This window comes from Brenneria roseae subsp. americana (assembly GCF_003115815.1).
Taxonomy (GTDB): domain Bacteria; phylum Pseudomonadota; class Gammaproteobacteria; order Enterobacterales; family Enterobacteriaceae; genus Brenneria; species Brenneria roseae.
Genome location: NZ_QDKJ01000007.1, coordinates 115344 through 173014 on the forward strand (window position 1 = coordinate 115344; position 57671 = coordinate 173014).

The 57671-nt window shown below is 54.8% G+C and carries 49 protein-coding genes and 1 riboswitch (2 of these 50 cut by a window edge); of the genes, 18 read left to right on the plus strand and 31 right to left on the minus strand.

What is annotated here, in order from left to right; all coding sequences use genetic code 11:
- The 4 genes from B4923_RS10730 to B4923_RS10745 form a co-directional block, all read right to left on the minus strand.
- A protein-coding gene (locus B4923_RS10730; protein WP_109054357.1) for an iron-containing alcohol dehydrogenase crosses the window boundary here: on the minus strand, window positions 1–1064 show its 5' portion. Its footprint begins 82 nt before the window's first position; 1064 of the gene's 1146 nt are visible here — the first part of the coding sequence; its start codon is at window positions 1062–1064; its stop codon lies beyond the left edge, outside the window.
- Between the two features lie 1302 nt (window positions 1065–2366).
- Complete coding sequence (glyS, locus tag B4923_RS10735) at window positions 2367–4436, minus strand: glycine--tRNA ligase subunit beta (RefSeq protein WP_109054358.1); 2070 nt, start codon at window positions 4434–4436, stop codon at window positions 2367–2369.
- 9 nt (window positions 4437–4445) lie between these two features.
- On the minus strand, window positions 4446–5375 hold the full coding sequence (glyQ, locus tag B4923_RS10740; RefSeq protein ID WP_109054359.1) for a glycine--tRNA ligase subunit alpha: 930 nt from the start codon (window positions 5373–5375) through the stop codon (window positions 4446–4448).
- A gap of 232 nt (window positions 5376–5607) precedes the next feature.
- Window positions 5608–6501, minus strand: coding sequence for a LysR family transcriptional regulator (locus tag B4923_RS10745; RefSeq protein ID WP_245929552.1), 894 nt, complete (start codon window positions 6499–6501; stop codon window positions 5608–5610).
- Between the two features lie 294 nt (window positions 6502–6795).
- On the opposite strand from B4923_RS10745, the gene B4923_RS10750 reads away from it, so the two are divergent.
- Entirely contained in the window at window positions 6796–7767 is a 972-nt protein-coding gene (locus B4923_RS10750) for an AEC family transporter (RefSeq protein WP_109054360.1), read from the plus strand.
- A 37-nt stretch (window positions 7768–7804) separates the two neighbouring features.
- Here the strand turns inward: B4923_RS10750 and B4923_RS10755 are convergent, their stop codons facing one another.
- Window positions 7805–8611, minus strand: coding sequence for a sulfite exporter TauE/SafE family protein (locus tag B4923_RS10755; RefSeq protein WP_109054361.1), 807 nt, complete (start codon window positions 8609–8611; stop codon window positions 7805–7807).
- A 570-nt stretch (window positions 8612–9181) separates the two neighbouring features.
- On the opposite strand from B4923_RS10755, the gene B4923_RS10760 reads away from it, so the two are divergent.
- The 3 genes from B4923_RS10760 (at window position 9182) to B4923_RS10770 (ending at window position 11516) form a co-directional block, all read left to right on the plus strand.
- Entirely contained in the window at window positions 9182–9745 is a 564-nt protein-coding gene (locus tag B4923_RS10760) for a DNA-3-methyladenine glycosylase I (RefSeq protein ID WP_109054362.1), read from the plus strand.
- Window positions 9742–10176: an N-acetyltransferase gene (locus B4923_RS10765; RefSeq protein ID WP_109054363.1), complete on the plus strand. Its 435-nt coding sequence runs from the start codon at window positions 9742–9744 to the stop codon at window positions 10174–10176. Before B4923_RS10760 ends, B4923_RS10765 begins: the two co-directional genes overlap by 4 nt.
- A gap of 323 nt (window positions 10177–10499) precedes the next feature.
- Window positions 10500–11516 (plus strand): ADP-ribosylglycohydrolase family protein, encoded by a 1017-nt coding sequence (locus tag B4923_RS10770; RefSeq protein ID WP_109054364.1) that lies wholly within the window; start codon window positions 10500–10502, stop codon window positions 11514–11516.
- 35 nt (window positions 11517–11551) lie between these two features.
- Here the strand turns inward: B4923_RS10770 and B4923_RS10775 are convergent, their stop codons facing one another.
- Window positions 11552–11806: a GntR family transcriptional regulator gene (locus tag B4923_RS10775; RefSeq protein ID WP_109054365.1), complete on the minus strand. Its 255-nt coding sequence runs from the start codon at window positions 11804–11806 to the stop codon at window positions 11552–11554.
- 135 nt (window positions 11807–11941) lie between these two features.
- On the opposite strand from B4923_RS10775, the gene ghrB reads away from it, so the two are divergent.
- A complete protein-coding gene (gene ghrB, locus B4923_RS10780; RefSeq protein WP_109054366.1) occupies window positions 11942–12904 on the plus strand; it encodes a glyoxylate/hydroxypyruvate reductase GhrB in 963 nt (320 codons plus the stop codon).
- Between the two features lie 51 nt (window positions 12905–12955).
- Here ghrB and B4923_RS10785 read toward each other — a convergent pair whose 3' ends face one another.
- Window positions 12956–14164 (minus strand): aldose 1-epimerase family protein, encoded by a 1209-nt coding sequence (locus B4923_RS10785; protein WP_109054367.1) that lies wholly within the window; start codon window positions 14162–14164, stop codon window positions 12956–12958.
- Between the two features lie 535 nt (window positions 14165–14699).
- Here B4923_RS10785 and B4923_RS10790 point away from each other — a divergent pair.
- Entirely contained in the window at window positions 14700–15950 is a 1251-nt protein-coding gene (locus tag B4923_RS10790; RefSeq protein WP_109054368.1) for a valine--pyruvate transaminase, read from the plus strand.
- 176 nt (window positions 15951–16126) lie between these two features.
- Here B4923_RS10790 and B4923_RS10795 read toward each other — a convergent pair whose 3' ends face one another.
- The 5 genes from B4923_RS10795 to B4923_RS10815 all read right to left on the minus strand — a co-directional run bounded on the left by B4923_RS10795 (window position 16127) and on the right by B4923_RS10815 (window position 22776).
- The gene (locus tag B4923_RS10795) at window positions 16127–17416 is read right to left on the minus strand and encodes a Zn-dependent hydrolase (RefSeq protein WP_109054369.1); all 1290 of its coding nucleotides are present in this window, start codon (window positions 17414–17416) and stop codon (window positions 16127–16129) included.
- A 58-nt stretch (window positions 17417–17474) separates the two neighbouring features.
- Window positions 17475–18926, minus strand: coding sequence for a dihydropyrimidinase (gene hydA / locus B4923_RS10800; protein ID WP_109054370.1), 1452 nt, complete (start codon window positions 18924–18926; stop codon window positions 17475–17477).
- Between the two features lie 78 nt (window positions 18927–19004).
- Window positions 19005–20309: an NAD-dependent dihydropyrimidine dehydrogenase subunit PreA gene (gene preA / locus B4923_RS10805; RefSeq protein WP_109054371.1), complete on the minus strand. Its 1305-nt coding sequence runs from the start codon at window positions 20307–20309 to the stop codon at window positions 19005–19007.
- Window positions 20302–21720, minus strand: coding sequence for an NAD(P)-dependent oxidoreductase (locus B4923_RS10810; protein WP_109054372.1), 1419 nt, complete (start codon window positions 21718–21720; stop codon window positions 20302–20304). The genes preA and B4923_RS10810 overlap by 8 nt, the downstream gene beginning before the upstream one ends.
- Before the next feature lie 402 nt (window positions 21721–22122).
- Window positions 22123–22776: a TetR/AcrR family transcriptional regulator gene (locus tag B4923_RS10815; RefSeq protein WP_109054373.1), complete on the minus strand. Its 654-nt coding sequence runs from the start codon at window positions 22774–22776 to the stop codon at window positions 22123–22125.
- A 359-nt stretch (window positions 22777–23135) separates the two neighbouring features.
- Window positions 23136–23236: riboswitch (guanidine-I (ykkC/yxkD leader) on the plus strand.
- A gap of 65 nt (window positions 23237–23301) precedes the next feature.
- On the opposite strand from B4923_RS10815, the gene B4923_RS10820 reads away from it, so the two are divergent.
- The 8 genes from B4923_RS10820 (at window position 23302) to atzF (ending at window position 33029) form a co-directional block, all read left to right on the plus strand.
- Window positions 23302–24348 carry a putative urea ABC transporter substrate-binding protein gene (locus B4923_RS10820; protein ID WP_109054374.1) on the plus strand — a complete coding sequence of 349 codons (1047 nt, stop codon included), beginning with the start codon at window positions 23302–23304 and terminating at the stop codon, window positions 24346–24348.
- Window positions 24349–24366: 18 nt separating this feature from the next.
- Entirely contained in the window at window positions 24367–25182 is an 816-nt protein-coding gene (locus B4923_RS10825; protein ID WP_109054375.1) for an ABC transporter permease, read from the plus strand.
- Complete coding sequence (locus B4923_RS10830) at window positions 25179–25970, plus strand: ABC transporter ATP-binding protein (RefSeq protein WP_109054376.1); 792 nt, start codon at window positions 25179–25181, stop codon at window positions 25968–25970. The genes B4923_RS10825 and B4923_RS10830 overlap by 4 nt, the downstream gene beginning before the upstream one ends.
- A 14-nt stretch (window positions 25971–25984) precedes the next feature.
- A complete protein-coding gene (locus tag B4923_RS10835; protein WP_109054377.1) occupies window positions 25985–26713 on the plus strand; it encodes an urea amidolyase associated protein UAAP1 in 729 nt (242 codons plus the stop codon).
- An 11-nt stretch (window positions 26714–26724) separates the two neighbouring features.
- Complete coding sequence (locus B4923_RS10840; RefSeq protein ID WP_109054378.1) at window positions 26725–27360, plus strand: urea amidolyase associated protein UAAP2; 636 nt, start codon at window positions 26725–26727, stop codon at window positions 27358–27360.
- Window positions 27351–27512: a hypothetical protein gene (locus B4923_RS20905; RefSeq protein ID WP_170116043.1), complete on the plus strand. Its 162-nt coding sequence runs from the start codon at window positions 27351–27353 to the stop codon at window positions 27510–27512. The genes B4923_RS10840 and B4923_RS20905 overlap by 10 nt, the downstream gene beginning before the upstream one ends.
- 98 nt (window positions 27513–27610) lie before the next feature.
- Complete coding sequence (gene uca, locus B4923_RS10845) at window positions 27611–31210, plus strand: urea carboxylase (RefSeq protein WP_109054379.1); 3600 nt, start codon at window positions 27611–27613, stop codon at window positions 31208–31210.
- 10 nt (window positions 31211–31220) lie between these two features.
- Complete coding sequence (gene atzF, locus B4923_RS10850; protein ID WP_109054380.1) at window positions 31221–33029, plus strand: allophanate hydrolase; 1809 nt, start codon at window positions 31221–31223, stop codon at window positions 33027–33029.
- 95 nt (window positions 33030–33124) lie between these two features.
- On the opposite strand, the gene B4923_RS10855 is transcribed toward atzF, so the two are convergent.
- The 5 genes from B4923_RS10855 to B4923_RS10875 all read right to left on the minus strand — a co-directional run bounded on the left by B4923_RS10855 (window position 33125) and on the right by B4923_RS10875 (window position 38845).
- Window positions 33125–34138, minus strand: a complete 1014-nt coding sequence (locus B4923_RS10855; protein WP_109054381.1) for an ABC transporter substrate-binding protein — start codon at window positions 34136–34138, stop codon at window positions 33125–33127.
- 44 nt (window positions 34139–34182) lie between these two features.
- Window positions 34183–35286 (minus strand): ABC transporter permease, encoded by a 1104-nt coding sequence (locus B4923_RS10860; protein WP_245929554.1) that lies wholly within the window; start codon window positions 35284–35286, stop codon window positions 34183–34185.
- The gene (locus tag B4923_RS10865; protein ID WP_109054383.1) at window positions 35283–36164 is read right to left on the minus strand and encodes an ABC transporter permease; all 882 of its coding nucleotides are present in this window, start codon (window positions 36162–36164) and stop codon (window positions 35283–35285) included. Before B4923_RS10865 ends, B4923_RS10860 begins: the two co-directional genes overlap by 4 nt.
- Window positions 36154–36993: an ABC transporter ATP-binding protein gene (locus B4923_RS10870; RefSeq protein ID WP_109054384.1), complete on the minus strand. Its 840-nt coding sequence runs from the start codon at window positions 36991–36993 to the stop codon at window positions 36154–36156. Before B4923_RS10870 ends, B4923_RS10865 begins: the two co-directional genes overlap by 11 nt.
- A 520-nt stretch (window positions 36994–37513) precedes the next feature.
- Window positions 37514–38845: an aspartate aminotransferase family protein gene (locus tag B4923_RS10875; RefSeq protein WP_109054385.1), complete on the minus strand. Its 1332-nt coding sequence runs from the start codon at window positions 38843–38845 to the stop codon at window positions 37514–37516.
- 299 nt (window positions 38846–39144) lie between these two features.
- Between B4923_RS10875 and B4923_RS10880 the strand changes: the two genes are divergently transcribed.
- Window positions 39145–39903, plus strand: coding sequence for an SDR family NAD(P)-dependent oxidoreductase (locus tag B4923_RS10880; protein WP_109054386.1), 759 nt, complete (start codon window positions 39145–39147; stop codon window positions 39901–39903).
- A 210-nt stretch (window positions 39904–40113) separates the two neighbouring features.
- On the plus strand, window positions 40114–41610 hold the full coding sequence (pdxR, locus tag B4923_RS10885; protein ID WP_109054387.1) for a MocR-like pyridoxine biosynthesis transcription factor PdxR: 1497 nt from the start codon (window positions 40114–40116) through the stop codon (window positions 41608–41610).
- Here pdxR and dppF read toward each other — a convergent pair.
- The 5 genes from dppF to dppA all read right to left on the minus strand — a co-directional run bounded on the left by dppF (window position 41607) and on the right by dppA (window position 47393).
- On the minus strand, window positions 41607–42623 hold the full coding sequence (dppF, locus tag B4923_RS10890; protein ID WP_109054388.1) for a dipeptide ABC transporter ATP-binding subunit DppF: 1017 nt from the start codon (window positions 42621–42623) through the stop codon (window positions 41607–41609). The genes pdxR and dppF overlap by 4 nt on opposite strands.
- Window positions 42620–43600: a dipeptide ABC transporter ATP-binding protein gene (gene dppD, locus B4923_RS10895; RefSeq protein ID WP_109054389.1), complete on the minus strand. Its 981-nt coding sequence runs from the start codon at window positions 43598–43600 to the stop codon at window positions 42620–42622. The genes dppF and dppD overlap by 4 nt, the downstream gene beginning before the upstream one ends.
- 13 nt (window positions 43601–43613) lie before the next feature.
- Entirely contained in the window at window positions 43614–44516 is a 903-nt protein-coding gene (dppC, locus tag B4923_RS10900) for a dipeptide ABC transporter permease DppC (protein WP_109054390.1), read from the minus strand.
- Between the two features lie 13 nt (window positions 44517–44529).
- Window positions 44530–45549, minus strand: a complete 1020-nt coding sequence (gene dppB, locus B4923_RS10905; RefSeq protein WP_109054391.1) for a dipeptide ABC transporter permease DppB — start codon at window positions 45547–45549, stop codon at window positions 44530–44532.
- 236 nt (window positions 45550–45785) lie between these two features.
- Window positions 45786–47393 carry a dipeptide ABC transporter periplasmic-binding protein DppA gene (dppA, locus tag B4923_RS10910; RefSeq protein ID WP_109054392.1) on the minus strand — a complete coding sequence of 536 codons (1608 nt, stop codon included), beginning with the start codon at window positions 47391–47393 and terminating at the stop codon, window positions 45786–45788.
- Window positions 47394–48546: 1153 nt separating this feature from the next.
- Here dppA and B4923_RS10915 point away from each other — a divergent pair.
- Complete coding sequence (locus B4923_RS10915) at window positions 48547–49896, plus strand: 2-hydroxycarboxylate transporter family protein (protein WP_109054393.1); 1350 nt, start codon at window positions 48547–48549, stop codon at window positions 49894–49896.
- A 125-nt stretch (window positions 49897–50021) separates the two neighbouring features.
- On the opposite strand, the gene gutQ is transcribed toward B4923_RS10915, so the two are convergent.
- The 7 genes from gutQ to srlA all read right to left on the minus strand — a co-directional run bounded on the left by gutQ (window position 50022) and on the right by srlA (window position 55013).
- Window positions 50022–50987 (minus strand): arabinose-5-phosphate isomerase GutQ, encoded by a 966-nt coding sequence (gutQ, locus tag B4923_RS10920; protein WP_109054394.1) that lies wholly within the window; start codon window positions 50985–50987, stop codon window positions 50022–50024.
- Complete coding sequence (gene srlR, locus B4923_RS10925) at window positions 50980–51753, minus strand: glucitol operon DNA-binding transcriptional repressor SrlR (protein WP_109054395.1); 774 nt, start codon at window positions 51751–51753, stop codon at window positions 50980–50982. Before srlR ends, gutQ begins: the two co-directional genes overlap by 8 nt.
- 102 nt (window positions 51754–51855) lie before the next feature.
- Window positions 51856–52221 carry a transcriptional regulator GutM gene (gene gutM, locus B4923_RS10930; protein ID WP_109054396.1) on the minus strand — a complete coding sequence of 122 codons (366 nt, stop codon included), beginning with the start codon at window positions 52219–52221 and terminating at the stop codon, window positions 51856–51858.
- A gap of 55 nt (window positions 52222–52276) precedes the next feature.
- Entirely contained in the window at window positions 52277–53056 is a 780-nt protein-coding gene (gene srlD / locus B4923_RS10935) for a sorbitol-6-phosphate dehydrogenase (protein ID WP_109054397.1), read from the minus strand.
- 21 nt (window positions 53057–53077) lie between these two features.
- The gene (gene srlB / locus B4923_RS10940) at window positions 53078–53440 is read right to left on the minus strand and encodes a PTS glucitol/sorbitol transporter subunit IIA (RefSeq protein WP_109054398.1); all 363 of its coding nucleotides are present in this window, start codon (window positions 53438–53440) and stop codon (window positions 53078–53080) included.
- Window positions 53441–53463: 23 nt separating this feature from the next.
- Window positions 53464–54450: a PTS glucitol/sorbitol transporter subunit IIB gene (gene srlE / locus B4923_RS10945; RefSeq protein ID WP_109054399.1), complete on the minus strand. Its 987-nt coding sequence runs from the start codon at window positions 54448–54450 to the stop codon at window positions 53464–53466.
- Window positions 54451–54464: 14 nt separating this feature from the next.
- On the minus strand, window positions 54465–55013 hold the full coding sequence (gene srlA / locus B4923_RS10950; RefSeq protein ID WP_109054400.1) for a PTS glucitol/sorbitol transporter subunit IIC: 549 nt from the start codon (window positions 55011–55013) through the stop codon (window positions 54465–54467).
- 195 nt (window positions 55014–55208) lie between these two features.
- Between srlA and fsa the strand changes: the two genes are divergently transcribed.
- A complete protein-coding gene (gene fsa / locus B4923_RS10955; protein ID WP_109054401.1) occupies window positions 55209–55871 on the plus strand; it encodes a fructose-6-phosphate aldolase in 663 nt (220 codons plus the stop codon).
- Window positions 55872–55976: 105 nt separating this feature from the next.
- On the opposite strand, the gene dcuR is transcribed toward fsa, so the two are convergent.
- Together dcuR and B4923_RS10965 are read right to left on the minus strand one after the other, a co-directional pair.
- Window positions 55977–56699, minus strand: coding sequence for a two-component system response regulator DcuR (dcuR, locus tag B4923_RS10960; RefSeq protein WP_109054402.1), 723 nt, complete (start codon window positions 56697–56699; stop codon window positions 55977–55979).
- Window positions 56692–57671, minus strand: partial view of a sensor histidine kinase gene (locus B4923_RS10965; protein ID WP_109054403.1) — the 3' portion only. Its footprint extends 634 nt past the window's final position; 980 of the gene's 1614 nt are visible here — the last part of the coding sequence; the start codon falls outside the window, past its right edge; its stop codon occupies window positions 56692–56694. Before B4923_RS10965 ends, dcuR begins: the two co-directional genes overlap by 8 nt.

The window sequence follows — 57671 nt, forward strand, 5'->3', positions numbered from 1 at the left end:
TCGGCCAGCGCATTGCTGCTCATCCGGTCGAGTACCTGTGTAAATTTCGTCTCGCAGAAATCCACCTCATCACACTCACGTAACGTATCGGGAATATTTAGCCGGTGATTCAGATCCCGAATAGCGCTGGCCAGGTTGATGATGCCAAAGCGTTTCTCAATCTGCTGATATTTGTTTGTCCAGTGGCTGTTATATTGGATCACATAGGGCAGTAGAATGGCGTTGGCCAGCCCATGCGTAACGCCAAATTCGCCACCCAGCTTATGCGCCAGCGAATGGATAATCCCCAGCGACGCATTAGTAAAGGCAATACCTGCCAGGGCCGAAGCATTATGCATGTGGTAACGTGCGCGCATGTTATTCGGCGACAGATACGCCGTTTCCAGATTCTCAAACACCAGCCGAATCGCTTCCAGCGCGTAGGGATCGGTAAACGACGTGGCTGACGTGGACACGTAGGCTTCCAGCGCATGAGTCAACACATCCATCCCCGAGTAGGCGGTAACGTGCGGCGGGCAGGTGGCCGGGATCGCCGGATCGAGGATCGCAATATCCGGCACCATATCGGACGCCACGATAGGATATTTGATGTGGCTTTGCGTATCGGTAATCACGGAGAAAGCCGTAATCTCCGATGCGGAACCGCTGGTTGAGGGGATGGCAACAAACCTGGCTTTGTTACGCAGTGGGGGCATGGAGCCGACGGGTAAGATATCTTCAAACGTCAGGTGCGGATGCTCATAGAAACACCACATGACTTTGGCGGCATCAATGGCGGAACCGCCGCCGAGCGCGACAATCCAGTCCGGTTCAAACTCCAGCATGGCTTTCGCGCCACGCTGGACCGTACTAACCGAAGGGTTGGGTTCAACATTGTCAATAATCAGGCATGCCATCCCCGCTTGTTCGAGCAGTTGCTCGGTGCGCGCCAGAAAACCGTGCCGTTTCATCGAACTACCGCCGGTCACGATCGCCGCCTTGCGTCCGCGCAGAGTGGCGAGCCGTTCCAGCGCATCTTCACCATAGGTGATATCGCGCGGGATAGAAAAGTTAATCGAACTCATAATAATCTCCTGTAATTAATAATAAACTATATAAATAGCATTACAGCAGACAGAGAGTAACGACGTTATCAGTTCAAAGTACGTTGGTTATTAATTCATTCTTTATTCGTCCAGTTTGACCAATAGCATCCCCTTCTCTGCCTCGAAATCAATAAAAAAATAAATAACAAAAATCATTAAATCATTTATTTTTAGTGATGCTTATCGCACATTGATCGTAACCAGAGGCTATTCCAGTATAGGCTCGACATTGGCTAAGAATTGTGATCTTCACTCTATTTCACAAAAAATGAAATAGTATAAAAAACCACAGCAACGATCAGGGAAAAAATAAGATTAGCGGTATAAGTAATATATATAAGAAATAATTATCGCCATGTTGAAAAGATGAAAAATTAATTGTTGTCGCACGTTAATGGGATGATATTTAATTTACGTTCATGTGTTAATTAATCAATACTGAACGATCAATGGCCGCTCAGTGTTGGAACATGGCAGCATCAGGTCAGAAGCGTATGTTGCAGGCGCTGTTTTCCCTTTAAATATCAGGCCACTCAGATATCCGTTCACCAGCATTCCCGGTATGCCGGCTCATTCATATAAAAAATATGCCCGTCTTGAATTTTCTTTACTAAAACCTTTTACTTCAGATAAATAGGTTGGAACCCGGACCACCGCGCCATACCGAATAAAATAAACAAAAATACCATTGATAAAACGCAACACAACCTGACGGGAATACTCAACATCACTCCCCGAACAAGTCCAAAGACGATGCCAATAAACGCGCTGATTAATAACCCCGTTGTCGCACAATATTTAGGATTTGATCTATCAGAAATACTTCCCATGACAAATTTACTTATTCCATAAGCAATAGACCGTAAAGTGAGAAGGATGCCGTTGGTATATACCCTAAATAATTCGAGTTGCAGGAAGGCGGCAAGGGAAGGATAAATTCGTCGGGAACGAATTTGAACAGCCAACGGCTGGCCTTCGGTGAGAGACAGGATGTCTCTCATTAATCCCGATGAGCTTACTCAGGTAAGTGATTCGGGTGACTGAGCGCAGCCAACGCACATGCAACTTGAAGTATGACGGGTATAACCATAATTTTCTATCATATAAGGAGTGGCGAGACGGTCATTCTTCCTTAAGAGATAAAATGCGTTGATCGACACCATTTATCGCATTGGCATTGAAGAAACGTTTTAAGAACGAAGACGCTGCGGGGTTGAGTCATGGTCAGGAGTGATGAATCTCAGACCCCGGCATGGACAATGCCGGGGTCTGTATAAGGAGTTATTGCAATACGGAAATATCCGCGACTTGCAGGAACAACTCACGCAGTTTGCTGAGCAATGTCAGACGGTTGACACGCAATTGCTCATCATCCGCCATCACCATCACCCGATCGAAGAAGGCATCAACCGGTTCGCGCAGCGAAGCCAGTTCCGCTAGCGCTTCCTGATAATGGCCCTCGGCAAACAGCGGCTCCAGCTTATCAGTCAGCACCACGACGTGCGTCGCCAGCGTAATTTCCGCCGGGTCTTTCAATACCGACGCATCAACATTCGCTTTCAGCGTATCGCTGGATTTCGCCAGAATATTGGAAACCCGCTTGTTGGCGGCGGCCAGCGCTGCTGCCGCGTCGAGCGTACGGAAGTGGCTGACCGCCTTCACCCGGGCGTCAAAATCAGCCGGACGGGTCGGACGACGCGCCAATACCGCCTGAATGGTATCCACGCTATGGCCTTCTTCCTGATACCAGGCGCGGAAACGGCCGAGCATAAACTCAATCACATCATCCACTACCCTGGCGTTGGTCAGCTTGTCGCCGTACAGACGCACGGCTTCTTCCGCCAGAGTCTGCAAATCGAGCGGCAAACGCTTCTCGACGATGATACGCAGCACGCCCAGCGCCGCACGACGCAAGGCAAACGGGTCTTTATCCCCTTTAGGGTGTTGACCAATGCCAAAAATCCCGGCCAGCGTATCCATTTTGTCGGCAATCGCCAGCGCACAGGCAACCGGGGAGGATGGCAGGGCGTCACCGGCAAAACGCGGCTGATACTGTTCGTTCAGCGCGACGGCAACATCCTCCGCCTCGCCGTCGTGACGCGCATAGTGCATCCCCATCACGCCCTGCGTGTCGGTGAATTCAAACACCATGTTGGTCATCAGATCGCACTTGGACAGCAGACCTGCGCGGGTCGCGTGATTCACATCCGCACCAATCTGACCGGCAACCCAGCCCGCCAGCGCCTGAATGCGATCGGTTTTATCACGCAGCGTACCCAGCTGTTGCTGGAACAGGACGGTTTCCAGACGCGGCAGATGATCTTCCAGACGTTTTTTACGGTCGGTGTTGAAGAAGAATTCAGCATCCGCCAGACGCGGACGCACCACTTTTTCATTACCGGAGATAATCTGCTGCGGATCTTTGGATTCGATATTGGCGACAAAAATGAAGTTCGGCAGCAGCTTGCCGCTGTTATCGTAAACCGGGAAGTATTTCTGGTCGCCCTTCATGGTATACACCAGCGCTTCGGACGGCACCGCAAGGAATTTTTCTTCAAACTTCGCCGTCAGCACCACCGGCCATTCAACCAGCGAGGTGACTTCTTCCAGCAGGCTGTCGCTCAGATCGGCGTTACCGCCAATCTTGCGAGCGGCGTCTTCGGCATCAGCCTTGATCTTGGCTTTACGCTGGTCGTAATCCGCCATGACCTTACCGCGCGCCAGCAGGATTTCAGGGTACTGATCGGCATTGTCGATGGTAAATTCCGCTGCACCCATAAAGCGGTGGCCACGGATCGTGCGGGCGGAATCAATGCCCAACACCTGACCGGGGATCAGTTCGTCGCCCAGCAGCAAGGTCACGGTATGAACCGGACGGACAAACTGGGTTTCTTTATCGCCCCAGTGCATCAGTTTCGGAACAGGCAGCTTAGCCAGCGCCGTGCTCACCATTCCCGCCAGCAGAGCCTGAGCCTGCTCGCCTTTAACCTGCGCGCGGTATAACAACCACTCGCCTTTATCGGTTGTCAGGCGCTCAGCCTGAGAGACCGTGATACCACAACCGCGCGCCCAGCCTTCGGCCGCTTTGGTCGGATTGCCATCCGCACCAAATGCCTGGGCAATCGCCGGGCCGCGTTTTTCTATTTCACGATCCGGCTGCGCGGCGCTCAACGCCTCTACTTTCAACGCCAGACGGCGCGGCGCGGCAAACCAGCGCACGTCGCCATGGGTCAAACCGGCGGCATCCAGCTCGGCGGTAAAGTGGGCGGCAAAAGATTCCGCCAGATTACGGAGAGCCTTCGGCGGCAGCTCTTCCGTGCCGATTTCCACCAGAAAAGTCTTGTCAGTCATGGCTGCCTCTTAGCTCTCTTTCTTATTGCACACGTTTTTATTGCACAGGGGGAAGCCCAGCGCCTCGCGGGAAGCATAATAGGCTTCCGCTACCGCCTTGGTCAGGGTACGAATACGCAGGATGTAGCGCTGACGCTCGGTAACGGAAATCGCTTTACGCGCGTCCAGCAGGTTAAAGCTGTGCGCCGCTTTCAAAATACGTTCGTAAGCCGGTAACGGCAGTGGTTTTTCCAGCGCCAGCAGATGCTGCGCTTCTTTTTCATACTGCTCAAAACAGCTGAACAGGAAATCGACATCGGCGTATTCGAAGTTATAGGTCGATTGCTCGACTTCATTCTGATGGAACACATCGCCGTAGGTGGTTTTACCCAGCGGACCGTCACTCCAGACCAGATCGTAAACGCTGTCCACGCCCTGAATGTACATCGCCAGACGTTCCAGACCATACGTGATCTCGCCGGTAACAGGCTTGCACTCCAGACCGCCGACCTGCTGGAAGTAAGTAAACTGGGTCACTTCCATGCCATTCAGCCAGACTTCCCAACCCAATCCCCAGGCGCCCAGCGTCGGGTTTTCCCAGTTGTCTTCCACGAAACGGATATCGTGGATGGTCGGGTCCATACCCAGCTCTTTCAATGAGCCAAGATAGAGTTCCTGAATATTATCGGGCGACGGCTTAATCACGACCTGAAACTGGTAGTAGTGTTGCAGACGGTTGGGGTTTTCGCCGTAGCGGCCATCGGTAGGACGGCGGGACGGTTGGACATAGGCGGTAGCCATCGGCTCGGGTCCGAGCGCTCGCAGACAGGTCATCGGATGTGAGGTGCCTGCACCGACTTCCATGTCCAACGGTTGGACAATGGTACAGCCCTGACGCGCCCAATAATCCTGTAATGTCAGGATCAGGCCCTGGAAGGTCTTGGTATCAAACTTTTGCATGTTGGATTCGCACGCGACACAAGTGGATTTACAATGAAGGCGCCAGTATACCCTCTGAGTGCAAGATATACAGCCAGAATGCGGCAACAAGTTCATATCGGTGGCGATTTTTCATGCGGGCAGGGGACGTGCGCATCAATTTGCAGGAATAGAGGAGAAAAACCAGACGTTCCGATCGCCAGCTCCCGTTTTACCTGTTCATCACGACATTATCCGTAATATAGGTCTCGAATTATTCGGCCAACGAACGCCGCAGATAGTCTGCAAATAGTTGGTAAAGTTCTCCCTGAGTCGTAACATTCAGGATCAGTTGAATGGCGGGAACCCCTGGCGCCCCATATGCCGAAGAAAGAACCTGGAGATCCCCAGTCACTGCTTTTTGCGGTAATAGACCAATACCAAGCCCATTCGCGGCGGCACTTCTTATATTCTCAAACGATGCGCTGACATAAGAGAGGAAATAGGGCTTGCCGGCACGCTCCAGCGCCTGTATTGCGCATGTTCTGATGACGCATCCTTCAGGAAAAGTAATAAGGGGTATTTCAGGAATATTGTTGAAGTGTTCTTTCTTTGAAGAGACCCAATGCAATTGCTCCACGCTAAGAACGCTTTCCGTATCTGCAATGATTGGCTGACCCGCTATTTTCTTAAGAATGACCACATCCAAATTCCGGCGCTCAGACAAAACGGCAAGGGCCGAAGATGAGGCCGCGGTAATTTCAACCCTTAGCTCCGGGTTTTCCTCCAGGCACCATGAAACCGCTTTATGCAAGTTATCGACCCTAAAGTCATCCGGCACGCCGAGGGTAATCTTTCCGCGTAATTGGAACTTCCGAACAGATTGAATCGCCCGGGTCGTACGAGTAAGGATATCCCGCGCGGCGGGAAGTAACTGCTGCCCCTCATCCGTCAAACCCACAATATGCCCCTGGCGCCGGTTGATCAATCGACAGCCGATGTCTGCTTCCAACCGCTTGAGGCTGATGCTGAGGGTTGATTGAGTTCGCCCCAGCTCTTCGCCTGCACGCCCAAAGCCGCCATGATCGGCGACGAACACAAATGCACGTAGTTGCTCAAGCGTCACACTACGTCCATCAAAGCGGTCTGTGCCAATGTCCTGATCCACTGCCGGCTTCTCCAACTGCGTCAAAATTGATGAAATCAATTATAACAAAGAAACTATTTATTTAATAAATAGAAGCATTTGATACAGCATTAAGAAGTAGGCAGAAATCTGATGATGAATCATTAAAACCAGCCCATATGAAAGAATTCGATCATTTCGTACGGTTCCGGTGTCATGCCCGCAGCACCTGTTCGCCAGTATAAAACCGACATTATCATCATTGGTTATCCCCGGAGATATTCAGGGATTTCAACGATATGCACATTGCCACTCTCCCTGCGAGGTCGACCGCCGATGTTTATGATTGTTGCCCCAATATTTATGGTTATCTTTATTGGCTATGGCTTCGGACACCTGCGTCCCGATGACCAGTCGTCCGACAAATTGATCAACAACTATGTGCTGTATGTCGCACTACCGGCTTTGTTATTTCTCGCCATAGCAAAAGCCGATATTAGCGAACTCAACCAGTCAGGCTTCATCGTTGCCACGCTTGCAGGCATCGCGGCGGTGTATATAGCCGGTACGCTGATCGCGAAAATAATGGGGTTTGGCATGCCGCAGTCCGCGATTCTGAGTATGGGGGCCAGCTATGGTACGACCGGATATATGGGCGTCCCGATTTTGATCTCCGTATACGGAGAATCGGCCGCGCTCCCGGCCGCAATCGCCACCATCCTCCATAACATTCCGACGATCATGGCCGTTATCGTTACCTACGACATCTTGTCGAATCGGAACGTTGGCGACAAAGCATCCGTGAGTAAAAGCGTTCTCAACGCAATAAAGACAACCGTTACCAATCCACTGACCGTTGCCGTTATTGCCGGGCTGGTATTTGTTTTTCTAGGAATTCCCGTGCCTGATTTTCTCACGTCCTTCGCCAGCTTTCTGGGTGGCGCCGCAGGTCCCACGGCCTTATTTGCCCTGGGGTTGGGGCTGGCAAGACTCAATATCCGGAAGCATGCGAACAGGGAGGCGCTCAAGCTGGTTGTACCCATGGTTATCCTCAAGCTGGTTATACAACCAGCCATAACGTTTGCCATAGCCTATTACCTGTTCGGCATGCAGAAAACTGACACTATCTGGCCGATCGCCGCCATCGTCATGGCCGCGCAACCCATAGGGGCTGGCGTTTACGTTTTCTCTAATAAATATGGCTTCAAACAGGAAGTCATATCACTTTCGATCATTATTTCCCTGCTGATTGCCCTCATCACGATCCCCGTGATCCTATCGCTATTTCCGGTTTTGGGCGCTGAATAGTATTAAGCGGCGTTTGGACCGGACGGTACGGCAAGGATTACCCCGTAAACACCGTTTGCAGCATCTTCAGGCTGAGCAGCAGCAGCAGCGCCGCAAAGGCTTTCTTCAGGGTCGCAACCGGTAAACGATGAGCCAGACGGGCGCCGACCGGTGCGGTGAAATAGCTCACTGCCGAAATCAATACTACCGCGGGCAGGGAGACATAGCCGACGCTGTAATCAGGCAGCCCGACCATTGACCAACCGTTGATCATGTATCCCAACGCCCCGGACAGCGCGATAGGCAGCCCAACCGCCGCCGATGTCCCGATCGCCTGCTGAATTCGCACGTTGCACCAGGTGAGGAACGGCACCGTCAGCGAGCCGCCGCCAATCGCCACCAGCGCGGAAATGCTGCCAATCACCAGGCCCGCCAGTGAAATCCCCGCCGTTCCGGGTAATTGACGCTGCGGCTTGGGCTTGATGTTCAGCACCATTTGCAGGGAAACATAGGCCATAAAACAGGAAAAAAAGATCGCCAGCGCACGCGTCGGCAACAGCGTTGCCAGCCAGGTAGCGGCAAATGTCCCAATCAGAATCGCGGGCGTAATCCGCAATACGACAGGCCATAACACGGCCTGATGCTGATGATGGGTACGCAGGCTGGAAATGGCCGTAATCACAATCGCCGCCATTGATGTCCCCAATGCCATATGTACCAGATGCTCATTCTGTACCCCCTGGGCAGCAAACAGCGCGGTCAGGATCGGCACCATGATGCCTCCGCCGCCAATCCCCAATAATCCGGCCATGAACCCCACTACCGCGCCTAACGCCAGATAGGCCAAAATCCACTCAACCGCCATTCCATTCCCCAATTTGTCGTTTGTTGTCGTTTTTTATAACATCGCCTGAACCACAAAGTACCTGATAAGCCTCATCCCACGCGGGTCCGCCATCATCATATCTGTGAACAACCACGCAAAAAGCTGGTTGCATATACAGTATTTTAAATGCGATGATCGCCCATGCGCTGGCGGCGGCCTCAAAGAACGGCCGGATAAAACAACTAACGCACTTGCAACGCGAAAGATGACGGATATATCAATAACAACAACACCGCCAAATAACAACCTGCCGACAGGCCATGGCATGATATACCCTAAATCATTCGAGTTGCAGGAAGGCGGCAAGAGAGGTCAAATTCGTCGGGAACGAATTTGACCAGCCCGCGGCTGGCCTCCGGTGAGAGACAGGATGTCTCTCATTAATCCCGATGAGCTTACTCAGGTCAGCGATTCGGGTGACTGACAAATCTGCCGGGAGCAGATTTGAACGCTGCTTACAGCGGCCCCATCGGGCGAGGCCCATGGATGGGCCGAGTAATAAAGCCAACGCATCTGCAACTTGAAGTATGACGGGTATAGGAAAATAAAATGAATCGTTGTGGTTGGGTTACCCAGGATACGCTTTATCAGGACTATCACGATAATGAATGGGGCAAGCCCTGCAAGGACAGCCAAAAACTGTTTGAGCTGCTTTGTCTGGAAGGCCAGCAGGCCGGATTGTCATGGATTACCGTATTAAAAAAACGTGAAAATTACCGTCGCTGTTTTCATCAGTTCAACCCTGAGCGCATTGCCCGGATGACCGAAGACGATGTAACCATGCTGCTGCAAGACAGCGGTATCATCCGTCATCGCGGGAAAATCGAAGCCATTATTACCAATGCCCGCGCCTGGCTGGCGCTGGAAAATCAGGGAGAGAGCTTTTCACATTTCATCTGGTCGTTTGTCGACCATAAGCCGTTGATTAATCAACCGGCATCGCTTGCCAATGTCCCGGCTAAAACGGCTATCTCGGATGCCATGTCAAAAGCGCTGAAAAAACGCGGCTTCAAGTTTATCGGCTCCACCATTTGCTACGCCTTTATGCAGGCAGGCGGGTTGGTGAACGATCATACCGTCGACTGCTTCTGTTATCAGGAAACAGCAAAATGATTCGCGCGTATCGGGAACAAGATCTGGCCTCGTTGATGTCCCTGTGGCTGGAAAGTACCACGCTGGCGCATCCTTTTATCAATGAGGAATACTGGCGGGAAAGCGCCGGGCAGGTGCGTGATGTCTACATTCCCCAGTCTCAAACCTGGGTGTATGAGGAACAGGAGCAGATTATCGGCTTTATCAGCGTGCTGGACGCCTGTTTCATCGGCGCCTTGTTCGTCGAACAGCGATTTCACGGTAAACACATCGGTGCGGCGTTAATCAGACACGTTCGGCAATATTTTCCACTACTGCTATTGGAAGTCTATCAACGGAACGAACGAGCCTGTGCATTTTACCGTAAACAGGGGTTCGTGGTCGCCGCAGAGCATTTTAATCACGAAACCCAAGCCACAACGTTGATTATGCAGTGGGCATCCAAAGAATAATTCCCCGCCAGGCATCCTCGGTTAGCCCGGTCTCTTCGCCGCCGATCCCCTGCCTAAACATACCGTTATATACCCATCATTCCGCACGCGAATAAAGCTCAAAAATCCACCGCAAAGGTATTACATTGGTATTATTTGATGTTACGCTATGCGCAGAGGGCAGGCGAAGATCCTATCATTTCCGGCGCCCGACGCGCGATTGCAATATCACCCGATTCAGGGATTTTTATCATTTAAATCAAAAACTAATATTAAAAATTCTCAAATAATACTTATTTATTCCGCCAGCGGACGAGATTATTCAGTCTCATTAAGGACGTACCATGCCATTAAATAAAAAGAGCCGTATCACGGGCGCGCTATATGGACAGATGTTGGGTGATGCGATGGGTATGCCATCAGAGCTATGGCCGCGTTCGCGTATCAAAGCGCATTTCGGTTGGATTGATCGGTTTTTACCCGGTCCAGAAGAAAATATTGCAGCCTGTTATTTTAAAACCGCAGAATATACCGACGATACTGCCATGGCCCTTGCACTGGCAGATGCGTTGATCGAATGTGAAGGCAAAATCGATCCCGTCGCCATCGGGAAACATATTCTGCACTGGGCATTGTCATTTAACGCCTTCGAGAAAAACATCCTTGGGCCAACCTCCAAAGCGGCGCTGACGGCGATACAGCATGGCACCGCGATCGGTGAACTGGACAACAACGGATTAACGAACGGCGCCGCCATGCGCATTTCACCGTTAGGCTGTCTGGTGCCGGTGGATTCGCTGGACGATTTCATTCGTGATGTCGAACTCGCCTCCAGCGCAACGCATAAATCCGATGTTGCTATCGCGGGCGCCACCGTGATTGCCTGGGCGGTATCAAAAGGGATTGACGGCGTCTCGTGGCTGGAGATCAGCGATGCGCTTCCCGCCGTCGCGAAAGCGGCGCAGGAAAAACGCGTGACCACTTACAGTGCCTCCATGTCGGCGCGGATCACGCTGGCGTTACAGACGGTAAGAGCCGTGCATGAAACGGAACACGCGCTGGAGCATGTTTATGACCTGATTGGCACAGGGGCGGAAATTATTGAATCCGTTCCGGCAGCCATTGCGATGGTCGAACTGGCAGAAACCGACCCGAACCGTTGCGCAATACTGTGCGCCAATCTTGGCGGAGATACTGATACGATCGGCGCCATGGCTACCGCGATCTGCGGTGCGATAAACGGGATTGGCAGTATTGCTCCGCACTTTAAACAGCAGTTGGAAGAGGCCAATCAGGTTGATCTTGAGCATTACAGCAGTGAGCTGTTCAGGTTGCGTGAATTGCGAAAACAGGCTGGATAATGCGCGGTTCGACAAAAAACAGTCCCGGCGCCGGGCTACTCCGAAAAGAAGACATACACGTCTGAGCGACAGTAATTAATACTGTATTCGACAGGTTTGCCGTTATTATCAAACGCCAGTGCTCTAATCACTAACACCGGTAGAGACGCCGGCGTTTTAATATGCGCCACGCTAAGCTGGTATTCCAGCCGATCGTTGATATATGTGCCGTAGCCGCGATTGCGGATAACGATATTTTGGGATTCCAGCAACTCGAGCGCCTTGCGCACCGTAATACGTGATACCCCCATCGCTTCCCCCTTTAATCACGCCTCGCCCACCGCGTGACTTACCGACAGCATCATAGGCTTGCAGTATCCCGCTCACTACGCGATGATTCCCTACGTTATTTTCGCCCTGACCTTCCTAACTCACCGGAGTTTGCGATGAAACCTAGCGTCATTCTGTATAGAAAAATTCCTGACGATCTGCGCGCCCGCCTGGATCAACATTTTACCGTCACTGAACTCGATGACTTTCCTGCTGTAGATCATCCCGCACTGGCGCAGGCAGAAGGCTTGATCGGCTCCGGCGGTAAAGTGAATAAAGCCTTTCTGGAACACACGCCGCGCCTGCGCGCCGCGTCCACCATCTCTGTCGGTTACGACACCTTTGATGTGGATGCCATGAGCGAGAAAGGCGTCGCCCTGATGCATACGCCGACCGTGCTGACAGAAACCGTGGCCGATACGGTACTGGCGCTGATGTTGGCCAGCGCCCGCCGGGTCGTGGAAGTCGCAGAACGAGTCAAAGCAGGCGAATGGAAGAGCAGTATTGACAGCGACTGGTTCGGCACCGATGTTCATCATAAAACGCTGGGGATACTCGGTATGGGGCGCATCGGTCTGGCCGTGGCGCAGCGGGCGCATTTTGGCTTCAGTATGCCAATTCTCTACAACGCGCGTCGTCACCATCCGCAAGCGGAAGAGCGCTTTGACGCGCGTTATTGCGATCTGGATACGCTGCTCGCCGAATCAGACTTCCTGTGCATTACCCTGCCGCTGACCGCCGAAACGCACAATCTGATTGGCCGTGAGCAGCTGGCTAAAATGAAGTCCAGCGCGATCCTGATTAATATCGGCCGCGGTGCGGTGGTGGATGAAAAGGCGCTAATCGATGCGCTCGGCGACGGGACAATCCATGCAGCCGGTCTGGACGTATTTGTTAAAGAACCGCTACCGAAGGAATCACCGCTGTTAAGCCTGCCAAACGTGGTGGCGCTGCCCCACATCGGCTCGGCAACCCATGAAACTCGCTATAACATGGCGGCTTGTGCGGTAGATAACCTGATCGCGGCGCTAACCGGTACGGTAAAAGAAAACTGCGTTAACCCGCAGGTGTTGAAATAAGCTTCAGATGAAAAAGCAAGGCTGCGATTGCAGCCTTGCCGGAAACCGCGATCACTCAATCGCGATAGGTTTTTCTGTCAGCGTGGTTTTATTATCACCCTGAATAGCCTGTACTTTTTGTTCTGTTGCCTTAACCGCGTCCGCACTGCTCAGCAAGCTGTATGTCAGCTCAAATACCGTACTTTGTCCCGGCTGAAGCTGTTTTACCCGCCCTTGTTCCCGCTCAATGGTCACCGGATAGGCATAGCTGGTGCCGGGTTCAATGCCGGTAACATAGCCCTGCTTCACGGTGTCGGTGTTTTTCCACAGCGTCAGCAGCGGCAGTTGGCGGGTATCGAACTCAATGGATACGCCTTTGTCGCCCGCACGGTTTACCAGTGCCGCCAGCGTTTTGCCCTGTTTATCGGCATACGGCGTCAGGTTAAAAACCATTTCATCGAAATCTTTGGTGGGGCCTTGATAAGTTTGCCACTCTTTCAGCCCGGCTTTGGCGTAATCATTAAAGGGTGAAATTTCTTTTACCGGCGCAATAAACCGCGCTCCCTCTTCGAGAATCGGCGTACCAAAATTACTGTGATAGATAATCTGGTAATCGCGGACATAGTCCGCCTTATTCGTCAGCACATCATGCACCGTAAACGACTCGCTGCCGGGGATGTAACGCAGTTCGGTCCAGGTTTCCAGATTGGATTGCTTGAAGCTGTTCTCTTTCAGCAGACCGCGAACCGTGATCTGATAAGGCGCTTTTTCACTGATGTCTACGACGACTTTTGATGCCGGCGTGTTGCCGGCACGGCCATGCAGCGTATAAATCGTCCCCTTGTCCACCACGGGGTGACCGGTCCATTCATAGCCACAGCGCACCATCATTTCGTTAAAGCCTTCCAGCCAGCCCAGCCCGTTACGACTTTCCAGATTGATGGTATTCGGGTTGACCACCTCATTCACCGGAGAATCCCATCCCAGACGAATGTCTTTGCCCGTCACGTGCAGCAAATCCATACCACGGCTTGGGCTAAGTACAATTTTTAACCCGTTCTGGCTGGTAATCGTAATGATTTTACTGCCTTCCTGACGCCCGCCGTGCAGGACCGTTTGCTCAATGCTGAAATGCTGATCCTTGATCTTCATTACATCACTGCTGATTTGCCAATTTCCCTTTTCCACACTGCTTTCAGCATCCGTCAGCACGAACGTCTGGGCAGACAGTTGCCATGAAGTCAGCGCCAACGATATCCCCATCACCAATAATTTTTTCATTTCATTCTTCCTTTTTGCTGAATTGATTTAGCTACCGAGAAGCCAAGATTACAAATCAGCCCACTTTCAGAATGTGACAGCTATCACCAGATGAAAAAACACGACGTTATTGCTAATTTTTCTGAATAAAGATCACGACTACGTTAACTATCATCGTATTTATTGCAAAATAAATGGGATATCGATCGACTATTTTTGATATCGATTCAGCTGTCATCCATAAAATCACAGCGCCATATTGCAGTAAGGTTGACAACGTTCAGCAAAACGTAGCGATCGGCATTAGCCGAATGAGAAAATGCATATAACCAATTAAAAAACATGCTGTTTTTATGCTTTATCGTCTGTAAAGCAGATGAAAGTCATGGTGACAGGCAAATGACCAAATCGCCCGCTTTCTTTTAGAGAATAATGCTAATAAATTTAATAAACTCAGTTAAATATAACCAATGACCTATTTTAAGCCACATTGCACACTGGTAGCGCAAGCGCTATGGTTGCCTCTTGCCCACGTATGAACACTCACTGACAAACTATGAATTTTTCTCTTTTCGGCAATAAATTCACCCGCCATGCAGGCATCACCCAACTCATGGACGATCTGAACGAAGGACTCCGCACGCCGGGAGCCATCATGTTGGGGGGTGGAAATCCGGCGCATATTCCGCAGATGGATACCTATTTCCAACAACTCTGCCAGGAAATGCTGGAACAGGGGAAATTGACGGATGCGCTTTGCAATTATGATGGTCCGCAGGGTAAAGATACGCTGCTCGGCGCACTGGCTGATCTGCTACGGGATGAATTAGGCTGGCAGATTGGACCACAGAATATTGTTCTGACAAATGGCAGCCAGAGTGCGTTTTTCTACTTATTTAATCTGTTTGCCGGTCGTCACGCCGATGGCAGTCTGAGAAAAGTGCTGTTCCCGCTGGCGCCGGAGTATATCGGTTATGCCGATTCCGGGCTGGACGAAAACATGTTTATGTCCGTGCGTCCGCAAATCGAGCTATTACCGGATGGGCAGTTCAAATACCATGTGGATTTCGATCATCTGTCGATCACCGACGATGTGGGGCTCATCTGCGTTTCACGCCCGACCAACCCGACCGGCAATGTACTGACGGATGACGAGCTGATGCGTCTCGATATTCTGGCGCAGCAACACCATATCCCGCTGCTGATCGACAATGCTTATGGCGTGCCCTTCCCCGGCATTATTTTCAGTGAAGCCACCCCACTGTGGAACCCCAACATCATCCTGTGCATGAGCTTGTCCAAACTGGGGCTTCCCGGTTCCCGCTGCGGCATTGTCATTGCCGATGAAAAGGTCATTGCAGCCATTGGCAACATGAACGGCATCATCAGCCTGTCCCCCGGCGCGATTGGACCGGCACTGGCGCAGGAGATGATCCAGCGTGGCGATTTGCTGCGGCTGTCCAACGAGGTGGTTCGCCCGTTCTACCAGCAGCGCGTCAGCGAAACCATTGCCATCATCCGGCGTTACCTTTCCCCCGAGCAGTGTCTGATTCATAAACCCGAAGGGGCGATTTTCCTGTGGCTGTGGTTCAAAGACCTGCCAATCACCACGGAAGTGCTGTACCAACGGTTGAAAAAACGTGGCGTGCTGATGGTGCCGGGCCACTACTTCTTCCCCGGTCTGGAACAGGAATGGCCGCACGCCCATCAGTGCCTGCGGATGAATTACGTGCCGGAGCCCGATAAGATTGAACGCGGGATTGCGATTCTGGCGGAGGAAATCACGAAGGCGACAGCGCACCGATAATTTTCCTTGTTAGCTCTTCGCCTCTGAGCAGGAATTGCCCCCTCTGGCGTAAAAGGGGCTGAGCCGGCAGGGGCCTTCAGAAGGTCACTCCCGGCGAAGGGACCGCGTAGCGGCCCCGTCCGCCAAAAGCCTCAGGACAAGGAGCTGCGGCGATTGAGCGCTCCTTGTCGGCTCCGCTATGCCTTTATCCCCACCACACCCGCGGTCTCCAACACCGCATGCAGCAAAACATTCGCCCCCGCGGTGACCTGCTCAGGCGAGGAATACTCAATCTCGTTGTGGCTGATGCCGTCTTTGCATGGAATAAAAATCATCCCGGTCGGCGCCAGTTCGGCGACATACACCGCATCGTGCCCCGCCCCGGAAACGATGTCGATATTGGAATAGCCCAGCAGATCAGCGGCCCGGCGCACGGCGTCTTTGCATTCAGGATGAAATGGCGCAGCGCGATACTGCGATACCTGCGTCAGTTGAATATCCAGCCCGGTTTCCGCGCCCAGCTCGGCGAGGTACGTCTTCAGCGCCGCATCCATTTCATCCACCAGTTCATCCGTCAGATTGCGGAAATCGATGGAGAATTTCACACTGCCCGGTACGACGTTACGGCTGTTCGGATGCACCTGCACCATCCCCACCGTGCCTCGCCCATGGGGTGCAAAGCGGTCGGCAATGGCAATCACCTCCTGCATGATACGGGTGGAAACCTGCAACGCGTCTTTACGTAGCGCCATCGGCGTTGGACCGGCGTGGGATTCCATCCCCGTCACCACACAGTCATACCAGCGGATACCCAGCACCGCCTGCACCACGCCGATGGCAATATCCTGATCTTCCAGTATCGGCCCCTGCTCAATGTGCGCTTCAAAATAGGCGCCAATCGGATGATCGCCAGGCGTTTGCGGGCCGGCATAGCCGATTTTCGTCAGTTCGTCCTGCACGCTTTTGCCATCCACATCCACGGCGGCATAAGCCTGTTCCAGCGAGAACACGCCGGCAAATACGCCCGATCCCATCATGACCGGTACGAAACGGGAGCCTTCTTCGTTGGTCCAGAACACCATCTCTACCGGCGCTTCGGTTTCAATCTTCCGATCGTTCAGCGTGCGAATCACTTCCAGCGCGGCCAGCACGCCAAAGTTGCCGTCAAACTTTCCGCCGGTCGGCTGGGTATCAACATGGCTCCCCGCCACCACCGGAGGCAGGGCGTTATTGCGGCCGGGACGGCGCATAAACACATTACCAATCTTATCGATCTCGACGGACAGCCCGGCGGCTTTACCCCAGCTCACCACCAAATCCCGGCCCTGACGGTCCAAATCCGTCAGCGTCAGCCGGCAAACGCCGCCTTTGGGCGTCGCGCCGATAACGGCCAGCTCCATCAGCGACTGCCACAGACGTTCGCCATCGACTCGCAGATCGGTAATATCAGAACCCTTTTTCGTTGCAGGTAACACTTCACTATTCATCGCGGATTTCCTCTTGGGTGGAACGCGGTCACAGGTTGTCTTTTCCAGCCATAAACGGTCAGCGCAGTACGGCCTCGGGGGCCAGCAAACGCTCGCGTAACGCGCTGGCTTTGAAATCAGGGCCAAAGGCAGGACGTTTGATATAGCGTCCGGCCCCCTCTTGCGCACGCAGATCGCCATCCGCCCACACCACGACGCCATGACTGACGGTATAGGTCGGGATGCCGCGTACCGTGCGGCCTTCAAAGACGTTGAAGTCATTTTTCGAGTGGTGCGTCTTCGCGGAGAGCGTCTTACTGCCCTGCGGGTCCCACACCACCAGATCGGCATCAGCGCCGACAGAAATACTGCCCTTGCGCGGATAAATATTGAACAGACGAGCCGTATTGGCGGAGGTAATGGCGACAAACTCGCTGGGCGTCAGGCGTCCGGTGTTCACGCCCGCATCCCAGATAACGGACAACCGTTCTTCAACGCCGCCACAGCCGTTGGGAATTTTGGTAAAACTGTCTTTGCCCGCCGCTTTCTGGCTGGTACAGAACGTACAGTGATCGGTCGCGGTGGTGTGCAGCTGACCGGATTGCAGCCCGCGCCACAGCGCTTCCTGATGCGCTTTAGGGCGGAACGGCGGGCTCATGACGTGCGCCGCCGCCTGATTGAAATCCGGATGACGATATACGCTGTCATCCACCACCAGATGCCCGGCCAGCACCTCGCCATAGACACGCTGGCCACGAGCGCGGGCGCGGGCGATCGCCTCCGCCGATTCCATGCAGGAAACGTGAACCACATAAATGGGGACGCCCATGACGTTGGCAATGGCGATCGCGCGGCTGGCCGCTTCCCCCTCAACCGCCGGCGGACGCGACAGCGGGTGGCCTTCCGGTCCGCTGATACCACGCCGCATCATTTCCTGTTGCAGCAGATAAACCATTTCACCGTTTTCCGCATGCACCGTGGGCATCGCGCCCAGTTCCAGCGAACGGCGGAAGCTGTTCATCAGCGTTTCATCATCACACATGATGGCGTTTTTATAGGCCATAAAGTGCTTGAAGCTATTGACGCCTTCTTCCTGCACCAGCGTCCCCATATCCCGATGTACGCTCTCGTCCCACCAGGTAATGGCGACATGGAAACTGTAATCCGAGGCCGCTTTTTCTGCCCAGCCACGCCAGTCCCGGTACGCTTCCATCAGCGGTTGCTGCGGGTTGGGAATAACAAAATCGATAATCGTCGTGGTGCCGCCCGCCAGCCCGGCGGAGGTGCCGCTGTAAAAATCATCCACCGTTACCGTGCCCATAAACGGAAAGTTCATATGGGTGTGGGGATCGATGCCTCCCGGCATCACATACTGACCGCCCGCGTCAATCACCTCGGTGCCCGCCGGAGCCTGTAATGCGGCATCCTCGCCCACGGCAACAATAATACCGTTCGAGCACAGTACATCGGCACGAAACTCCCGATCGGCATTGACGACCGTACCGCCTTTGATTAACAGGTTATGACTCATTGTTTTCCCCTCATTTTGCTTGATCATGGCCGCTGAACGGCCCGACATTGCATGGGTATAAAGAAACGATCAGACCTTTCAGGCCGGGGTTGCCATTGGATTATTCGGGTGCGTCGTCCAGTTGGCGTATTCTCCGCTTACGGTTTTTCCGGTGCGCAAATCCACTTCTCCCGGTTGCAGGCTGCGCATGGAAATGCAGTTTTCTACCGGACAGATGGAGACACACAGATTGCAGCCGACGCAGTCTTGTTCTTTCACTTCGTAATGACGTTCGCCATTTTTCATGCTGGTGATGGCCTGATGGGACGTATCTTCACAGGCCAGATGACAGCGCCCGCATTTAATACACTGCGACTGATCGATAACCGCCTTATCCACGTGATTAAGGTTCAGATAACGCCAGTCCGTTACGGTGCTGACGGCGCGGCCACGGAAATCTTCCAGCGTGCGGTAACCCTGTTGGTCCATAAAATTGGCAAGACCGCTGGTCATGTCGCGAACGATCTGGAAGCCGTGCACCATCACCGCGGTACAAACCTGCACCGTGCCGCAGCCCAGCGCGATGAACTCGGCGGCGTCACGCCAGGTGGAAATTCCGCCGATGCCGGACATCGGCAAACCGCGCGTCAGCTCATCACGGGCGATTTCCGCCACCATATTCAGGGCGATGGGCTTGACCGCCGGGCCACAGTAACCGCCGTGCGATCCCTTGCCGCCGGTATTGGGGTGAATGCTCATCTGCTCCAGATCCACGCCCATTACCGAATTGATGGTGTTGATCAACGACACCGCATCGCCGCCGCCGCGCAGCGCGGCTCGCGCCGGATAGCGGATATCATTGATATTGGGCGTCAGTTTGACGATCGTCGGCAGGCGGCAATACTGCTTGCACCAGCGGGTGACCATTTCGATGTACTCCGGCACCTGCCCCACCGCCGCGCCCATGCCCCGTTCGCTCATGCCGTGCGGACAGCCAAAGTTCAGCTCGATGCCGTCGGCGCCGGTTTGTTCCACCAGCGGCAGAATGGATTTCCAGGCATCTTCTTCACAGGGCACCATAATCGACACAATCATGGCCCGATCGGGCCAGTTGCGTTTCACGCGGGCGATTTCTTCCAGATTGGTATCCAGCGAACGGTCGGTAATCAGCTCAATGTTATTCAGGCCGATAATGCGCCGATCCGTGGTACGCAGGGTGCTATAGCGCGGCCCGTTGACGTTCACCACATGCGGGTCCTGTCCCAGCGTTTTCCAGACCACGCCCCCCCAGCCTGCTTCAAAGGCACGCACGACGTTGTACTCTTTATCCGTGGGCGGCGCGGATGCCAGCCAGAAAGGATTAGGGCTTTCGATACCCAAAAAGCGACTGCTGAGATCAGCCATGTAGATACTCCCGTGTGCTGATTGAAGGTTTACCCGCCAGAGATGGATTGGCCGGGGGGCGCAGCATCGCGTCGATGGATTTCGCCGCCGCTTTGCCTTGACGTACGGCATCGACCGTCAGATCCAACCCGTCTGCGCAACAATCCCCGCCCGCCCATACGCCGGGTAACGAGGTGCGTCCGTCTTCATCCGTCGCAATGCGGCCCCCTTTCAGGACAATCGACGCGCCGGTCAGGCTGGCGTCATACGCCTGTCCAATCGCCTTCAGCACCATATCAGCGGGCAGGGTGAACGTTTCTCCGGTGGCCACCCGCGCGCCGGACTGCGACTGCATGACCATGAACGACACCGCTTTCACTTTGCCGTTCTCCCCTTCAATAGCCTGCGGGGCTGCCCAGTGACGGATGGCGACGCCGTTGGTTTTCGCCCATGCCTGCTCATACTGAGACGCTTTCATGTCCTGTTCACCGCGGCGATAGACCATCGTGACTTCACGCGCCCCCAGCTTTTTCGCCTGCACCGCGGCGTCAACGGCGGTCATGCCGCCGCCGATGACCACCACGTTACGGCCGATGGCAACCTCTCCAGGGTGAGCGGCCTGACGCAGTTCGGCAATAAAATCGACCGCTTCGCGCACCCCCGCCAGCGGGGTTTCTTCAACGCCAAGCGCATTCACGCCGCCCAAGCCCATGCCGAGGAATACCGCGTCATAATCCATACGCAGCGCATCCAGCGTAATGTCCCGTCCCAGACGGTGGTTAAGACGCAGCTCAATGCCGCCGATCGACAGCAGCCAGGCAATTTCACGCTGGGCGAAATCATCGGTGGTCTTGTAGGCCGCCAGACCGTACTCATTTAATCCGCCCGGTTTATCCCTGGCGTCGAACACCACTACGTGATGCCCGTTCTGCGCCAGCCGATGTGCGACAGTCAGCCCCGCCGGGCCCGCCCCGACGACGGCCACTTTTTTGCCCGTTGACGAGGCGCGGCTGAATAAAGGCTGACCGGGATTGGAGAGATACGCATCGGTGGCATAACGCTGCAACAGGCCGATTTGCACCGGTTTGCCATCCTGCTGATTGCGCACGCAGGCTTGCTCGCACAAGGTTTCTGTCGGGCAGACCCGGGCACACATGCCGCCCAGCACGTTCTCGCTCAGAATGGCCTCCGCCGCCCCGCGCACATTGTCCTGCGCGATACGATGAATAAAGCTCGGTACATCAATGTCTGCCGGGCATGAACGAGTACAGGGCGCGTCGTAGCAGTAATAGCACCGCTCCGATTCGATCACGGCCTGAATTTTGGTGAGCGGCGTGGCGCTATCGCCAAAGTTGTCCGCATATTCCGCGTCGTTAAGTCGTCCAGCCTGAATACCCGGCGCATCGCTGCCGACCGGTAATCTCGTTTTCATGCGGCGCACTCCTTTGGCTGGGCACTATCAGGGTCACGAGGGCACAGCATCGGTAATTCGTTCCACAACCTGCCGATACGGTTTTGCTTTCGATGGCTCATGGTGGTTCTCCCGCTAACGTCGGATTAAGGGAAAGGCCGGTGGCGCCACACCTTCCGTAAAATCTTGACCAAATGGTTAAGATTTCCCTTCTAACCATGCGATTTATGTGCCATTTCTTCAGCAACGATCAATAACGTTAAAAACAAGGCGTTATCCGATCATAACTTTTCACGATGGCGGATTTTGTGGATCTTTTAGGTGCAAGTTGCTCCATTATTGGCGATGATTGCGCCAATAATGGGCTTGATAAAACAGGAAGGGGTGGACGTTATCAGGATGGAAAAAACAAGGTGATGTCGCTTAATGGTTCAACGCATCGGGAAGGCCGCACATTCTGAAAATACTGGTCAGCACATGCTCGATGGCTCGCTGCCGGGCGCCCGGTTCACGCGCCTCATTACCGAGCACGGCGGCAATCTGAATGTCAAAATCCGCGTAAGTCTGCGTCATCGCCCAGATAGAGAAAAAAAAGTGTTTACTGTCTAACGGCGCCAGCAACCCCTGTTCAATCCAGTCATCCACTACCGCCGCTTTACGGGTCACCAAATCGCGCAGCTGCGTTTTCAGGAGTTCATGCACCATCGGCGCTCCTTGCAGGAGTTCGTTGGCAAACAGCTTCGAGGCGTGCGGACGTTCGAACGTTAACACCATTTTTTGCCGGACATATTGTTCAATCACCGCACGTGGATCGGCCTGCGGATGGAAATGTTCCAGCGGCGCCAGCCAGTCGTGCAGAATGCCGTCCAGCACGCGTAAATAAAGATTTTGCTTGTTGCCAAAATAGTAGTGCAGGTTTGGTTTAGGCAGATCGGCTTCCGCCGCAATCAGCGCCATTGTCGTGCCTTTGAAGCCATAGCGGGCAAACACGCGCTCCGCCGCCAGCAGGATGATGGCTTCATTATCGAGCCGGATGCGGCCTTTTACGGATTCATCGGTTAGCGTGTGTTTTAACATCTGCCCTCTCCCTCCAACGGTTCACGCACAACATTACCTGATTTACGCGGTGCAAGACACGCGCCAGGATCGACAAAAAAAGATGCAGCCCCTGTTACGCCCGCTATTTCTTATACGCCATTCAGGAATAAATACCGGGCGAAAAATGGTTTCCCGCCGGCGTAAAAGGGAGTGAGCCGGCCCGAGAGGGAAGATTGCCCTATTTTCGGGCACGCAGCGATTCTATCGCACCCTTTTAGGGTTTTCTCATCAGAGGATAGATTATTAACTATCTGTTTTTATTATGCTTAAATACTGGTACGCATTTTGCTTAAATCAATAAACAGGGCAGCACAGTACTAACATGTCTGAGCGCACGATGAATGGCTGGCTAGGGTTCCGATTCACAATTGGTGAATGACTGGTCCGAGAGCTGGCGACCTCCAGTGAGGTTACACGGCGGGATAAAAGCCCGGGAGACAGCAAACCTAAAACCCTAGGTATTTTGCTGCTCCTGCACCCGTAAACCTGACTGGAGATACACTGATGAGAAAACCTTTCCTTACCGCCTGCCTCCTGACCCTGCTGAGCTTTTCCGCCACCGCTGAAACGAAAAAGAGCTTTAACGTCTGCTGGACAATTTATGCGGGTTGGATGCCGTGGGGATATGTCAGCACCGAAGGGATTATCGATAAGTGGGCAAAAAAATACGGGATTGACATCAAAGTCACCCAGCTTAATGACTATGTTGAGTCGATAAACCAGTACACCGCCGGCCAGTTCGATGGCTGTACTATGACCAATATGGATGTGCTGACCATGCCCGCGGCGGGCGGAGTCGATACCACCGCCCTGCTCACCGGCAGCTTTTCCGACGGCAATGACGGTATTGTCATGAAGGGCGAAAACAAGACGCTATCCGATCTGAAAGGGCTGAATATCAACCTGCCCGAACTCTCCGTTTCTCACTATCTGCTGGTGCGCGGGCTGGAAAAGGCCGGACTGGCGGAAAAAGATATCAAAGTGGTGAATACCTCCGACGCCGATATTGTGGCCGCGTTTAATACCAGCGGCGTTCAGGCCGCCGGCGCCTGGAACCCTCAGCTTTCCGCCATCAAAGCCGTCCCCAACACCACGGAAGTGTTCAGCTCCAGCCAGATCCCCGGCGAAATCATCGATCTGATGGTGGTCAATACCCAAACGCTCAAAGACAACCCGGCGCTGGGCAAGGCCCTGACCGGCGCCTGGTTTGAAATCATGTCCATGATGCAAGCGGGCGATAATGCCGCGCTTGAATCCATGGCTCGCGCTTCAGGAACCGATCTGGCCGGCTATCAGGCCCAGCTCAAAACCACCCATTTATTCCATTCCCCTGCCGACGCAGTACAGTTCGTCACCAGCGGCGATCTGCCGAAAACCATGCAGCGGGTAGCGAATTTTTCCTTTGAAAAGGGGCTGCTCGGTGAAGGAGCGCGCAGCGCCGATGCGGTGGGAATGGCCTTCCCCGGCGATGTGATCCTCGGCGACAAAAACAACGTGAAGCTGCGCTTTGACGCGACCTTTGCGCAGATGGCCGCCGAAGGCCAGCTCTAATCACCGCGGGGAATTGCCATGCGCTTAATCAATCGTCATCCGGGCCGCGGCGGGCGGCTGCTACTGATGCTGCTGCCGTTTGTACTGCTGATTGCCCTCTATTTCACCAGTTCGGTCAGCCGGCTGGCGGACAACCCCAGTGACAAACTGTTGCCCAGCGCCGCGCAGATGGTTGATGCGATAGAACGCGTCGCTTTTACCGCAGACAAGCGCAGCGGTGAATATGTCCTGTGGGCCGACACCACAGCCAGTTTGAGCCGGCTGGCGATCGGACTGGGCGTATCCTCGCTGGCGGGGTTGTGCCTCGGCATTGCCGCCGGGGTCTTTCCGCTGTTCAGAGCGTCGCTATCCCCACTGATGACCGTGCTGTCGATGATCCCGCCGCTGGCAATACTCCCGATTCTGTTTATCGTTTTCGGCCTTGATGAGTTGTCAAAAGTGATGCTGATCGTCATCGGCATCACACCGGTACTGGCGCGCGATCTCGAACAACGCGCCCGTGAAATCCCCCCCGAACTGCTGATCAAAGCGCAAACGCTGGGCGCGAATAGCTGGACGCTGGTGCTCAGGGTGGTTCTGCCCCAGTTGCTGTCGCGGCTGCTGGTTTCACTGCGCCTGATGCTGGGTTCCGCCTGGCTGTTCCTGATCTCCGCCGAGGCTATTTCGGCCACGGCGGGTCTGGGTTATCGGATATTCCTGGTGCGTCGCTATATGGCCATGGACGTGATCCTGCCTTACGTCGTGTGGATCACGCTGCTGGCCTGGCTGATGGACTACGCATTGAGGCTTCTCAACCGTTACTTTTTCCCCTGGTCTGAGGGAGAAAAAGGATGAGTTTTATTCAAATCAACAATATCTGGCAGGAGTATGGCGACCATGTGGTGCTGGAACGCCTGAATCTCTCCATCGAGGAAGGGGAATTCTGCACCATGGTAGGCGCATCCGGATGCGGTAAGTCAACGTTTCTGCGCTTGCTGCTGGGGCAGGAAAAACCGAGCAGGGGCAGCCTGTTGCTGGAAGGCCAACCGCTGGCGGATGAACCCGACGCCAGCCGGGGCGTGGTGTTTCAGCGTTACTCGGTCTTCCCGCACCTGAACGTGCTGGACAACGTCGTCATCGGCCCGGAACTGCTGCATGCCCGCGTCACAGGCCGCTTCTTCGGACGCCGCAAACGCCAGGCCAGAGAAGAGGCGATGCGGCTGTTACATCGGGTAGGGCTGGGACAGGCGCTGGATAAATACCCCGGTCAGCTGTCCGGCGGTATGCAACAGCGTCTGGCCATCGCGCAGGCGTTCATCATGTGTCCGCGCATTCTGCTGCTGGATGAACCGTTCGGCGCGCTCGATCCCGGTATACGCAAAGATATGCACCAGCTGCTGCTGGAGCTATGGCAGGAAACCCGCCTGACCGCCTTCATGGTGACTCACGATCTGTCGGAAGGTTTCAATCTCGGCACCCGGCTGCTGGTGTTTGACAAGGTTCGGCTGGATCCCCAGGCGCCGAACGCCTATGGCGCGCGCGTAACCTATGACATTCCCCTGAATGCCGATCGCCTTGCCGCGCGCCGCGCGCTTGCCGTGCTGCCGCCGCATATCGCGCCTACCCCGGCCACCGATCATTGATAAGGATTTTAACCATGACCAACCCATTGATTTTACAATCTGCATTATATGAAGAAACCGTTCCGGGCGGCGGACACACCTCGTTCGTCCTGCGCCGGGGCCAACTGCTGCGCATCACGGATATTGAAGGTGATGCCAACGTCAGCCTGATGCTGCTGAATGCGGCCCAGACCAGCGAACGGCTTAATCTGCCCGATACCCTGAAAGGCCAGCACACGGCAAAACTCACGGCGGGCCACTGTCTGTATTCGGATATGGGCCGGGTTCTGGCCGCCATCACCGCCGACACCTGCGGCTGGCACGACAGCTTCGGCGGAGTGCTCAATGCAAAGGAAGTCGAAGAGAAATACGGTCAGGGACGCTATCAGGAACAGCGTAACGCCTTTCATCGCAACGGCGTGGACAACTTGCTGGTGGAGATGGGTAAGTGGAACCTGAATCTGCAAGACCTGCTGATGGTCGTCAATCTGTTCAGCAAGGTGACGGTGGATGAAACCGGCCGCTTCCGCTTCCAGCCGGGTAATGCCAAAGCCGGGGACTACATCGAACTCTACGCGCCAATGGATACGCTGGTGATACTCACCGCGCTCCAGCATCCGATGGACACCAATCCGCACTATTCCCCCAAGCCCGTCCAACTGAATTGGTTCCAGCCGAACAGCGACGGCATTACCGAGCTTTGCCGGCATTCACGCGCGGAAAACGCCCGCGCCTTTCACAACACTGAACGCCAATATCTTTGAGGGACACTACGATGAGCTTAACCACCAGTCACCTTCAGCCTGAACAGGCGCTGTTCCGTCATGTGATCCCGGCGGGCGAACCCTATCTGTTTGAAGTCAAAAAAGGCCAAACGGTGCGCCTGCTCGATCTGGAAGGCAATCAGGCCGTTGATACGCTGTTTTACCGTGCCGCCAACCCGCGTGAGCGCTACGATCCCCAGCGGACGTTGCGCCGTCAGAACAACGTCTATCTGACCACCGGCAGCGTCCTTTATTCCAATCTCGGCAACCCATTGCTGACCATCGTCGCCGACACCTGCGGCCGGCACGATACGCTCGGCGGCGCCTGCGCGCAGGAGAGCAACACGGTGCGCTATGCGCTGGATAAACGCTATATGCACAGCTGCCGCGATAACTTCCTGTGCGCCTGCCTGCACGACGGCCGTCTGGATAAAAAAGACATTGGCGCCAATATCAACTTTTTCATGAATGTCCCGGTTACGCCCGATGGCGGACTGACGTTTGAAGATGGCATCTCGGCGCCGGGAAAATACGTCGAACTTCGGGCAGAGACGGATGTGATCGTGCTGATCTCCAATTGCCCGCAGCTCAACAACCCCTGCAACGGCTGGAACCCTACCCCGGCGGAGGTCCTGATATGGTCATGACCGGGCAAACGTTCGCCGCAGTCTGGCGCGCGGCGCGCCGCTTTCTCGCCGCGTTATTGGTCGCCCGGGCCAGACACTATACCGGGCTGCTGCCTGCCTTATCGGCGGAGCGTGAACGGGCGGATAACGCCAATAACCTGAATATCAGGTAACGGGTATCCGCGGAACGACCCGCGATCCCCTCGCCACGGACGACCCTGGCGCAGCATAGCGGAAGCAGGACGACCTGCTCATTTCGAGAGCGCTTCACATGTTTGAAAACGTATTGATTGCCAATCGCGGCGCCATTGCCTGTCGTATTTTACGCACCCTGCATGACTTGAATGTTCAGGGCGTGGCGGTCTATTCAGAAGCCGATGCGGCCAGTTTGCATGTCCAGCAGGCAGACATCGCGGTCAGTCTGGGAGACGGCCCCGCGGCGCAAACCTATCTGATGGTGGATAAGATCCTCGGCGTCGCCAGAAACACAGGGGCCGACGCCATTCACCCCGGCTATGGTTTCCTGTCGGAAAACGCCGCCTTTGCCGAAGCGTGTGAAGCCGCCGGTATCGCCTTTATCGGACCCACGCCGGAACAGCTGCGCGTATTCGGTCTTAAACATACCGCGCGCGCGCTGGCGAAAGCTCATCACATCCCCCTGCTGGAAGGTTCGGCATTGCTGGAGGATGTGGACGCCGCACTGACGGCGGCGATCGCCATTGGCTATCCGGTGATGCTGAAAAGTACCGCGGGCGGCGGGGGCATCGGGATGCGCGTATGCTGGTCCGCGGACGAACTGTCGGAGGCTTTCGAAAGCGTTCGCCGTCTGGGGCAGAACAATTTCAGCGATGCCGGGGTGTTCGTCGAAAAATATATCGAACGCGCCCGTCATCTGGAGGTACAGATTTTTGGCGATGGCAACGGAGAGGTCCTGGCTTTAGGGGTTCGTGACTGTTCCGTACAGCGGCGTAATCAGAAAGTGCTGGAAGAAACGCCCGCGCCAAACCTGCCGGTCGGGATGGATGCGGCACTGTGCAACGCGGCGGTGAAGCTGGCTCAGGCAGTCAACTACCGCAGCGCGGGTACGGTTGAGTTCATCTATGACAGTCAGGCTGAACGCTTTTATTTCCTCGAGGTCAATACGCGCCTACAGGTTGAACACGGCGTCACTGAACAGGTCTGGGGCGTGGATCTGGTGCGCTGGATGCTGCAACTGGCCGCGGGTGAACTGCCGCCGCTGGCGACGCTGGCGCGGGATTTATCGCCACAGGGCCATGCGATTCAGGCGCGGCTGTACGCCGAAGATCCGGGACGCCACTTTCAACCCAGCCCGGGACTACTGACGGCGGTCAGCTTCCCTCACGCCGAAGGTAAATCACTGCGCATTGATACCTGGGTCGAAGCGGGATGTGAGATCCCGCCCTATTTCGACCCGATGATTGCCAAGCTGATTAGTTGGGCCCCTTGCCGGCAAGACGCGTTGCACGCGCTCGATAAGGCGCTGGCCGAGACGGTGCTGTACGGGGTGGAAACCAACCGCGATTATCTGCGGCAGATCGTGCAGGATACCCCTTTTGCCAGCGGATTACCCTGGACCCGCTGTCTGGAAACGCTGGTTTATCAGGCCAATACGTTCGAGGTCGTGGCTGCCGGTACGCAGACCACGGTACAGGATTATCCGGGCCGAATTGGCTACTGGGCCGTCGGGGTTCCGCCTTCCGGGCCGATGGATAGCCGCTCGCTCTGTCTGGGAAACCGTTTGCTGGGCAACGACGCAGGCATGGCGGCGCTGGAAGTGACCATGAGCGGCCCCATCCTGCGCTTTAACACGGACGCGGTCGCCGCGGTGACCGGGGCCGAGCTGCCGGTACAGCTGAACGGACAGCCGCAGCCGATGAATATCTCGTTCCCGATCCCGGCAGGCAGTACCCTGCAATTGGGTACGCTGACGGGGGCAGGCGCACGCAGCTATCTGTGCCTGCGGGGCGGCATTCAGGCGCCCGATTATTTAGGCAGCAAAAGCACCTTTACGCTGGGCCAGTTCGGCGGTCATGCCGGTCGTGCGCTACGCGCGGGCGACGTGCTGCATCTGCCTGCGTTGCGGAACAGCGCCAGCGGCGTACCGCTACCTGATGAACTGGTCGCCACGCTGCCCACGGTGCGTGAAATGCGGGTCATTTATGGCCCGCACGGTGCGCCCGAGTATTTTACGCCCGGCTATATCGACACGTTTTTTGCCACCGAGTGGGAAGTCCACTTCAACTCCAGCCGTACCGGCGTGCGCCTGATTGGTCCGAAACCAGAATGGGTGCGGGACAGCGGCGGCGAGGCGGGATTGCATCCTTCCAATATCCATGACAACCCTTATGCCATTGGCGCCGTTGATTTCACCGGGGATATGCCGGTGATCCTTGGTCCCGACGGTCCGAGTCTGGGCGGTTTCGTCTGTCCGGTCACCGTCATCGAGGCTGACCTGTGGCAACTCGGCCAGCTCAGGGCCGGCGATAAGGTGCGCTTTACGCCGGTCAGCATCGAAACGGCACGGGCGCTGGCGGTGGCGCAAAAAACAGAGCATGCCGAATTGCGATCGGTTGCATCCGACTGGCAACCGCATCCACTCCAATCCCCGGTGGTGCTTGACTGCGGACAGGGCAACCAGCGGCTGGTGGCCCGCCTCAGCGGCGACACCTATCTGTTGCTGGAACTGGGTGAACCGGAGTTGGATCTGGCGCTGCGCTTGCGGGGTCATGTGCTGATGCAAATGCTACAGGCGGACGATATTGACGGCATCATTGACATCACCCCGGGGATCCGCTCGCTGCAAATCCACTACCAGCCAGAAACGCTGGCGCTGCCGCAGCTGCTGCGCAAGGTGGCTGAGGTGTGGCAACAGGTTGGTAAAAAACAGGATTTGCGCGTCCCTTCACGCATCGTGTATCTGCCTCTCTCCTGGGATGATCCCGCCTGTCAGCTGGCAATCCAGAAATACATGACCACGGTGCGCAAGGATGCGCCGTGGTGCCCGAGCAATCTGGAGTTTATTCGCCGCATCAATGACCTGACCGATCTGGATGAGGTCCACCGCCTGGTCTTTGCCGCCAGCTATCTGGTCATGGGGCTGGGCGATGTGTATTTGGGCGCGCCCGTCGCCACACCGCTCGATCCGCGCCATCGTCTGGTCACCACCAAATACAATCCGGCGCGTACCTGGACGGCGGAAAATTCGGTCGGCATCGGCGGAGCCTATATGTGCGTGTATGGCATGGAAGGACCCGGCGGGTATCAGTTTGTCGGCCGCACCCTGCAAATGTGGAACCGATACCGGGACGTGGCGGCGTTTGACGGCAAGCCCTGGCTGCTGCGTTTCTTCGACCAGATTCGCTTCTATCCGGTCGGTGCCGATGAGCTGTTGCAAATTCGCCGTGACTTCCCGCTGGGGCGTTATCCGTTACGAATTGAGCACAGCGAGCTGGCGCTGGCCGACTATCAGGCTTTTCTCGAGCGTGAAGCAGACAGTATCGCCGCGTTCCGCCACCGGCAACGTGCGGCGTTTAATGCCGAGCGGCTGCGCTGGGCCGACGCCGATCGAACCCCTCTCGACAGCGAAACCGGGCACACGGAACAGCATGACGGCGCCCCCTTGCAACCCGGTCAACATGGCGTCGAAAGCCCGATTGCCGGCAATTTGTGGCAGGTTGCGGTCGATGTGGGCTCTCACGTCACGCAGGGCGATACGCTGGTGATACTGGAGTCTATGAAGATGGAAATCCCGCTCGAATCCCCCTGCCAGGGGATAGTACGCGAAGTGAGGGTACAACCGGGATCGCCCGTGAGTGCCGGGCAGTGTGTCATTGTCATTGAGAAAGAGTGAGGAAAATACCATGCAACCGACTTTTGATCTGCGCCTGAGTACGCTGCGGGATGCTTACCAGAAAGGCGACTTAACTCCACGCGCGTTGTTGCAACAGTTGCGTACCGCAGCAGGCGCGCTCAACCCTGAATTCCACCTGTTCATCCATCTGCTGAACGCCGACGAACAGGAGCCTTATCTGGCGGCGCTGGAACAGCAATCCCTGGCGTCTCTGCCGCTGTACGGTATTCCCTTTGCCATCAAGGACAATATCGATCTGGCCGGTATCCCCACCACCGCCGCCTGCCCGGCCTATGCCTATGTGCCGCAAAAGAGCGCCACTATCGTCGGGCAATTGATCGCATTAGGCGCGATCCCCGTCGGGAAAACCAATCTGGATCAGTTTGCCACCGGCCTTAACGGCACACGCTCGCCCTATGGTGAATGCCGCAACAGTATCCACCCCGATTATCCGGCGGGTGGCTCCAGCGCCGGTTCGGCGCTGGCGGTGGCGCTCGGTTTAGCCAGTTTCGCGCTGGGAACGGACACGGCAGGCAGTGGGCGGGTGCCCGCCGCCTTGAATAATCTGGTTGGACTGAAAGCCAGTAAGGGACTGATTTCTACCGCGGGCGTCGTCCCCGCCTGCCGCACGCTGGACTGCGTCACCTTTTTCACCGCCAGCGCCGAGGAAGCCAGCCAGCTGCTGGCGCTGATCGCCCTGCGGGATCCCGACGACGCTTACAGCCGCGCCAACCCACAATGGAACGACGCCAGCGCATTTGGCCTGCCCCGTCCCGGCTTCCGCTTTGGCGTGCCCGATAAACTGGAGTTTTTAGGCTGCCCTGAAAGCCCGGCATTATTCTCCGCCGCGGTTGAACATCTGAAAGCGTTGGGCGGCATCCCGGTCAGCATTGATTTTTCCCCGTTTCTGGAAGCCGCCAAATTGCTCTATGAAGGGCCGTGGACCGCGGAGCGTTACAGCGTGGCGGGCGAACTTATCGAACGCCAGCCGGACGCCGTACTGCCGGTGATCCGCGATGTGCTCGCCCAGGCCCCCCGCCACAGCGCCGTGGATACCTTTCGCGCCCAGTACCGGCTACAGGCGCTGAAGGTCATTTGCGATCGAACCATGGCCGATCTGGCATGCGTCCTGACTCCTTCCTACCCGCGCGCGGTGACGTTGGACGAACTGCATGCCGAACCGGTCAAGCGCAACGCCGATCTCGGCTACTACACCAACTTCATGAACATGCTTGACTATGCGGCGGTCGCGCTGCCTGCCGGCTTCCAGACAAACGGCCTGCCCTGGGGAGTGACGTTGTTCGGGCGCGTCTTCACGGATCAATATCTGCTCAGTCTGGCGGCGGCGTTTCAGCGCCGACAATCACTGCCGCTGGCGGGCGGGCGCATGCTGCACGCAGCGACGCCGCAACGCGTTGCCCGCAACGATCGGGCCCGGCTGGTGGTGTGCGGCGCGCACCTCTCAGGTCAACCTTTAAACGGGCAACTCACCCAGCGCGGAGGCCGACTGCTGCATGCGACACAAAGCTCACCAGACTATCGGCTGTATGCGCTGGCAGGCGGCCCGCCGTTTCGTCCCGGCATGGTGCGGGTGGCGGCTGACGGCGAAGCCATTGAGGTCGAGGTGTGGGAACTGCCCAGTGCGGAGCTCGGTTCCTTTCTCACCGGGATCCCCGCGCCGTTGGGACTGGGGAAAATTCAGCTGTCCGACGGCAGTTGGGAAACCGGGTTTATCTGTGAATCATACGGTCTGAAGGATGCGCAGGACATCACCCACCTGAAGGGATGGCGCGCCTATCTGAAGGGCGGTGCGAAGTAAAGATGCGTTAACCCCGGTGGCGGGCAGGGTAGCTCGCCAATACAACCGGCAGAAGGCCCGTAAACCACCGCTTTACGGGCCTTCAGAAAAATCGATTATTTCGCCGCCTCATCCCAGACGACGTGGGTCATGGCGCTGTCGCCGGGGTCTTTTTTGATCACCGAGGCATCGCCTCCGTTCAGCAGCACATCCACCGTGCGACGGTAGGCCGCCGGATCGAGATAGCCGATTTCCGGCGTGTTGGCATGGGTAATCAGCTTGGCGACGTTCTCCATCTGCCGCTGTTGCACTTCTATCGTGGCGGAACCGGACATGTCTTCGTTCACCACAATCTCGGCGGCTTCGGTTGGATTTTTCACCGCGTCGTTCCAACCCTTATAGGTCGCTTTCAGGAACTTCGCCATTTTCGCGACAAACGCCGGATCGTTCAGGCTCGACTCCAGCACATACAACCCATCTTCCAGCGTCGATACGCCCTGATCTTCATACGGGAAGGAAATCAGTTCGTCCTGTTTCATGCCGGCATCAATCAACTGCCAGTATTCGTTATAGTTCATGGTTGAAATACAGGCGGCCTGATTCTGCAACAGCGGGTCAACGTTAAAACCCTGCTTCAACACCTTAATGTCCGTATCCGGCTTATAGCCCAGCTTGTGCATCCAGTTGAAAAACGGATACTCGTTCCCCCCAAACCACACGCCCAGCGTTTTCCCTTTCAAGTCCGCCGGTGTTTTAATGCCGGTTGATTTACGGCAGGTCAGCATCATGCCGGAACGATCAAATATCTGGGCGATATTCACCAGCGGCACCCCTGATTCCCGCGCCGCCAACGCATCCGGCATCCAGTTCACGATCACGTCCGCCGATTTCCCGGCAATCACCTGCACCGGCGAAATGTCCGTACCGCCAGGCTTGATGGTCACATCCAGACCGGCATCCTTGTAGTAGCCCTTGGCCTGCGCAACGTAATAGCCCGCAAACTGCGCCTGCGGCAGCCATTTAAGCTGCAAGGTGACTTTCTCGGCGGCCCAGGCGCCGGTCGTCAGGGAAAACGCCAGCGTTGTGGCGGCCACGATAAGACATTTGCGAAAAGCGGAACGATCTCTCATCTGAGTATCCTCGGGGTAAAGTGGAACACACAACGACAAACGGACTACGACTCCCCGCGTACCGAGGGGTGCCAGAAATTGACTTTTTTCTCCAGCCGCACCAGCAGCGCGTAAAACACCGACCCAACGACGGAGGCCACCACTATCGCCGCCCACACCGTGGACATATGCATGCGCGCCGCCTCCGTCGAAATACGAAAGCCCAGCCCGGACGTGGGGGAACCAAAAAACTCGGCGACAATCGCACTGATGAGCGCCAGGGTGGCATTCACTTTCAATGCATTGAAAATGAAGGGTAATGCTGCCGGCAAACGTAATACCCACAGCGTTTTACGCGGCGTGGCGGCATAGCAATACATCAGCTCGCGCTCCAGCTTGCCGCTGGCCTGCAATCCCGCCAGCGTGCTGACCAGCGCGGGGAAAAACGTCACCAGCACGATCACCGCCGCTTTGGAAGGCCAGTCAAAACCGAACCACATCACCGCAATAGGCGCGACCCCCACCAGCGGAATGGTGCTCGTCAGGTTGGCCAACGGCAGTAGTCCACGTTGCAGGAAGGGCAGGCGGTCAATCAGGATCCCCACGGCAATGCCCATACCGCTGCCCAGCAGATACCCCACCAGCACCGATTTCAGTACCGTTTGCACAAAATCCCCGCTCAGCGGCCCGGCGTTTTGGTACAGCGCCCGAACGATATCAAGCGGCGCAGGCAGCAGCACCTGAGGTACGGCAAACACCGTGACCAGCAGTTGCCAGAAATAGATCACCCAGACACCGAACAGCGTCGCCACCACGCTGGCGGGCAGTTTACGGCTATCGATCGTTGCCAGCCGCTGTACGCTGTGACATGCCAATAATCCCAGGGCAAAAATAGCCAACCAGTATGGCGCATCGGCCTGCGCCATGACGCCGGGAAGGAGCAACAGCCCGGCCGCCGCCACAATCAGTACCATCAACAACGCCAGATACCACGGTGATGATAACGGCAGCATTGCCAGCACCGTCACACATAGCAGCAACAGTAAAACCGCCATCACGGACACGGCGGTTCCCGCCAACATGCCGGGAAGACATTGTCCCAGCCCCAGCAACGCGGCAATCAACGCCACGACAAGGCCAACGCCACCGGGAACGGATTTACGCATCATCGACCCCCTTGACGGCGTTTCATCACGCCGTATTCCGTCAGGCTGACCAACGCGGTCAACAGCAGTCCCAGTAGCGACGCCATCACCAGGGCGGACCAGATCTGGATGGTGTTGCCATAGTAGGAGCCGGTAAGCAAGCGCGCGCCTAATCCCGCCTGCGCCCCGGTCGGCAGCTCCGCCACCATCGTACCCACCAGCCCGCTGGCTATCGCCACCCGAAACGCCGGAAATAAATAAGGCAGAGCAGACGGCAGCCTCACCATCCAGAAGGTATCAATACGGCTGGCGGCGTAGGTATGCACCAGTTCCATTTCCATCTTCTGCGGTGAACGCAATCCCTGCACGGTGGCAATCGTCACCGGAAAGAAACAGAGGTACATGGCAATGGTGGCTTTCGGCAGCAGGCCGGTAATCCCCAGACTGCCCAGAATAATCAGCACAATCGGCGCGATAGCCAGCACCGGCACCGTTTGTGATGCCACGATCCACGGCAGTAAGGCTTTATCCAGCGTGCGCGAGTGCACAATGCCAATCGCCAACAGCAGGCCAAATACCACGCCCATTACAAAACCCGTCAGCGCGGCGCTGGCGGTTACCCAGGTGTGCAACAGCAGATTACGGGGGGAGGAGACCGGCCATTTGGTCAAACTGGCCCAGATATCCGCCAGAATCTGGTGCGGCGCCGGCAGAACCGGACGCGTCATATTCAGCGTGGTATAAAACAGATCGCGCCAGTTCCAGTCGCCTGCCGGAGCCAGCGTGCGTTCAATCGCCCCCTGGGCATTCAACCCGACGGCCAGCAGATACCAGAACGCCACCGCGATAGCGATCACCACGCCAACGGGTAAGGCCCGGTAGCTTAAGGTGTTAATGTTCATGGTGTCCCTCGATCAGTGCTTCCCGTACCTCTTGCGCCAGACGAATAAACGCCGGTGAGTCACGCAGGGATAAATCCCGCTGGTGCGGTAACGGCGAATCAATGACTTTGACGATGCGGCCGGGACGCGGCGACATAATGACAATACGGGTGGACAGATAGACCGCTTCGGAAATGGAGTGAGTCACAAACACCATCGTGCGCTGTTCGTTGTACCAAAGCTGCTGTAGCTGCTGATTCAGGTTATCGCGGGTCAACTCGTCCAGCGCGCCAAAAGGCTCGTCCATCATCAGGATTTTGGGTTCAAACCCCAGCGCCCGGGCGATAGATGCCCGCTGTTGCATACCGCCCGACAGCTGCCACGGATACTTTTTCTCAAAGCCGCTCAGGCCGACGCGCGCCAGCTGCTCGCGGGCAATCGCTTCAATCTGGGCAGGCAATTTCCCCTGAATCTGCAATGGCAGCATGACGTTAGCCAACACGGTACGCCACGGCAACAATACCGGCGCCTGAAACACATAGCCATAGGCCCGCGCCAGACGGGCTTCCGATGGCGTCATATCATTGACCCAGACTTCGCCTGAGGTAATCGATTCCAGATCGGCAATCACCCGCAGCAATGTCGTTTTGCCGCAGCCGGAAGGGCCGATAAAAGAGACAAACTCCCCCTGACGGATAGTCAGATTCACATCTTGCAGCGCGTGCACCGGTCGATCGGCGGCGGGATAGATAACATTGGCGTCACGCACAACGATTGCCGGTCTGGCGGTTGCCGGGGCTACTGGCGTCGTTATGAGAGAAGACTCATCTGCGTACATTAGTTGGCTCATACCGGTATCCCCTCCTGGCGATTTCTGACTATCTGGTTAGGTTTCCGGACTGACTGATGCCATTTCCATGCCAACGTTTATTTTTTGCCCGACCTTACGGACTACGTGGGCTTTTGCATCGGCGCTTAAACCCATGCCAGCACATTTGGTGCAAATCGCCGCGCAATTGCCTCTATTTGGAGCAAGATGCATACATAAAACGTATATTTAATTTTGATACGGGGGGAAGGTGGCGCCCCTCTGGCGTAAAAGGGGCTGAGTCGGGAGGTGCCTTTAGGATGAGCAGCAAGGATGCTGTGAAAGCCAGTGCCGCGTCGGGAACGCGTCACTGGCGGTCCGTCAAAAGGTACCTCACGGCGAAGGAACCGCGCAGCGGCTCCGTTTCGCCAAAAGCCATGAGGTCAAGGAGCAGCGGCGATTGAGCGCTCCTTGTCGGGCGCGTGCTACGTCGTTGCATGGAAAAACGGCTATTCTTCGCGCACGAAATCTCACTGGATCCATATAGGGGATCTTGCCGGAATCAACAAAACTTATCGTTAATCTCCTCCAGAACTTCATCAATGATACCCAGCCCCTGCCGCACCTCATCCGCCGTCACGATACAGGGCGGCACCACATGCAGGCGGTTTTCCGCGATAAAGCCCAGCAATCCTTTAGCGAGCAATCGGGTTTTTATTTCTCCCATCACCGACGCCGGCAACGGCGTTTTATTGACCGGATCGGAAACCAGCTCCAGCGCATGGAACACGCCGATACCGCGCACCTCGCCAATAATTTGATATTTTTCACCCAGTTTGCGTAACCCGGCCGCCAATATGCCATCCCCAATCTGCGCGGCATTCCCGACGATGTTTTCCTCTTCCATCGCATCCAGCGTCGCCACGATGGCGGCCATCGCCAGAGGGTGCCCGGAGTAGGTCAGGCCGCCCGGGAACAGTTGCTTATCGAAGAAATGGGCGATGGGTTCAGAAATCAGGACGCCCCCCGCCGGCACATAGCCCGAGTTCACGCCTTTGGCAAACGTGATGAGATCCGGCTCGATGCCATAATGCTCAAAAGCGAACCAGGAGCCGGTGCGGCCGAAACCAGCCATGACTTCATCCATAATCAACATGATGCCAAACTCGTTAGCCAGCGCCTGTACGCCCGCCAGATAGCCCGCAGGCGGAATCAGAATCCCCGCCGTGCCCGGAATGGTTTCCAGCAAAATCGCGGCAATGGTGTTTGGTCCCTCGCACTCGATTATCCGGCGCAAATGGTGCAATGCCGCCTGACACTCCTCAGCCTCGGTGGTTGCCAGAAACTCACTGCGATACAGATAAGGCGTAAAGACATGGATATGGCCGCGGGAATATTCATTGGGCAAGCGCCGCCAGTCGCCCGTGGCGCCAATCGCACTGCCGGTATTACCGTGGTAGGAGCGGTAGCCAGACAGGATCTTCTCTTTACCGGTAAACAAACGCGCCATGCGGATTGCATTTTCATTGGCATCCGCCCCGGCATTGGTGAAAAACACCTTACTGAATTTATCGGGCGCGCGCGCAACGATGCGTTTGGCCGCCTCGCCGCGGGTCAGATTGGCGATTGCCGGGGAAATGGTCGCCAGTAAATCCGCCTGAGTCTGAATGGCCGCAACCACTTTCGGGTGGCGGAAACCAATATTGGTGTTAACCAACTGGCTACTGAAATCCAGCCAGGATTGCCCGTCATAATCCCAGAGCCGGCTCCCTTCCCCGCCCGCAATTACCAACGGATTCAACGCCCCCTGCGTCGCCCAGGAGTGAAAAACATACTGTCTGTCCAACTGACGGACATAATCATTAGACAATGCAGATTCATTCTTCAACGTCATCTTTCCATCCTCATCATTACGCGGGCATGTATCGCATATGTGGGTCAGCAACGACCTGTAAGCATGGCAAAACCGCAGCGTAACGCCATACATACCGCCATCAAGTAGAAAAAATCAGACTAGGGATAAAAAAGGCAACGGGGATAGAGCCAGATCGAGAATAACCTTGGGCCAGTTGATGCCGCGCCCGCGTTACCGGCTGATTTGTCCCATACATTCCTGGCAACTGGCTCTGTCAGAGGCGTCGATCCCTTCGTAAAGTTGAAAACCGTTTATCACTCTCAGAAGAGGACATTTTCATGCGGAATATTGTGTTTATCACCGGAGCGACCTCTGGATTCGGCCATGCTGCGGCACGCCACTTTGCCGCCAATGGCTGGTCGCTCATCCTCTCCGGCCGACGTGAAGAACGCCTGAGGGCGCTGTCGGATGAGCTGTCGGCATACGTACCCGTTTACTATTCGGTATTGGACGTGCGTGACGCGCAGGCCGTCCAGAACATGGTGGCGACCCTGCCTGAAGCCTTCAAAACGGTTAAGACGCTGGTGAATAACGCCGGATTGGCGTTATCTCCTCAGGCGGCCCAACACGTTGAATTAGCCGACTGGCACACCATGATCGATACCAATATTACCGGATTGGTGAATGTGACCCATGCTTTACTACCGACGCTGATTGCAACCGGAAAAGGGGCCAGCATCATCAATATCGGCTCCATTGCAGGCCAGTGGCCGTATCCGGGAAGCCATGTCTACGGCGCCTCAAAAGCGTTCGTCAAACAGTTCAGCTATAACCTGCGCTGTGACCTGCAAGGAACCGGAGTGAGAGTCACCGATCTGGCGCCCGGTATTGCCGAAACCGAATTCACGCTGGTAAGAACCAAGGGCGATCGGGCCGCGTCCGATCGGTTATACCGTGGCACCACGCCGCTGACCGCCGAGGACATAGCCGGGCAAATCTATACCGTGGCGACGCTACCAGACCATATGAATATCAACCGCATAGAGATCATGCCGGTACGTCAGGCATGGTCGTCTTTCGCCATCGACCGCGACTAGCATGACGCCATGCTGAAAACCCTTTTCAACCGACGTTGATTACAACGTCGGTTTATCTTCACCGTCAGATTAATCCCCCGCCATACCCTGCGCACAAAAACACGGAAAGTGAGTTTGTTGCGTAACCTTCCGGTTACTACCCCACTTCGATTCAGGTACGCTATTTGCTTGTTTCCCCGATAGACGTTGTTAATTTCTGGGGAGCGGGAAATGATTGACCACTGTCTGCATATCGATTTTGTTTCGACCAGAAGCTTGCAGGAACAACTACGGGAAACGCTGGTTACTTCTATTCTCGCCGGTATTTTTCCTATTAACGAACCGTTGCCCTCATGCCGTAAATTATCGTGCCAGTTGAATATTTCGCGCAACACCGTAGCGCTGGTTTACGAAGGCCTGCTCAATGACGGCTATCTGGTCAGCCGCCCACGCAGCGGGTATTACCTGCACCCAAACTATCATCACACCGATATCTTTCCCGAGATGCCGAACAACAGGCCGCCAGCGGAAATGGCGCCGCGGGCACCGGAATGGGGCAAGCGATTCAACATTTGCCCCAGTAACTACCTCACCGCCATGAAACCCGCGCAGTGGATGGATTACCCTTATCCCTTTATTTATGGTCAGCCCAATACGCAGCTATTCCCGCTGGAACAATGGCGTGAGACAACGCGTAAGGTCACAGGAACCCATCATGACCACGGTTGGCTATACGACAATATCGATCAGGATGTCACGCTGCTGGTTGAACAGGTGCGCAAGCGTATTCTCCCCAAACGCGGCATCATCGCCCGAGGCGATGAAATCCTTATCACCCTGGGTTCACAGAACGCGCTCTACCTGCTCGCCCGTTTGCTGTTCAACAAAAACTCCCGCATCGGCGTCGAAAATCCGGTCTTCCGCGAAGCCATTAATACCTTCTCATTGCAGGATGCCCATATTATTCCTCACGCGCTGGACAGCGAAGGCATCCAGCTGACCGAAGCCTCGCGTACCTGCGACTATTTCTATGTCACGCCCAGTCATCAGGCGCCAACCGGCATCAGTATGAGCAACGCCCGCCGTACCGAGCTGCTTGAACACGCCTGTCAACACGACCAAATCATCATTGAAGATGATTACGATTCTGAAAGCAGCTTTGATCCCTACCCCAAAGCCGCGTTGAAAGCCTGTGATATCCATAATCGGGTCATCTACGTCAGCAGCCTGTCGAAATCGCTGTCGCCCGGCCTGCGTCTGGGTTATCTGGTTGCTCCATCTGAACTGATTGATGAACTGCGGGCGCTCCGTCGTCTGTCCTATCGTCATCCGCCCGCCAATATCCAGTACCAGATGGCTCACTTTCTGGCACAGGGTTATTATGAAACTTACCTGCATCGCTATCGCGAAGATTCCGCCAGACGCTGGAATATCCTCAACGATGCGCTGAATACCTATCTTCCCGAGTGTACCCGTCTTCCCGGCAGCGGCCCCGCCAACGCGTTCTGGCTGCAAACGCCCGCGACCGTCAATACACAGCAGCTGGCATGGCGCGCAGCCCATGCCGGCGTACTCATCGAACCTGGTCAGGATCGCTTTCTCGACGGGCATCCACCGGAAAACTTTTTCCGGCTGGGCTTCCATGCCATCAAGACCGAACAGATTGAACCCGGTATTGCCCGTCTGGCGGAGGCCTTTCACCATACCCGGTCGGCCCATCGTCGCTAGGGAATCCTGACTTGACTCTCCTGTTCGTCCTGATCGACCGCGAAGCACGCGACTTTCTGTTCGCCGTAGAGCTTCAACTGAGGCTGGAACTGAGTACAGGTACTGAAACAGCGCTGACAACGGGCGTTAAACGCACAACCCGGCGGTGGATTCAGCGGGCTGGGCAGTTCACCTGTCAGCTTGATGCGCTCGCGCCGTAAATCCGGATTCAGCCTTGGCGTCGCCGACAGCAGCGCCTGCGTATACGGATGACGGGGATTGTTGAAGATGGCGTCTTTGCTGCCCTGCTCCACACAGCGTCCCAGATACATCACCATCACTTCATCGGCGATATGCTCCACCACCGACAGATCGTGAGAGATGAACACGTAGGACAGCCCCATATCCTGCTGTAGATCCATCATCAGGTTTAACACCTGAGCGCGCACCGACACATCCAGCGCGGACACCGGTTCATCGGCAATCACGACATCCGGGTCCAGCATCAGCCCGCGGGCAATCGCAATACGCTGACGTTGACCACCGGAAAACATATGCGGGTAACGGTCATAATGCTCCGTTTTCAACCCGACCTTCGCCATCATTGCCAACGCCTTTTCACGGCGCTCGGCTTTTGACAGTCCGGTATTGATCAGCAACGGTTCTTCCAGGATCTGCCCGACTTTCTTCCGCGGATTAAGCGATCCATAGGGATTCTGAAACACGATCTGGATCTTCTGACGACGCAGCTTCTCCGCCGTTTGATCCGGCTTCAACAGATCCTGTCCCTGATAGTAAAGCTCTCCGCCCGAAGGGATTTCGATCATGGTCAGCAAGCGTCCCAGCGTGGACTTGCCGCAGCCGGATTCCCCAACCACCGCCAGCGTTTTACCGCGCTCCAGCGTAAATGACACGCCATCCAGCGCTTTCACCAGACGCTCCGGGGCGAAGAAACCGGTCTTCACCGGATAATGCTTTTTCAAATCAATCGCATGCAACAAGTGCGGCTGCGATATTATGCTATGTTGGCTCATATGCTCGGCCTCCCCGCATCATCCAGCGGTGTATGACATTTCACCTGACGACCAGGAATATCACGCAGTTCAGGCTCTTCCTGACGGCAACGGTCATGGGCATAGGGACAACGCGGATTCAACAGACAGCCGTTCGGACGGTCATATTTCCCCGGCACCACGCCCGACAACGACGCCAATCGTGATTTGTCCGCAGCAAATTCCGGCAGGGCGCGTAGCAATGCCTGCGTATACGGATGGCGCGGCGCACGGAAAATATCCGACGCTTTGCCCGATTCCACCACCTGACCGGCATACATCACAATAATGTGTTGCGCGGCTTCTGCCACCAGGGCCAGATCGTGCGTAATCAGAATCAGCGCCATGTTTTCACGCTGTTGCAATTCCAGCAGCAGTTCAATGATCTGCGCCTGAATCGTCACATCCAGCGCCGTGGTCGGTTCATCTGCAATCAACAGCTTCGGCCGACAGGCGATCGCCATGGCAATCATCACACGCTGGCTCATCCCGCCGGAAAGCTGGTGCGGATAAACATCCAGACGTGAAGCCGGATCGGGGATCCCGACCAACGTCAGCAGATCGATAGCCCTCTGACGACGGGTCTTGCGATTACCGCCCTGATGCGCTTTGACCGCTTCCATAATCTGGAAACCCACGGTGTAGCAGGGATTCAGACTGGTCATCGGGTCCTGAAAGATCATCGCGACTTCAGAACCGACCAGCTGACGCCGTTCTTTCTCGGAAATTTTCTTTAAATCACGCTGGTTGAATTCCAGCTTGTCAGCCATGACTTTGCCGGGATAATCAATCAATCCCATAATCGCCAGCGAGCTAACCGATTTACCGGAGCCGGATTCACCGACAATCCCGACAACCTGGCCCTGTTCGACCTGGTAGCTGATACGATCGACCGCGCGAAACGGGAGGTCCTCGTCACCAAAGTGAACCGACAGTTTATCTACATTGAGTAACGCCATCTCTCTACCTCTGTTACTGCTTGAGTTTGGGGTCGAGAGCATCACGCAAGCCGTCCCCCATCAGGTTAAATGCCAACACCGTCAGCAAAATTGCCAGACCAGGGAACGTCACCACCCACCAGGCGCTTTGCGCAAACTGCAAAACGTCGGACAGCATGGTGCCCCACTCCGGCGTTGGCGGCTGTGCGCCCATACCGAGGAAACCCAAAGCAGCCATATCAAGAATGGCGTTAGAAAAACCAAGAGACGCCTGCACAATCAAAGGCGCCAGGCAATTGGGGAAAATGTTGACGAACATCTGGCGGAGCGCCCCTGCGCCCGCTACGCGTGAAGCCGTGACGTAATCGCGGTTGACCTCCACCAGTACCGCCGCACGGGTCAGACGGACATAGTGCGGCAAGGCGACAAAAGTCAGCGCCAGTGAAGCATTCACAATCGACGGTCCGAATACCGCAACCAGCACCAGCGCCAACAGCAGACTTGGCAGCGCCAGCATGATATCAACGATACGCATGATAATGGCATCCACCACCCCGCCGAAATACCCGGCCAGCAAACCGAAGATCACGCCCAGCACCAGCGAAAGCACCACCACCAGACACCCCACCAGCAGCGACAGGCGCGCGCCGTGCATCAGGCGGGATAAGACGTCACGACCGACGTCATCCGTGCCCAGAATAAACTGCCAGCTTCCGCCCTCCTGCCAGACGGGTGGATGCAATAAGGCCTCACGGAACTGCTCGGCAGGCGCATGCGGCGCCAGTACATTGGCGCCGACGGCAATAATCAGCATCAGCCCGACATAAACCATGCCGACTACCGCCCCTTTATTACGTTTGAAATAGTGCCAGAATTCCTGCACCGGGGTCATTGGCTTAGGCGCACTATTTACAACAGGTTCAGTGACTTGTGTCATCTCAGCCTTCCCCTTATTTCTTGTGACGGATGCGTGGGTTAACCACGCCGTAGAGCACATCCACCAGCAGGTTAACCATAATGATCATGGTGGCCACCAGCAGAACGCCCCCCTGCACCACCGGATAGTCACGACGCTGCAAGGCATCGATCAACCAGCGGCCCAGCCCCGGCCAGGAAAAAATCGTTTCCGTCAATATCGCGCCGGCCAGCATGGTGCCGACTTGCAAACCAATCACCGTGACCACCGGCAACATGGCGTTGCGCAGCGCATGTACCACAATAACGCGCAGCCGGCTTAACCCTTTGGCGCGCGCAGTACGAATGTAGTCTTCTCCCAGCACTTCCAGCATGGCCGAGCGCGTCATGCGCACAATCACCGCCAGCGGGATCGTACCCAGTACCACGGCCGGCAGGATCATGTGCTCAACGGCATCAATAAAATCCCCGGGTTCGCCCCAGAACAAGGTATCGATAAGCATGAATCCGGTAAGCGGCATACTTTCATCAAGGAAAACGATATCGCTGATGCGTCCCGATACGGGCGTCAGATTAAGATGGACGGAAACCAGCATGATCAACATCATGCCCCACCAGAAAATGGGCATGGAATAGCCGGCCAGCGCCAGCCCAACGGAGGTGTGATCGAAAATTGAACCGCGTTTTACCGCCGCCAGTACACCGACAGGGATCCCGACGATGACGGCGAAAATCATCGCACAGGTTCCCAGTTCCAGCGTCGCTTTAAAACGAGGAACGAACTCTTCCCAGACAGAAATACGGCTCTTGAGGGAAATCCCCAGATCGCCTTGCAACACACCGCCAATATAATGGAGATATTGCTGCCACATCGGCTTATCCAACCCCATTTCGGCCAACAGCTGTGCATGGCGCTCGGCGGAAATGCCACGCTCACCCGCCATGATCATCACCGGGTCACCCGGTATCATGTGCACAAAAGCAAAGGTCAGTAGGGTAATACCAATAAACGTTGGGATAACCAGCCCCAAACGCCGGAGTATGAACTGCAACATATCCCGAACTCTCTGTATAAGTGTGCCCGATTGCTCATTGGCGACCGGGCTTATCATTGCTCACCGCTAAAAAATCGCCAGGCGCGATTTTTAACGTCGTGTACGACGGCCCGCAGGGTGACGGGCAGCAAGCCCGCCATAACATTTAACGGGCAAGAAACCCCGCCTCCACGGTTCCTCTAACGAGCAACCGCAAGGTCGGGGTTTTCAATGTCCATGAAAAATCAGTGGCTGAATTAATCCAGTGTGACGTTGTTGAAACTGTGCACACCGCGTGGTTGAACCACATAGCCTTTGACGTTTTTACGTATCGGTTCGTACACCGTGGAGTGCGCAACAATCAGCGCCGGCGCCTGATCGTGCATCACAACCTGAGCCTGTTTGTACAGCTCAATACGTTTTTCATGATCGGAAACAGAACGAGCAGGCTGAATCAGATCTTCAAACGGCTGGTAGCACCACTTGGAGTAGTTGGAACCCTGCTTGGCAGCATCACAGCTGAACAGCGTGGCGAAGAAGTTATCCGGGTCCCCGTTGTCGCCAGTCCAGCCCATCAATACGGTCTGGTGCTCGCCGTCTTTGGCACGCTTGAGGTATTCGCCCCATTCGTAGGTCACGATTTTGGCCTGAACACCCACTTTCGCCCAGTCAGACTGGATCATTTCAGCCATACGGCGGGCATTGGGGTTGTAAGGGCGCTGTACCGGCATCGCCCACAGGTCGATGGAGAAACCGTCTGGCACGCCCGCTTCTTTCAGCAGGGCTTTGGCTTTTTCCGGATCGTAAGCGTAGTCTGTAACGTCGTCGTTATAGCCCCACATGGTCGGCGGAATCAGGTTCTTCGCCGCTTGCCCTGCGCCCTGATAAACCGCTTCGATGATGGCGGATTTGTTGACCGCATAGTTCAGCGCCTGACGAACTTTCACGTTATCCAGCGGTTTTTTCTCAACGTTGTAGGCCAGATAGCCGACGTTCAGACCCGGTTTTTCCAGTAACGTAATGTTCTTGTCTTCTTTCATGCGCGCCAGATCGGCCGGGTTCGGATACGGCATCACCTGGCATTCGTTTTTCTGCAACTTGGCGTAACGCACGGAAGCATCCGGGGTGATGGAGAAGACCAGACGGTCAATACCCGGTTTGCTTCCCCAGAAACCGTCAAAGGCGCTGTACAGAATACGGGAGTCTTTCTGATACTGTTGCAGTTGGAACGGACCCGTACCGATTGGGTTCAGGTCGATTTTTTCCGGCGTACCCGCTTTCAGCATATTATCGCCATATTCAGACGACATGATGGAAGCAAAATCCATCGCCAGATCAGCCAGGAACGGCGCTTCAGGGCGGGTCAGCTCAAAGCGAACGGTATAATCATCCACTTTTTCAATTTTACCGATCAGTTCCAGCATCCCCATTCCCTGATAGTATTCATAGCTGCCGCCAGAAACTTTATGGTATGGGTGGTTGGCATCCTGCTGACGCATAAAGGAGAAAATCACGTCGTCGGCATTGAACTCGCGGGAAGGTTTAAAATCTTTATTCCCTTGCCACTTCACGCCCTTACGCAGATGGAAAGTGTACGTTTTCCCATCGTCGCTGACATCCCATTTCTCTGCCAGACCCGGTTCAATATCGGTGGTGCCGTCTTTAAATTCAATCAGACGGTTATAGATAGGAATGGAACTGGCATCAAACGTGGTGCCGGAGGTAAACAGCTGAGGGTTGAATCCTTCTGGAGAGCCTTCTGAACAATAAACGAGAGTTTTTGCCTGCAGACCTGCTGCGACAGACATTGCCAGCAGACCCAGGCCGAGTTTCAGTACCCTTGATTTAGCCAGGGAATTTGCCATTACTTGTGCTCCAATGTGGGTGATGTTGTGTGTTCATTCGGCCAGACCTGTATTTTTAAATGCCCCGGTCCGTACCCTGTTGCCCGAAGGCATAAATCAAAATGATTGAGGAGACGTGCTTGCTACAGCGTGCACAAAACTCACGAACGCCTGTACGTCGTATTTTTCATACAATCCGCAGTTTCCCCTTTAAGTGACGTCCTCAATTTGTCAACAGATCAAAGAGACGTCAATATAAGCAGTGGGGATTTACAATCCCATCCCTTATCATTTCGAAAAATAAAATTCAGCTTTTAGAATAAAACCACTATTTATATCTCGGTTTAATCCGTTAAATCAGGTTAAAAAACCATTAATCCGCATACAAAAAGAAATTATCACCATTAAAAAAACTATAGTAAAACCTACTTGTATGTCCAAGATATGAGCACTATTTTTTGTTAACAAGGTTAACGGCAGGTGAAAATCCTGCCTTCTAATAAGCAAAACTGATATTGATTTGGTCCATTATAAGCAGGAATATGACTATCTACGCTTCATAAAAAAACTTTATGACAAGTTATAGACCATCGGTACGGCTTCCGATCCGCGACAGGATCATGTGGCGGAGCGAAGATGTGGAAGCACGCCGTTTGCTCAAGCCGGGGCGGCTACAGAGGCGAGTTTGGCATCGATAGATGTTGGTGTCGCATGACATGAGTATCCGAAGTAATACATGAAAAATTCATATGCACTTATTCATCTAATTAACACTAAAAACAAATTAAATTTTTAGTTATGAAATTATTATCACTAATAATCAATTTGTGTATTTACTTATTCGCAAAAAATGGCATTTTTAACTTATTCCAGTTTGTACCTCCCCGCCAAAATTCTTCATTTCCATCATCTGAAAATTAATTTAATTACGAAAAAAGAATATAAGTTATTTAAAATGGAGTTGCTGATAACTTCACAAATCATGAAATAACATATTATTTTTAACATTCCCCCATGCTAGATTACCGGCTAATAAAAATACGCACTGAAATAACCCCCTATCATTTTTAGTTTTTTATTATTTATTGATAAAGAACAAAAAAATGGAATTTCTTACTTTTAGAAAATAATGCACAGGTTTTCCTGTACCTACTGTCATAGCAGGGTGAACACAATGAAAAAAACCGAAACTGATATTCTATGTGATAACAATATCGCCATAGATTCACCGATCTCCACCTCATTCATGGATATTCTTTTCAGAAAGAAAATAGGCTCTGTCCCTGTCCTCCTTTTTATTGCCATTGCGGCTATTGTTACTATCTCCGCCTACGAGGGCTTTCTGCCTAAAAATATGATTGGCGGTTTCGCCATTATCATGACGATGGGTTTTTTACTGGCGCACATCGGACATAATATTCCGGTATTTAAAGATATTGGCGGTCCGGCAATTCTTTGCCTGATGGTGCCGTCCGTGATGGTGTATTTTGATCTCTTCAATGAAAACACCATGAAGACCGTGCACCTGCTGATGAAAGAGGCGAATTTCCTTTACTTCGTCATCGCCTGTCTGGTGGTCGGCAGTATTCTTGGTATGAACCGCAAGATCCTGATTCAGGGCATGATCCGGATGTTCGTTCCGCTGGTGATCGGTACCGTAACCGCATTGGCTACCGGCTTGCTGGTTGGCAAACTGTGCGGCTACAGCCTATACCACACCTTCTTCTTCATTATCGTACCGATTATCGGCGGTGGTATCGGTGAAGGCATTCTGCCTCTGTCATTAGCCTATTCGGCGATCCTGGGTCAAAGCCCGGATGTCTATGTCGCACAGCTCGCCCCGGCGGCCGTGGTCGGTAATATCTTCGCTATTCTGTGCGCGGGGATTCTGTCTCGTCTGGGAATGCGCCGTAAAGATCTGACCGGTGAAGGCCGCCTGGTGCGCAGCGATGAAGACAACGCGTTGTTCGTCACCAACGAAGCGCCCAAACCGGTGGATTTCCATTTGATGGGTGGCGGGCTGCTGATGATCTGCGCTTTCTTTATCATTGGCGGGCTGCTTGAACATGTGGTTCATATTCCAGGACCGGTACTGATGATTCTGATTGCCGTATTTTGCAAATATGGCCGCGTTATTCCCGCCATCATGGAAACCGGCGCGCACAGCGTTTACAAATTTGTTTCCAGCTCACTGGTGTGGCCGCTGATGATCGGCTTGGGTATGCTGTATATCCCGTTGGAAAGCGTGGTTTCCGTGTTCTCGGTCGGCTATGTGATCGTTTGTGGTTCGGTCGTATTGTCTATGGCTCTGGTCAGCTTCCTGATCGCGCCACGCCTGAATATGTATCCAATTGAAGCATCCATCGTAACGACCTGCCACAGCGGACTGGGCGGAACCGGTGATGTGGCGATTCTGTCAGCATCCAACCGTATGTCGCTGATGCCGTTCGCACAGATCGCGACCCGTATCGGTGGAGCATCAACGGTGATTGGCGCGACACTGCTGCTGGGGTGGTTGATGTAATTCAATCAGCGCCTGACGCGACAATCAATGCCAGTCGGTCACGTTGACGACTGGCATTTTTACTTTCTCTCTCCGCGGCGATCTGCTTTCTCGTGATATGGCCGACCGCCATTCCGGCGGATCGCTTAGCCCACGCCCGCCAGATGCAGATCGTGCAGATTAATCGCCCCCACCAGACGGCCTTCGCTGTCCACCACCGGCGCGGCGGAAATATGTTGCTGATGCAGCGCATCCAGCGCAGAACCCGCGCGCCAGTCGGCCGAGAGTTGATAACCCGGCCGGGTCATCGCCTGTGTTACCGGCGCATCCAGCCCATTGCCTTTCACCAGCCAGCGGCGTAAATCGCCATCGGTAAACACGCCGCTAACCCGGCTATCATCATCGCACACGACAATCAGGCCCATACCGGTACGGCTCAGTTCCAGCATTGCTTCCATCACCGAACCTTGCTGGCCAATTTTGGGCAACCGATCGCCGGTGCGCATCAGGTGATGCACACGGTTAAGCAACCGTGCGCCCAGACTTCCGCCGGGGTGCGAGCGGGCGAACTGTTCGGTGCTGAATCCGCGGTAGCGCATCGCCGCCATCGCCAGCGCATCACCCATCATCAGCGTGTTGACTCCGCTTGCCGTCGGCGCCAATCCCATAGGACACGCCTCGCGCGTAACGCTGATATCCAATACGCAGGTAGCGGCCTGCCCCAGAGGAGACGCCGCATTACCCGTCAGCGCGATGATCGGGATACGACGCTCATTCAACAGCGGCAGCAGCGTATGCAGTTCCTGCGCCCGGCCAGAGTAAGAAATAAAGATGACGACATCGTCTTCCCCGATCATGCCCAGATCGCCATGCAGCGCTTCCGCCGGGTGCACAAAAAATGCCGGCGTGCCCGTGCTAGCCAGCGAAGCGGCTATCTTCTTGCCGATATGCCCAGACTTGCCAATTCCCGACACCACCACTTTACCCCGGCACGCCAACAGTAAGCGGCAAGCGTCGGCGAAACGCGCATCCAAACGCGTCAGCATACGCTGGGCTTCCGCAATTTCAATTTCCAGCGTCTCGCGCGCGAAGGCCAGCAAACGTTCATTCATCGTCATTATCCACCAGCATCACATTAATCCCCTTTTCCCGTAGTGCGCGCAGATAATCCGGACTGATATCGCTGTCGGTGATCAGGATATCCACATCTTCCAGCGAACAGACCACGTTCGGACTTTTACGGCCAAACTTGGACGAGTCTACCAGCAAAACCCGCTGCTTGGCGGCGCGGCACATCGCCTGGCTAACCGCGTGTAACTCATTGAACGTGGTCACACCGGCGTTCATATCAACACCGTCTGCGCCGATAAATAACTTGTCAAAACTGAAATACGAGAAGGCGGCCTCTGCCAGACTGCCGTGAAAAGAGGCGGAGTTTTTACGATAAGTCCCGCCAGGCATCAGAATGGTCTGGTCGTTATTCAGCTCAACCAGCTCATTCACAATACTCAGGCTGTTAGTCATCACCGTAATATTGTTGAACTGCGCCAGCCACGGCACCATTTGCAGCACCGTGCTGCCCGCATCGAAGATCAGCGAGTCGCCATCGTCAATCAAAGTTGCCGCCACGCGGGCAATCTGCTTCTTTTTGGCCGTATTGATGTGGGTTTTACGATCGATTGGCTGATCGCCTTCCTCACGGCTCAACATCACGCCGCCATAGGTGCGGATAACCGCGCCTTCCTCTTCCAGCACCGTTAAATCCTTCCGGATTGTGGTTCCGGTAGTATTAAAACGGCTAACCAACGCTTCCACCGAGGCTTTGCTGTGAGTTTGCAGATACTCAAGAATGGCGGCCTGCCGCTGCTTAGGTTTCATCACGATATTTATCCCGATATGCTATTTTCACCGCTTCCTTTACAAACCGACAACCGCATAAAAACCAAAGAATGAAAGGAAGTTTCTTTTAAAATGAAAATATCATGATTTCGGTTTAATCGCTAATGAAAGCGCCATTTGACATGCCAGCTCTTTCGGGAAGATCACATTTGGCGTCAGTTGCGTTCTCTTCAGGCCGATCAGCGCCGGCATCGGCTGCGGGCGGGCGAATACCGTGAAACCGCGCATGATAAACCCGTCGCACACTCGCTCCTGTTCGTCAAAAGCCAGCGCCATCACGACTCTGGCCTTAAATCTGCCCGTCGAGCGCCCAATTCCCACCGTCACGCCATTGCTGCATAGCGCGTCAAACGCCTGATTAAAGCGACGCAGTTGCCACCACCCCAAAGCAATCTGCAATACCCAGGCGCCGATGGCGCACGTAATCAAAACCGATGCCGGATTCATCTCTCCTCCCGTTACGATCTTCCTCCGGCATTCCGGCTCAGAGAAGCCCGTTTGTTCAGAACATCACCTGTCCGCCGGTGATATTGATCGACTGACCGGTACAATACGACGCCTTATCGCTGGCGTAATACAGCAGCGTGTTCAGCACATCCTGATAGTCACACCCCCGCTTCAGCGGTACTTTGTCGGTGTAGTACGTTTCCACCTCTTCCGGCCGGATACCCAGTTTTTCGGCATACTGCGGAATTAGCGACTGGAACATCGGCGATTTCAACAGATTACCCAACATCAAAGAGTGCACGGTGATACCGTACTCGGCCAGATCCAACGCCATAGACTGCGTCAGCCCAACGCCGCCGAACTTGGCCGCGCTGTAGCCGGAGTTGTGTTTGCTGCCCACTTTCCCGGACTTGGAGTTAATCTGAATGATGCGCCCGGCAATGCCGTCGCGGATCATCAGGCTCGCGAACTCGCGCGCGCACAGAAAATAGCCGACCAGGTTGACCTGCAACGACAGGTCGAAATCATTGAGTTGAAACTGGGTAAGCGGCGCCGCTTTCGCCACGCCCGCGCTGTAAACCAGCAGATTAACCTGACCGAAATGCGCGTCCACTTCCTGCGCCAGCTGCCTGACCTGCGCTTCATCCGTTGCATCCGCGCCAAAACCCCAGGCGCTGCCGGCGCCGTAACGCGCATTAATCTCCTCCGCCACCTCATCGGCGTGCCGCGTGTTCAAATCGGCCACTGCCACGCGATATCCCGCCTCAGCCAATCCCATACACAGGAACGCACCGAGAGTCTGTCCCCCACCGATGACGACCGCAACCTGTTTCATATATCTACTCCTAACTAAAATTTAAGCCAAAATCGTTAACGTACTGCCTACCGGAATATCTTTTGGCGTCGCGCCCGCCACGTGGATGGTGCCCGGAAACTCCGCCTGGGCGGCGCCGTCAAACCGGATGGTGATATGCCCCAGCTCCCGCAGGTTCTGCGTCGCCACGCCGCCTACCGCGGTGATCGGGTACTCAGCGTCAGCCAGCCTCAGCGTGCTCCCGGCGCTCACTTCGCCATTCATCTCGCCGTGCCGGTGGATAAAGCAGAAAGCTTCGATATCCGCCGGCGCACCTTCGCGAAAGGTAATCATCATGTTTTCAATCAGCGACTCGCGCGCGTTATCTCCGACCCGGGTAAAAACCGTCTGAAAAATCGTATTCATGCGTACTCCTCAATCGAATGAAGTTACTGATAAATAAAGCCGGATACCGCCCAGGCGAGCAGCACGGTAGGGGCGCCGGTCAGGAAACGCCCCACCAGAACCGAAGGCACGCCCACGCGTACGGTGTCCTGTTTGGCTTCCGCCAGCGATAGGCCGACGGGAATGAAATCGCACGCCGCCTGCGCGTTAATCGCGAACAGCGCCGGCAACGCCAGATGCGGCGGAATGCTCCCCTGACCGATCTGCACGCCGACCAGCACGCCGATAACCTGCGCGATAACCGCGCCGGGGCCGAGAAAAGGAGAAAGCAGCGGGAACGAACAGATCAACGCCAGCGTCACCAGACCGATCGGACTGTTCGCCAGCGGCGTCAGGCCATGGGCAATCAGATCGCCCAACCCGGACGCCATGATGATGCCGATCAACGCAGAGACGAATGCCATAAACGGCAGGATGGTTTTCAGTACCGTGTCGATGGTTTCCCGGCCGGCCTGGAAAAACACCGCCACCACCGACCCCATGCCCATGCCGATTTTGGCCAGCAGCCCATCGCTCTGTTCGGTAATTTTTCTGCTACTGTCGTACTCTCGCTCAATTCCGCCAGCGGTTGGAGCGGCTTTAGGCGCCGTAACCTCGTCACCCGACGCGTCCACCCGTTGAATATGCTTGTCGCGTACGCCAGAGACATAAATATCCTCGGTGATGAACTGCGCCAGCGGGCCGGACTTCCCGGTAGAGTGGATATTCACCGTCGGAATACGGCGCTTGGGATAGATCCCGCAGCGCAGCGTGCCACCACAGTCAATCACGGCTACGCCGATTTCCTCTTCCGGCGGTTCGCCGTCTTTAAAGCCATCCACCGCCGGCCAGCCGGTCAGTTCACTCAGGCGATCGACAATAGCCGGCCGCGTTCCCGCCGTTATATACACAATCTTCTTCCCGGGCACGGCCTCAATCAGTAACGGGCCACCCCAACCGCTTTCGCCTTTTTCGATACGGACTTTGTTCATATAAGAATCTCCGCTTAAAGCCGGACCTGGCGGTCAAGCTGGATGGACATTTTGCGTTCAAAGATGGAAGTGGTCAGATCGGTGATCCAGCCCCGGAAAAAATTGGTCAGCATGCCAACCAGCAAATAGCTCACGGCCAACGGCGCCAGTGGCAGCCCCAGCGTTGTCAGCCCGTTGGCGATGCCAAGGTAGACAAACAGTTCACCCGGATTGATGTGGGGAAACAGACCGTTCATCGAATGGCAGCTATAGGACGCGGCGGCATAATAGCTGGGCTTATATTTCTCCGGCATAAAACGCCCCAGACTCAACGTCATCGGGTTGCAGAACACGAAGGTGCCGATCACCGGCAAGATCAGATACCTTGATAAGGGATTGCCGGCACAGCGCTGTGCCAACCGCTCTATGCGCTCCTGACCGACAAATACAATTAAGGCGTTCATAACGACTAACAGACTTATCAGTAAAGGCAGTATGCCGGTGACCATACCGACAAAAACTTCGCCACCTTTCTGGAACAGGCCGATAAACCACTCAGCCCCGTGGGTGATGACTTCTATCATTCTCGCTCTCCTGTTTCCTCTGGTGTGTGCTCAACGGCAGACGATCGCGCCGCCACCGTTAAGATGCTAATAAAGTATAATCAAAATTCTTTTTTTAATTTTAAATTGATCACATTTTGAAAGTTATTTATTTCAAAATAAAACATAAATGATAGGTTAAGATGAAAGATAACAAATGAAGAGAGGAAAGAAGTCATGCAGATCTATCTTGATACCGCGGATATCGACGCCGTCACCCGATTAGCACGCACGCTGCCGCTGGCAGGTGTAACCACGAATCCCAGTATTATCGCCGCCGCAGGTGTTCCCATCCGTAAGCGATTACCGGAACTGCATCAGGCGTTGGCGGGGAAAGGACGTTTTTTTGCCCAGGTTCTGGCGGGAAATGCAAAGGAGATGGTCAAGGAAGCGTTTGAACTGAGGCGGTGCATTAGCGACCTGATCGTCAAAGTACCAGCCACCGCGGAAGGTCTGGCAGCGATAAAGATCTTGCACAGCGAGGGCATCCCCACGCTGGGAACCGCCGTCTACGGCGCGGCGCAAGGGCTGTTTTCCGCACTGGCGGGCGCGGAATATGTGGCGCCTTATGTCAATCGCATCGACGCCCAGGGAGGCAACGGGATACAGACAGTGAGCGAACTTCAGCAATTGCTGACGCTGCACGCGCCGCACGCCACGGTACTGGCGGCCAGTTTTAAAACGCCGCGTCAGGCGCTGGATTGCATGTTGGCAGGATGTCGGGCCATTACCCTGCCTGTCGATGTGGCGGAACAGTTTATCGATACGCCCGCCGTACTGGCGGCAATAGAAAAATTCGATAACGACTGGAAGAAAGCGTTTGGCAGCTTGACGCTATAAAATGAAGAAAATTTTCTTTCAAGATAAAAGAGAAACCGTGGCGATGCGTCTGTACGCGGAATAACGAGTTCAAACGCACCGCGTATTACGGCAGGCACGCCTGCTCTATTCGCAATACTGTCGCAATGCATCCTGTTTTTCCGGCAACAAGCGGTAGAGATACACCGGACGGCCCGTTGAACCATACAGAATATTGGTGGCAAGAATACCGGTCTCAGCCAGATAGATCAGATATTTACGGCATGAGACGCGGGAAATGCCGATAGCATTGGCCAGCATTTCCGTTGAAAATTCGGCCCCCTGATTACCTTCAATCCACTCACACACGGTGCGCAACGTTAAGCTGGTCAGCCCTTTCGGCAGTTTTTTACGCTCACTGGCCGAATTGCTGTTGGTGCGGCGAATCAGGTTATCGATATCAGACTGCGCCACGAAATCACGGTGTTTCAGTAAATTCGCTTCTTCACGGTAGGCCGTTAATGCCTGTTCAAAACGAGAGAACTGGAAAGGCTTGATCAGGTAATCCACCACACCGTAGTGCAGCGCTTTTTTGATGGTATGGACGTCACTGGCGGAAGAAATAATAATCACATCCGTCTTCTCACTGAATTCACGGATGGTTGGCAACAAATCCAGCCCGTTATCCTGCTGCATATAGATATCCAGCAACACCAGGTCGATTTCGGAATTCGGTTGCATCAGTAAATTTCTTGCCTGCTGCAATGTGGGCACTGTCGCATAACAGCTAAATCCGGAAACCTGATTCAGATAAGATTTATTTAGCTCTGCAACCATGGCATCGTCATCAACAATCAGTACATTAATCATGGTCAAACAGCCTTGCTTGATAAGGGATATTAACGAAAAACTGGGTATATACCTCAGGTTCCGACTCAAAATCGATGTGGCCGCCGATCTTTTCCAGACTCTGTTTGGTCAGATACAGGCCAATACCGCGTCCACTGCCTTTAGTGGAAAAACCTTGCTCATAAATACGTTCCTGATCCGCTAGCGCAATGCCGGGGCCGTCATCGCCAACCGTAACATGTAAACGTCCATCCTGATGATGGAAACTGACGCTGATTTCGCAATTTTCCTGGTCGTCGATGGCGTCCATGGCATTCTCAATCAGGTTACCCAGCACAGTAATCAATTCATTGGTTGCATCGACATTATCCGTATCCGGCAACAGACTTTCTTCGCTAATGGATAGCGTAATGCCAAGATCGCGGGCACGGTTAATTTTACCCAACAAGAAACCGGCGATCACGGGCGATTTGACTTTACGAATAATGGAGCCAATTTCCGCCTGATAGTTATTGGCGGTTTTCAAAATATAATTCTCCAGCTGAGAATAATATTTTAAATGCAGCATCCCCAATATCACATGCAGCTTATTCATAAACTCATGCGACTGCGCCCGCAGGGCGTCCGCATAGTAGGACATCCCGGTCAAACGCTGTAGTAGCTGACTGATCTCCGTTTTATCACGAAACGTCGCGATTGCCCCGATAATATCGCCCTTCACAAACACCGGCACGGTATTGGTCAGCAACAGGTGTCCGTTAAAGTTGATTTCCTCATCACGACGGGGAGTGCCGCTTTCCAAAACCTGCTTCAGGTGTAAGTGCTCCAACCATTGCTCACTGACGCGCTCGGTAGACTTATTCAGCAACGGATTATCCTGACGGAATAGTCGCCTGGCCTCATCGTTAATCACGGTAATACGCGCCTGTTGATCAACCGCGATCACACCTTCCTTGATATGTTTCAACATGGCATTACGCTGTTCAAACAGGT

Bases quoted from the DNA above. Each gene is read 5' to 3' on its own strand.
- fsa (WP_109054401.1), top strand. From the start codon at position 55,209: ATGCAGATCTATCTTGATACCGCGGATATCGACGCCGTCACCCGATTA.
- dppC (WP_109054390.1), bottom strand. From the start codon at position 44,516: ATGACACAAGTCACTGAACCTGTTGTAAATAGTGCGCCTAAGCCAATG.
- B4923_RS10760 (WP_109054362.1), top strand. From the start codon at position 9,182: ATGAATCGTTGTGGTTGGGTTACCCAGGATACGCTTTATCAGGACTAT.
- B4923_RS10840 (WP_109054378.1), top strand. From the start codon at position 26,725: ATGAGCTTAACCACCAGTCACCTTCAGCCTGAACAGGCGCTGTTCCGT.
- B4923_RS10855 (WP_109054381.1), bottom strand. From the start codon at position 34,138: ATGAGAGATCGTTCCGCTTTTCGCAAATGTCTTATCGTGGCCGCCACA.
- B4923_RS10770 (WP_109054364.1), top strand. From the start codon at position 10,500: ATGCCATTAAATAAAAAGAGCCGTATCACGGGCGCGCTATATGGACAG.
- B4923_RS10865 (WP_109054383.1), bottom strand. From the start codon at position 36,164: ATGAACATTAACACCTTAAGCTACCGGGCCTTACCCGTTGGCGTGGTG.
- B4923_RS10830 (WP_109054376.1), top strand. From the start codon at position 25,179: ATGAGTTTTATTCAAATCAACAATATCTGGCAGGAGTATGGCGACCAT.
- dppF (WP_109054388.1), bottom strand. From the start codon at position 42,623: ATGAGCCAACATAGCATAATATCGCAGCCGCACTTGTTGCATGCGATT.
- gutM (WP_109054396.1), bottom strand. From the start codon at position 52,221: ATGAATCCGGCATCGGTTTTGATTACGTGCGCCATCGGCGCCTGGGTA.
- B4923_RS20905 (WP_170116043.1), top strand. From the start codon at position 27,351: ATGGTCATGACCGGGCAAACGTTCGCCGCAGTCTGGCGCGCGGCGCGC.
- dcuR (WP_109054402.1), bottom strand. From the start codon at position 56,699: ATGATTAATGTACTGATTGTTGATGACGATGCCATGGTTGCAGAGCTA.
- B4923_RS10810 (WP_109054372.1), bottom strand. From the start codon at position 21,720: ATGAAAACGAGATTACCGGTCGGCAGCGATGCGCCGGGTATTCAGGCT.
- srlB (WP_109054398.1), bottom strand. From the start codon at position 53,440: ATGAATACGATTTTTCAGACGGTTTTTACCCGGGTCGGAGATAACGCG.
- dppD (WP_109054389.1), bottom strand. From the start codon at position 43,600: ATGGCGTTACTCAATGTAGATAAACTGTCGGTTCACTTTGGTGACGAG.
- B4923_RS10755 (WP_109054361.1), bottom strand. From the start codon at position 8,611: ATGGCGGTTGAGTGGATTTTGGCCTATCTGGCGTTAGGCGCGGTAGTG.
- B4923_RS10880 (WP_109054386.1), top strand. From the start codon at position 39,145: ATGCGGAATATTGTGTTTATCACCGGAGCGACCTCTGGATTCGGCCAT.
- gutQ (WP_109054394.1), bottom strand. From the start codon at position 50,987: ATGAATGAACGTTTGCTGGCCTTCGCGCGCGAGACGCTGGAAATTGAA.
- uca (WP_109054379.1), top strand. From the start codon at position 27,611: ATGTTTGAAAACGTATTGATTGCCAATCGCGGCGCCATTGCCTGTCGT.
- dppA (WP_109054392.1), bottom strand. From the start codon at position 47,393: ATGGCAAATTCCCTGGCTAAATCAAGGGTACTGAAACTCGGCCTGGGT.
- ghrB (WP_109054366.1), top strand. From the start codon at position 11,942: ATGAAACCTAGCGTCATTCTGTATAGAAAAATTCCTGACGATCTGCGC.
- atzF (WP_109054380.1), top strand. From the start codon at position 31,221: ATGCAACCGACTTTTGATCTGCGCCTGAGTACGCTGCGGGATGCTTAC.
- srlE (WP_109054399.1), bottom strand. From the start codon at position 54,450: ATGAACAAAGTCCGTATCGAAAAAGGCGAAAGCGGTTGGGGTGGCCCG.
- B4923_RS10825 (WP_109054375.1), top strand. From the start codon at position 24,367: ATGCGCTTAATCAATCGTCATCCGGGCCGCGGCGGGCGGCTGCTACTG.
- B4923_RS10875 (WP_109054385.1), bottom strand. From the start codon at position 38,845: ATGACGTTGAAGAATGAATCTGCATTGTCTAATGATTATGTCCGTCAG.
- B4923_RS10795 (WP_109054369.1), bottom strand. From the start codon at position 17,416: ATGAATAGTGAAGTGTTACCTGCAACGAAAAAGGGTTCTGATATTACC.
- hydA (WP_109054370.1), bottom strand. From the start codon at position 18,926: ATGAGTCATAACCTGTTAATCAAAGGCGGTACGGTCGTCAATGCCGAT.
- srlD (WP_109054397.1), bottom strand. From the start codon at position 53,056: ATGAAACAGGTTGCGGTCGTCATCGGTGGGGGACAGACTCTCGGTGCG.
- B4923_RS10870 (WP_109054384.1), bottom strand. From the start codon at position 36,993: ATGAGCCAACTAATGTACGCAGATGAGTCTTCTCTCATAACGACGCCA.
- preA (WP_109054371.1), bottom strand. From the start codon at position 20,309: ATGGCTGATCTCAGCAGTCGCTTTTTGGGTATCGAAAGCCCTAATCCT.
- dppB (WP_109054391.1), bottom strand. From the start codon at position 45,549: ATGTTGCAGTTCATACTCCGGCGTTTGGGGCTGGTTATCCCAACGTTT.
- B4923_RS10775 (WP_109054365.1), bottom strand. From the start codon at position 11,806: ATGGGGGTATCACGTATTACGGTGCGCAAGGCGCTCGAGTTGCTGGAA.
- srlR (WP_109054395.1), bottom strand. From the start codon at position 51,753: ATGAAACCTAAGCAGCGGCAGGCCGCCATTCTTGAGTATCTGCAAACT.
- pdxR (WP_109054387.1), top strand. From the start codon at position 40,114: ATGATTGACCACTGTCTGCATATCGATTTTGTTTCGACCAGAAGCTTG.
- B4923_RS10785 (WP_109054367.1), bottom strand. From the start codon at position 14,164: ATGAAAAAATTATTGGTGATGGGGATATCGTTGGCGCTGACTTCATGG.
- B4923_RS10835 (WP_109054377.1), top strand. From the start codon at position 25,985: ATGACCAACCCATTGATTTTACAATCTGCATTATATGAAGAAACCGTT.
- B4923_RS10765 (WP_109054363.1), top strand. From the start codon at position 9,742: ATGATTCGCGCGTATCGGGAACAAGATCTGGCCTCGTTGATGTCCCTG.
- B4923_RS10820 (WP_109054374.1), top strand. From the start codon at position 23,302: ATGAGAAAACCTTTCCTTACCGCCTGCCTCCTGACCCTGCTGAGCTTT.
- B4923_RS10815 (WP_109054373.1), bottom strand. From the start codon at position 22,776: ATGTTAAAACACACGCTAACCGATGAATCCGTAAAAGGCCGCATCCGG.
- srlA (WP_109054400.1), bottom strand. From the start codon at position 55,013: ATGATAGAAGTCATCACCCACGGGGCTGAGTGGTTTATCGGCCTGTTC.
- B4923_RS10790 (WP_109054368.1), top strand. From the start codon at position 14,700: ATGAATTTTTCTCTTTTCGGCAATAAATTCACCCGCCATGCAGGCATC.
- B4923_RS10915 (WP_109054393.1), top strand. From the start codon at position 48,547: ATGAAAAAAACCGAAACTGATATTCTATGTGATAACAATATCGCCATA.
- glyS (WP_109054358.1), bottom strand. From the start codon at position 4,436: ATGACTGACAAGACTTTTCTGGTGGAAATCGGCACGGAAGAGCTGCCG.
- B4923_RS10750 (WP_109054360.1), top strand. From the start codon at position 6,796: ATGTTTATGATTGTTGCCCCAATATTTATGGTTATCTTTATTGGCTAT.
- glyQ (WP_109054359.1), bottom strand. From the start codon at position 5,375: ATGCAAAAGTTTGATACCAAGACCTTCCAGGGCCTGATCCTGACATTA.
- B4923_RS10860 (WP_245929554.1), bottom strand. From the start codon at position 35,286: ATGATGCGTAAATCCGTTCCCGGTGGCGTTGGCCTTGTCGTGGCGTTG.